Genomic DNA, 54,930 nt, shown 5'->3' with positions numbered 1-54,930 from the left:
CGGCGTCCTGCTGTCGCCCGGTCCGGGCCGCCCGGACCGCGCCGGCATCTGCCTGGACGTGATCCGCGAGTACGCCGACCGGCTTCCCATCCTCGGCGTCTGCCTCGGCCACCAGGCCATCGGCGCGGCGTTCGGCGCGACCGTGACCCGCGCGCCGGAGCTGCTGCACGGCAAGACCTCCGAGGTGCGCCACCGCGGCGACGGCGTGCTCGCCGGCCTGCCCGACCCGTTCACCGCCACCCGCTACCACTCGCTCGCCGTGCTGCCCGAGACGCTCCCCGACGAGCTGGAGGTCACCGGCTGGACCGCCTCCGGCGTGGTGATGGCGATGCGGCACCGCACGCTCCCGGTCGAGGGCGTCCAGTTCCACCCCGAGTCGGTGCTGACCGAGGGCGGTCACCTCATGCTGGCGAACTGGCTGGCCGCCTGCGGCCATCCGGAGGCGCGGGAGCGGGCCCCGGAGCTGGCCGCCGAGGTCGACGCACGACGCCGGGCCGCGTTCGCCACCGCCTGACCCTCCGGACACGTCACGTGGCGGCGCCCCCGTGGGGCACCGCCACGTCCGTGGTCTCCGCCGCCGGGGCCGCGCCCCGGAGCACAGGTCAGCGTTCGCGCGTCGGTGGGATCGACGGGATCGGGAAGCCGCCACCGCCACCGGCACCCGGGGTGCTCGGCGACGCGGTCGGTGTCGGGCTCGGCGACGGGCTCTCGCTCTGCTCCTCGATCGGCACGTCGACCGCGATGGTCACGGTCTCGCCCTTGGCCAGCTTCTTGCCGGGGGACGGGGACTGGCTGCTCACCTTGCCCGCCTGGGCCGGATCGACCTCTTTGCCGTCCCGGACCTCGACGTCGTAGCCGGCGTCCTCCAACCGCTTCTTCGCCTGGTCCTCGGTGTAGCCACGAACGTCCGGCACCTCGTTGAGGTTGCCCTTGGACACTTCGAGCGTCACCTTGGTGTTCGGGGGCACGGTGCTGCCCTCCTTGGGCGTCACCTTGGTGACCTGGTCCTGCGGGGCACCGCTGGTGACTTCCTTGCGTTCGACGGTCAGCCCCAGGCCCTCCAGTTGGCCCTTCACGCTGGTGTAGGTGCCACCCACCAGGCTCTGCGGGATGGTGACGTCGTCCGGGCCGGCGCAGACCTGCACCGTGACCGGGGTGTTCTTGTCCACCCGGAGGCCCGGCCCGGGGTTCTGCCCCACCACAGTGCCCTTCTTGCAATCGGCGTTCTTCACCGGCGTGCCGGGGACGAACCGCAACCCGGCCTGGGTGAGCGCGGCCTGCGCGTCGGCCTGGGTCCGATCACCCAACTGCGGGACGGAGACCTTCTCGTTGCCGGCCTGGTTGAGCCAGAGCGCGGTGCCCAGCGCGATCACCGCGAGCACGCCGAGCGCGGCGAACGTGGCGATGACCCAGGAGGAACTCCGGCGCTTGCGCGGATCCCCGACCCGGGCCGGCGGCTGCTGGCGGGTCTGCGGGCCCATCATCTGGGTCTGCTGCGCCGCCTGGTAGCCGCCCGCGGCGGCCGCCATCGGCATGGTCTCCTCGGCCGGCATCACCGGGGTGGCCAGCACCGGCCGGCCGGCCGCGGCGCGGAGCAGGTCCGCCCGCATCTCACCGGCGCTCTGGTAGCGGTTGAGCGGGTTCTTGGAGAGCGCCTTGAGCACGATGGCGTCGACCGCGGGATTGACGTCCGGGTTGATCGTGCTCGGCGTCGGCGGCTGCTCGCGTACGTGCTGGTAGGCGACGCTGACCGGGCTGTCCCCGACGAACGGCGGATGCCCGCAGAGCAGCTCGAACAGCACGCAGCCGGCCGCGTAGACGTCGGAGCGGGCGTCGACCGCCTCGCCGCGCGCCTGCTCCGGGGAGAGATATTGCGCGGTGCCGATGACCGCGCTGGTCTGCGTCATCGTGGTGGCGCCGCTGGCCAGCGCGCGGGCGATGCCGAAGTCCATCACCTTGACCTGGCCGGTCTGGGTGAGCATCACGTTGCCGGGCTTGATGTCCCGGTGGATGATGCCGTGCCGGTGGCTGAACTCCAACGCCGCACACATGTCGGCGCAGATCTCCAGCGCCCGGCGCGGCTGGAGCCGCCCCTCGACGCCGAGGACCTCCTTCAGGGTCCGCCCGTTGACGAACTCCATCACGATGAACGGCAGCGTCTCGCCGGTCGGGGCGGTCTCCTCGCCGGTGTCGTAGACGGCGACGATGGCCGGGTGGTTGAGCGAGGCGGCGTTCTGGGCCTCCCGGCGGAACCGCATCTGGAACGTCGCGTCGCGGGCCAGGTCGGCACGAAGCATCTTGATCGCGACGTCCCGCCCGAGCCGGAGATCGCGACCGCGGTGCACCTCCGCCATGCCGCCGTAGCCCAGCAGCTCGCCGACCTGGTACCTGCCACCGAGCAGGCGGGCCTGCGCTGTCATCGCGTCTCTCGTCCTTCGCTCGTCGTCGTACCGCCGCCGGCCGGCTGGAGGCGTACCTCACGACGGTACGACGTGCGGACCGGATAGTCGCCCCCGTACGCGCGCACCGCGCCGGAGGTCACGCTCACACTCGCCGGACCGGGGGCGGCCGAACCGTACTTCCGGTACCAGAACGAGATCACGCCCGAGCAGAGGATGACCAGCACCGCCACCAGAATCGCGGTCGTCCAGAGCCCGGACCGGGAGCGGCGGGGCGCCGGCCGGGGCGCGACGGGCGGACGAGCGTACCCCAGCGGGTTGTGCGGGGGTCGTGGGTGCGGGACGGGTGCCGCGCCGCGCGGACCCACCGGCGGGCGGGCCTGCGGAGCCGGGTGCGCGACGATGGTCGGGCGCGGCGCCGCCGGTGGGCGGGCCGGCGTCACCGGGGGGCGGGGCGGCGTCACCGGGGGGCGGGGCTGCGGGCGGGGCGCGGCGTTCGGCACCTGCGCCCGCGCGACCGGTGCGGCCGGCGAGGCCGGTACGCCGGAGATCGGCCGCCCGCCGCGCGCCTGCTGGGAGAGTGTCTGCTTGGCCTGCCGGGCGACCCCGGCCAACGCGGCGGCACTCGACCAGCGGGCCGTCGGGTCCTTCGCCATGGCCCGCTCGACGATCGCCCGCACCTGCGGCGGGATGTCGGCGGGGAGCGCGCGGGGCGTGTCCCGCACGTGCTTCATGGCGATCTCGAGCGGGTTGTCGCCCTCGAACGGCCGCCGGCCGGCCAGGCACTGGTACGCGACCACGCCGAGCGCGTACACGTCGGAGGCAGGGGTGGCGACCGCGCCGGTGGCCTGCTCGGGCGAGATGTAGGAGGCGGTGCCGAGCACCGAGCCGGCGGCGGTGAGCTGGCCGACCAGCTCCGACCGGGCGATGCCGAAGTCGGTGAGCACCAGCGTGCCGTTCGGCCGGACCAGCAGGTTGCCCGGCTTCACGTCGCGGTGCACGATGCCCTTCTCGTGTGCGGCATGCAACGCGTCGGCGGCCTGGGCCAGCAACGCCATGGTGCGGGCCGGGGTGAGCCGGCCGACCCGGCCGAGCGTGGCGGAGAGCGCGTCGCCCTCCACGTATTCCATGACCAGGAACGCGATGTGCTGGTCGCTGCCGAAGTCGTAGACGTCGACCACGCCGGGGTGGTTGATGGTGGCCATGGTCCGCGCCTCGCCCCGGAACCGCTCGGCGAAGCCCGGCTCGTCGAGCAACGCGGGCAGCAGGCTCTTGACCGCGACCGTCCGGCCCAGCACCTGGTCGGTGCCGCGCCAGACGTCACCCATGCCACCGCTGGCGATCCGCTCGTCGAGACGGTAGCGGTTGCCGAGCTGCACCCCCGGGCTCAGCACGTCAGCGCCTCCCGGAGTCCGCGATGGCCGCCGCCATGATGCGGCCGGCGATCCGGGCCGCCTCCGCGCTGCCGCCGCTGCCGGCCTGCTCCAGCTCGACGCAGACCGCGGAGAGCGGCGTGCCGTCCTTGTCCATCGCGAAGCCGATGAACCAGCCGTGGTCCGGCGTGTTCGGGCCGGACTGCGCGGTGCCGGTCTTGCCGCCGACCACGTACCCGTCGATGGCGGCCCGGCGGCCGGTGCCCTCCTTCACCACGTTCTGCATCATCGAACGCAGGTCGGCGGAGACCTGACTGCTGACCGGGCGGCGCAGCTCACGCGGCTTGGCCGCGTCGTAGACCGTGGTGCGGTCCGGCCCGAGCAGCTGCTTGACCAGGTACGGGCGCATCTGGCTGCCGTTGTTGGCCACCGCGGCGGCGATCAGCGCGCCCTGCAACGGCGTCATCCGCACGTTGTTCTGGCCGATCGACGACTGGGCCAGCGCGGCCTGGTCGGTGCTGCCGTCCGGGTTCTGCATGTCACCGGTGCGGCTGGCCGCGACCGGCAGGCCGCCGTCACCGTTCTGGCCGACCGTGAGGTCCTCCTGCTCGAAGCCGAACTGCTTCGCCTTCTCCTTGACCTTCTCCGCGCCGAGCCGCACGCCGAGCTGGGCGAAGCCGGTGTTGCAGGACTCGGTCACCGCGTCCCGCAGCGTCACCTCGGACTCGGGGCAGATCGACGGCGCCGCGTTCTTGATCGGTACGCCGGCGCCCGGTGCGGTGTAGCTCGGTCCGGCCGGGATCTGCGTCTGCTGGCCGACGCCGTTCTCCAGCGCTGCGGCGGCCATGACGACCTTGAAGGTGGAGCCCGGGGGCAGCACCTCGGCGAGCGCACGGTTGGCCAGCGGCCGGTCCTTGTCCTTCTCCAACGCGTTGTAGGCCCGGTCGGCCTCCGTGCTGGAGTGGCTGGCCAGCGGATTCGGGTCGAAGCTCGGCATGGAGACCAGCGCCTGCACCGCGCCGGTACGCGGGTCGATCGCGACGGCCGCGCCCTTCTTCGCCCCGACCTCGTTGTCGTTGAGCTGCTTGAACGCCGTCTCCTGGGCCCGCTTGGAGAGGGTCAGCAACACGTTGCCGCCACCGGTCTCGTCCCCGGTGAACATGTCCTTGATCCGGCTGGCGATGAGCGCGTCGCTGGTGCCGGCGAGGAAGTCGTTCTCCACCCGCTCGATGCCGCTCGCGCTGCCGTTCACCGGCTTCCAGCCGAGCACGTGCGCGTACATCTCCCCCTGGGGGTAGGTGCGCAGGTACTTCAGCTCCCCGCCGGTCTCCTTGCTGAGCGCGTACGCGGTGCCGCCGACCTCGATGTTGCCGCGCTTGCGGTCGTACTCGGCGACCTGGACCCGGCCGTTGTAGTCGCTGGTGCGGTACTCGTCGGCCTTGTAGGCCTGGATCCAGTTCAGGTTCGCGAAGAGCAGGCCGAACAGGATCATGACGACCACACCGACGCGGCGCAGGGGTGCGTTCACGGCCGGATCACCTCCGTGGGAGCACCGTGCAGCTGGTCGGGCGCGCCCCCGCCGGGCCGGGCCGCCGGGCCGCGACCGCCGGTGACCGGCCGGCGGGCACCGTCGGAGACCCGCAGCAGCACGGCGATCAGCAGCCAGTTCGCCATCAGCGAGGAACCACCGGCGGACAGGAACGGCGTGGTCTGGCCGGTCAGCGGGATGAGCTTGCTGATCCCGCCGACGATGACGAAGACCTGGAGGCCCAGCGTGAACGCCAGGCCGCCGGCGAGCAGCTTGCCGAACGAGTCGCGCACCGCCAGCGCGGCCCGCAGGCCCCGCTCGACGATCAGCAGGTAGACCACGAGCAGCGCGGAGAGACCGAACAGGCCGATCTCCTCACCGATACCGGCGAAGATGAAGTCGGTCTGCACCTCGGGCAGCAGCGTCGGCTGGCCGCCGCCCGGCCCGGCCCCGAACAGACCGCCGGTGCCGAGCGTGAGCAGGCCCTGGACGAGCTGGTAGCCGCGGTCGTACGGCTCGGCGAACGGGTCGAGCCAGATCTGCGCCCGGTCGTAGAAGTTGGCGAACGGGCCACCCACGGTGCTGCCCAGCAGGTAGGCCAGGTAGGCGCCGCCGAAGAACAGGATCAGACCGATGAGCAGCCAGCTCACCCGCTCGGTGGCGACGTAGAGCGTCACCACGAACATGCCGAAGTAGAGCAGCGAGGTGCCCAGGTCCTTCTCGAAGACCAGGACCAGGATGCTGACCAGCCAGACCACGAGCACCGGGCCGAGGTCCCGGCCGCGCGGGAAGTCGATGCCGAGCACCCGCCGGCTGGCCAGCGACAGCACCTCCCGCTTGCGCACCAGGTAGTACGCGAAGAACGTGAGCAGCGCGAGCTTGGCGAACTCACCCGGCTGGATCTGGAACCCGCCGACCCGGATCCACAGCTTGGCGCCGTTGATCTCGGAGAACCGGCCGGGCAGCACCGCCGGGATCATCACCAGCACGATGCCGGCCAGCCCCAGTGTGTACGCGTACCGGGAGAGCGTGCGGTGGTCGCGCAGGATCGCCAGCAGCCCGGCCGCGAGCGCCACCGCGGCCAGCGTCCACGCCAGTTGCCGGCCCCCGGTGCCGGCGAAGATGGCCAGGTCGGCCCGCTCCGCCGGCGCGGCCTGGGCCAGGTCGTAGCGACGCAGGAAGCCGACCCCGATGCCGTTGAGCAGCGCCACCGCCGGCAGCAGCGCCGGATCGGCGTATGGCGCCAGCCACCGGATCACCAGGTGCAGACCCAGGAAGACCAGCCCCAGCGCGGCGGCCGGAACCCAGAAATCCGAGGTGATGGTGTCCAGCGCCTTGGCCTCGATCATCGCCGCGTACGCCGCCACCAGCACCATGGCGAGCAGGAGCAGGGACAGCTCGGCGTTACGCCGGGACCGGGCCAGGCGTACGCCGGACTGCTCGCCCGTCGAAGCGGGCGAGGCGGCCGGTGCGGCGGCTGCGGTCACGGATGCGTCCTCGGGATCGAGCCGGCGCTCACTCCGGCGACCGGCAACCGGCGGGATCGGCCGGCGGAACGGTGTCGGAGACTACGGCGTCGGGCGTGATGGTCAACGTCGGTGTGGGCGTCGGCGGGCCGGGCGACGGGGTCGGCGGAACGGCGCTGCCGGTGGCCGCCGGGGACAGCGCACCGGCCGTCGCCACCGGCGTCGGGCTGGGCGTGGCCGGTGCCGTGCCGGGCGCCGGACTCGGCGGGCAGAGCGGCTTGAGGTTCGGGTTGGCCGGGTCGTCGCTGGTCAGTTCCGCCAGTCGACGCTCGGCGTCCGGCTCGCTCTTGGCCTGGATGCCCTGCTTCACCCGCTCCTGGGCGGCCAGGGTCAGGTCGTCGAGCCGGGACTCGCTGCGGGCGTGCACGTCCGACAGGTCGAGGCCGGCGACCTGGCCGGGCACCCCACGGAACACCGCGAGCTGACCGTCGTCGGTGGCCCCGACGTAGTACTGCCGCTGGGTGTACGTCCAGCCGCCGAAGACGGCGCCGCCGACGATGACCGCCAGCGCGAGCGCCATGGCCACGGTCCGCAGTGGCCGTCGCCGACGCGGCTCGGGCTCGTCGTCGCGGTTGTCGGCCGGCTCCTCGGGCACGGGCGCCCGGGGCGCGGACAGCGCCGAGGCGCGGGCCGCCGGGGTGGAGTCGTCGGCCGATGTCGCCATGCCCCGGTCCCGGGCGGCGGCGCCGCCGACGATCGGGGACGCCTCGACGATGTCCTGGTCGGTCGCGTCGGCGATGATCACCGTGATGTTGTCCGGACCGCCGCCGCGCAGCGCGAGCTGCACCAGCCGTTCCACGCACTGCTGCGGGTCGGGGTACTCGCGCAGGGTGTCGCCGATGGTGTCCGCGCTGACCACGCCGGAGAGGCCGTCGGAGCAGATCAGGTACCGGTCGCCGGGCAGCACCTGGCGGACGCTGTACTCCGGGTCGATGTCCCGGCCGTCGAGCGCGCGGGTGAGCAGCGAGCGCTGGGGGTGGCTGCTCGCCTCCTCGGCGCTGATCCGGCCCTCGTCGACGAGCATCTGGACGTAGGTGTCGTCCTTGGTGATCTGCGCGAACTCGCCGTTGCGCAGGAGGTAGGCCCGCGAGTCACCGATGTGGACCATGCCGAGCTTGCTGCCGGAGAAGAGGGTCGCGGTGAGCGTCGTGCCCATCCCCTCCAGCTGCGGGTTGGCGTCCACGGTGTCGCGGAGTTGCTGGTTGGCGGTGCCCACGGCGGATCGGAGCGCGTCGACCAGGGCGTCACCGGGGACGTCCTCGTCGAGCGGCGCCATGGCACCGATGACGATGTTGCTGGCGACGTCACCGGCGGCCATGCCGCCCATGCCGTCGGCAACGGCGAGCAGCCGCGGTCCGGCGTAGACGGAATCCTGATTACCGTCTCGGATCAGACCGCGGTCACTGTGGGCCGCGTAGCGCAGGGTCAGAGTCATGGCCGTAATTCGAGGGAAGTGCGGCCGATCCGGATCGGCACGCCGAGGGGGACGGGGGTTGGTCCGGTGACCTTAGCGCGATCCAGGTAGGTGCCGTTAGTTGATCCGAGGTCCTCGACGTACCACTGCCCGTCACGCGGCACGAGCCGGGCGTGTCGCGCCGAGGCGTAGTCGTCGGTGATCACCAGCGTCGAGTCCTCCGCCCGACCGATGGTGATCTGCGCTTCCCCCAGCGTGATCCGGGTGCCGGCGAGTTGACCGGCGGTGACCACCATCTGGTGGGCGGCGCGGCCCCGCTTGGCCTTCGCCGGCTTGCCGGGCGGGGCGGGCTGGTTGGTCGACGCGCCGACCCCGCGTGGCGCGGCCACCAGGCGACTCGACCGGGCCCCGGCGAAGAGGTCCCGGCGGATCACACCGACCACCGTGAAGACGAAGATCCACAGCAGGATGAGGAACCCGAACCGGGCGACGGTGATGACGAGCTCCGGCAACGGGGATCAGCCGTCCACGCGGAAGGTCAGCGTCGTGGTGCCGAGCTGGATCATGTCGCCCGGGTTGAGGGCGACCGCCGAGACCCGCTGGCCGTTGACCATCGTGCCGTTCGTGGAGCCGAGGTCGGTCAGCACGACCTGGCCGCCGTCGAAGTCCAGCCGGGCGTGGCGCCGGGAGATGCCGACGTCGGGCAGACGTAGGTTGGCCTGGTCACCGCGACCGATCACGGTCGAGCCCATCTGGAGCGGGTAGGTGCGCCCGTCGCCGGAGACCAGGCGGACGTTGCGACCGCCGCCGTGGCCGGGCGGCGGACCGTAGCCGCCACCCTGGTCGTAGGCCGGGTACGCCGGGCCGGCGTCGTAGCCACCCTGGTCGTAGCCACCCGGCGCGGAGACCGGCGCGACGTCGCCACCGGTGTAGACCTCGGCGGTGACCCGGAACATGCCGGTGTCCAGCCCCTCACCGCGTTCGACCTCGACGATCACGTCGCCGTAGACCGTCCAGGCCTGCTCGCCGATGAACTCCGCCTGCGACTGGGCCAGCTCCTGGGCCAGCGCGGCGGCGTACGGCGCCAACCGACTGTGGTCGTACGGCGAGAGATCGATCACGTAGCGGTTGGGCACCAACGTGCGCCCACCGGCCAGGATCGCCTTGTGCGCCTCGGCCTCCCGCTGCATGGCGTTGAGGATCTCCACGGGGTGGACCACCCCTTTGAAGACCTTGGCGAAGGCCCCCTCGACCAGGCCTTCCAGACGCTTCTCGAAGCGTTGCAGCACGCTCACCGGCTCCTCCTCGGGTCCCGAGGCAATGATGGTATCCGGACACCGCCTCCGCAGCTCACACGCCGCTCGGCCGGCTACCGTCGACCCGTTCGTGACCAGGCCCGCGGACGTGCTAAAGTTTCGCCCGCCACGGGCGGTGATCGCTCGTGGCGTGACCAGTGGACAGCGTAATAGGTCCCGACACCCGCCGCAGATGACGGGCGAGGGATGCGATATGGTGTTCCGGGTCGTGCCACGGGGATGTGGCGGAATGGCAGACGCGCACGGTTCAGGTCCGTGTGTCCGAAAGGACGTGGGGGTTCAACTCCCCCCATCCCCACCAGAACGAGGGCTCCGCAGGCTGCGGGGCCCTCGCGCCGTATCGGGGCGTACCGGACGTCACGCTATGCTCCGATGGTTTCCCTGCCTCCCATGGACCAGGAGTGGCGTGTGAGTGTCGCGTTGGTGACCGGTTCCGGCGGTCTGATCGGCTCCGAGGCGGCCCGGCACTTCGCCGGCCTCGGTCTCGACGTGGTCGGCATCGACAACGACATGCGGCGGTACTTCTTCGGCGAGGACGGCTCGACCGCGTGGAGCCTCGACCGGCTCGCCGCCGACCTCGGCTCCGCGTACACCCACCACGCCGTGGACATCCGGGACCGGGACGGCCTGGAGCGGGTCTTCACCCGCTACGGCCGGGACATCGCCGTGGTGATCCACAGCGCCGCCCAGCCGAGCCACGACTGGGCCGCCAAGGAGCCGTTCACCGACTTCGACGTGAACGCCGGCGGCACGCTCAACGTGCTGGAGAACACCCGGCGGCACGCGATCGACGCGCCGTTCATCCACTGTTCCACAAACAAGGTCTACGGCGACCGGCCGAACTCGCTCCCGCTGATCGAGCTGGAGACGCGCTACGAGCTGCCCGAGGACCACCACTGGTACGGCGGCATCACCGAGGACATGTCGATCGACGAGTCGCTGCACTCGATCTTCGGCGCCTCGAAGGTGGCCTCGGACGTGATGGTCCAGGAGTACGGCCGGTACTTCGACATGAAGACCGCCTGTTTCCGGGGCGGCACGCTGACCGGCCCGGCGCACTCCGCGGCCGAGCTGCACGGCTTCCTCGCCTACCTGATGCGGTGCGTGATGGAGGGCCGGACGTACAACCTCTTCGGCTACAAGGGGAAGATGGTCCGGGACGCGATCCACTCCCACGACGTGCTCACCGCGTTCGAGGCGTTCTTCCGGGAGCCCCGTTCCGCCCAGGTCTACAACCTCGGCGGTGGCCGGCACTCGAACACCTCGCACATCGAGGCGTTCCGGATCGCCCAGGAGATCACCGGCCGCGAGGCGCGGATCAACTACGTCGAGCAGGCCCGCACCGGCGACCACCAGTGGTACGTCAGCAGCATGGCCCGGTTCGAGGAGCACTACCCGGCCTGGAAGATCACCTACGACGTGCCGATGATCCTCCGCGAGATCCACGAGGCGAACGTCGACAAGTGGGTGCCGCAGGCATGAGCGGCGGCACGAAGCGCAACGTGCTCGGCGTCGGCGTCGACGCGACCGACTACGCCCGGGCCACCGAGGCGGTGGTCGACGCCGCCCGGGAACGCCGCCCCCTGGCGCTGACCGCGTTGGCCGTGCACGGCGTGATGACCGGGGTGCTCGATCCGGCGCACAACGCCCGGCTCAACGCGTTCGACGTGGTCACCCCGGACGGCCAGCCGGTGCGCTGGGCGCTCAACCTGCTGCACGGCGCCGGCCTCACCGACCGCGTCTACGGGCCGGAGCTGACCCTGCGGGTGCTCGCCCGGTTCGCCGACGAAGGGCTGCCGGTCTACCTCTACGGCTCCACCGAGGAGACGCTGTCCCGGCTGATCCCGGCGCTGGAGCGCAAGTTCCCGGCGCTGAAGATCGCCGGCGTCGAGGCGTCCAAGTTCCGGGCCGTCCAGCCGGGCGAGGACGCCGAGATCGCCGACCGGATCCGGAGCAGTGGCGCGCGCCTCGTCCTGGTCGGGCTGGGCTGCCCCCGCCAGGAGGTCTTCGCGTACGCCATGCGACCGCTGCTGGACATGCCGCTGATGGCGGTCGGCGCGGCGTTCGACTACCACGCCGGCCTGCTGCGCAACCCGCCGCCGTGGATGCAGCGCGCCGGGCTGGAGTGGTTCTGGCGGCTCGGCCTGGAGCCGAAGCGGCTGTGGCGCCGGTACGTCATCCTCAACCCGGCCTACCTGGCCCGGCTCGCGGCGCAGAAGACCGGCCTGTGGAAGGCCACCCCGCCGGCACCGGCCACCGGGCGTCCGTCCACCTTCGACGTCTGATCCGGCCCGCCCCCTACGGGACGACGTTCCGGGTCGACCGGGGTGCGGTCCCGGATTCGGTGGACGTCGAACTGGGCAAGGCTGGGGCCATGGATGACCGTCTCGCCCTGCTGCTCCCCGTCGCCGCCGTCTGGCTGGCCGCCGGCCTGGTCGCGGAGGGCCTGCCCGGGCTGCGCCGCGCCCGCGCGCTGCGCCGGCGTACCGGATGGTTGTCCGCGCTGGTGCTGACCGGCCTCACGCTCACCGCGGCGGTCCTCGTCGCGGGCCTGCAGAGTGGCGGCGACACGGCGCTCGACCGGGCCGCCGCCGGGCTCGCGGTCGCGGCGGCACCGGCGGCTCTCGTCGCGGTCTGCACGGTACGCCGGCTCCGGCGGCTGCGGGCCGGCGCGAGCGCCTTCACGGCGGCGCCGGGCACCCCGGCGCCGCACGGGCTGCGGGCCGCCGCCGCGCACCCGCTGATCGTGCTCCCGATCCAGGCGACCGCGCTCGCGGCGCTGGTGGCCATGCTGCCGGCCGCCGGGGTCGACCTGTTCGCCGCGCCGGGGGTGGCCGGCCCGGCGATCACCGTCGCGGTGCTCGGCGTGGCCGCGATCGGGGTACGCCACGCGCTGCGGCACAACCGGCTCGTCGAGCGGGCTATGCCCCGGGCGACCGCGGTGTCAACGCGTCCGGCCGGTGCCCTGCACGTATAGCAGTTCGAGGATCGCCCGGGTCGCTTCGAACCAGCGGTCCAGCCAGCCGGGCGGGGGCACGCTCCCCTTGGGCGGCAGTTCCAGCAGCAGCCCGCGCAGCAGCGGGTGGTCCACCAGGGACTCCTGCTGCTCCATCGGCCACCCGCTGGGCGGGAACGACGGCTCGGTCAGCGGGTTCGGGTCCAGCGACGGCAGGGAGAGCGTCGACGCGGACGGCTCCGGCACGCCCGCGTCCCGGGCGGCGAGGTCCTCGCCGTCGGTGGAGACCACCTCGGTCAGGACGGTGTCCCGGCGGGCCCCACGGTACTTGCCACCGAACCGCTCGGGCTTGCCCGGGCCGTTGGTGAGATTCTCTGAACCGATCGTCGTCATCAGTCTCGCCTGCCTCGTTCGGTTGCCGATCCGTGCGGTTCAACGAGGCGGAACGGAACAGGCGACGGGTGCCCGGCGTCGGCGGCCGGTGGACGTGGAACGGTCCCGCCCGACGACGCTGGCGGGCGGGACCGTTTCTCGGGGTACTGATCAGCTTTGGCCGAAGGCTCCGCCCCGGGCCCGGGCGACGAATGCGTGCCAGTCACCGGGGGCGAAGACCAGGGCGGGACCCGCCTTGTCCTTCGAGTCCCGGACGCCGACCGCCCCGGTCACGTACGCGACCTCCACGCAGTTGTCGCAGTTCGGCCCGCTCTTCGAGCTTTTGAACCACGTCGCCTGCGTCAGGTCCACGGGGAACTCCTTGGTCGCCATTTCCACAGCGGCTCCTCTGCCAGTCTCGCGATGTGTGCGACGGACTCCTCCGGTCGAATGGCCGCTGCTCGAATGTGATCGAAGATGAAGCTGTACTTCTGAAGCTCGTCGCTCTTCTCCAGGAAGAGCCCACCCGTGGCGTTCTCCGCGTACACGACATCGGGATCACTCGGTTCGGGGAAGCTGAGGATCGTGAAGGTGCCGTCCATACCGGCGTGTGCCCCCACCTCGAAAGGGAGGACCTGCACCGTCACGTTCGGCAGTTGGGCCACCTCCACCAGCCGCTTGAGCTGACTACGCATCACCGCGTCGCCGCCAACCGGCCGGCTCAGCACCGCTTCATCGAGCACCACCCACAGATCGACCGGATCGTCCTGGGTCAACAACGACTGCCGGCCCAATCGGACACGCACCCGTTGGTCGATCTGATCGGCGGTGAAGTCCGGGCGGGCGGCGCGGATCATCGCGCCGGCGTACTCCTCGGTCTCCAGCAGGCCGGGCACGACCTGCTGCTCGTACGCCCGGATCTGGCTGGCCGCGGCCTCCAGGCCGACGTACGCGCCCACCAGCACCGTGCTGTACGGATGCCACCACCCCTTCTGCCGGGCCTCGCGGGCGATCTGCACCAGCTCGTCGCTCTCCGCGCCGACCACCCCGTAGATGCGGAGCATGTCCCGCACGTCGCGGGGTGTCGCGGTGGTGTGGCCGGTCTCGATCCGGGAGACCTTGGACGCCGAGCACTCCAGCTGCTCGGCGACCACCTCGATGGTGATGCCGGCGGCTTCCCGTTGCCGGCGGAGTTCGGCGCCGAGTCGGCGCCGACGGATGGTCGGGCTGCGCCGTTCGCTCACGACGCGGCTCCAGGACTCGCAGTCACCCGGCTACCTCCGGTCGGTCGCGCCCGGTTCCACACCCGCCGTGGGCGCGACCGGCGGGCGGCGGGCAAGCGTTCGCGGCGGGGGTGGTGCCGGTCGTCGACCGGCCGCGACGGGCGAAACCGGCGTCCAGTGTGCAGGCCCGGCACCTGAGGCTTCAAGCGTCCGGTTCACGTGTCCCGCTCACCTATCGGCAAAAGTCGACGTGCAACTTGCATGTCGCACCTCGCTGATGCACTCTGTCCGTATGGCACGGGTTACTCACCGTCTTCGCTTGATCTCCGCGCGTGGTGACACCACGGTCCGCGGGACGGCCGGAGGGGAGCCGTCCCGCGCCGTGCGACCTGCCCCGGAGTAGAAGACCCCGTCGCTGCACGCCGGCTCGGCTGCGGCGGCGGGAGCGGTAACCGGGAGCAGCCGGGTAATGGTCGGGTGTCGGCTCGCCACCGCGGGTACGGCCCGACCAGCACCCACCGACCGCCGGTCCACGAGGTAGACCCCCCGTCGCCGGACCGCACCGACCCGTTCAGCTCGCCGGCCCCGTGCCGGCCGAACCCTCCCAGGAGCCCATGTGCTTCCCCGCTCCGGTGACGTACTGCACGTGACGCGCGCGGCGAGTGTCCAGTTCTTCCGACCGATCATGTTCCGGATGATCCGGGTGCTCGACTGGCCGGCCTACGACGGCTGGCTCTGGCTCGACGGCTACGAGTTGAACGCGGCGGGGGACGCGGTCAACCGACGGTCGATCTTCGTACAGCAGGAGGGGCTGCGGCAGATCCAGGCCGCGCCGGTCCCCCGGCAGCACACCGTCCGGACGGCCCGCCGTCCGGTCACCCGGACCCCGGTCCGGGTGGGCTGACCTACCGATTCCCGGCCCGGTGGGCGTGCCGCCGCCATAGAATCGGTACGCCCACCCCGGCACGTTCCACCCCGCGCGCCACGGACCCTGAACCAGGGATGGTCATGGTCAATCTGCCCACCGCGCGGCGGCACCACAGGTCCCGCACCGGCTACGCCCTCGGACTCTTCGTCTTCCTCGGGGTCGCGACTGCGCTCGCGCTCGTGGTCCGCCATCCGGCCTTCTCCACCACCCAGCAACTGGCCGAACCGGTGCCGGCCCCGGAGATCACCGTGGCCGGCGCGGACGCCCGCCCGACCGTCGAACCGGACGACGACGAGCCGGACGAGATCGAGCAGCCGTCGGCGGCGGACGGGGCCGACGTTTCACCCCCGTCCGGTGCGGCGGGCAGCGGGGCCGGCGGCGGCATGCTCGCCGACCGCCCCACCGAGCCGACGGACCTCAGCCGGCCACTGTTCTACTCCGGTCTGCTCGGTCTCGCGATCTCGCTGGCCGGGCTCGGCCTGGTCGGCGCCCGCCGCCGACAGTGGTGAGCGCCCGTCAGGGCGTGGCGGAGGTGGCCGGCGCGGAGCCCGGGGTGGTAGTCCCGGTCGTCGGTGCGCCGGTGGTGGGCGCGGCGGACGCGGCCACCACCAGGGTGACCCGCTCGCCCTCGCCCACGGCGTAACCGGCCTCCGGATCCGTGGCGATCACCGTCCCGGCCGGCCGGTCCGACGGTCGGCGCTGAATGCGGTAGTCGATGTCGAGCCGGTCCAGCACCGTCCGGGCGGCCGACTCCGGCAGCCCCACCAGCGGCGGCATCGGCACCTCCACCGCCGTGGTCGGCGGCGTATCGGACGGGGAGGCCGACGGTGACGCGCTGCTCGGGGTGGCGCTGGCCGAGGTGGCACTGGCCGGCGCGGACGCACTGGGCGTCGCCGACGGTGTGCCCGGACCGGAGTCGCGGTCGGCGGCCCGCAACGCCAGCCACACCCCGGCCGCGATCAGCCCGATCAGGATCAGGGCCAGGACGCCCAGCAGGATGGGCATCCACCAGCGACGCCCGGCCTGCTCGTCGGCGTACCACTCGGCGCCCGGCTCCGGATAGGCCGCCGACCGTGGCGGCGGCACGCCGGCCCGGCCGGACCAGGGCGCGCCACCGACCGGCTCCTGCCGGCTGGTGGCGTCGAGGGGCCGAGGTGCCCCGCCGGGCAACGGCCGGGTCGCGTCCGCACCGGCACCGTACGCGTCGCGCGGTACCGCCCGGGTCGCGTCCACATCCTTGCCCGCGCCGGCCGCGTCACGTGGCAGGGCCCGGGTGGCGTCGACGTCCTCGCCCGCCCCGGCCGCGTTCCGGGGCAGGGCCCGGGTGGCGTCCGCGTCGTCGGCGGGTGGTTCCTGACGGTCATCGCTCATGACACTCGTCCTTCCCGCACCGGGACGGGGCTCGCGGCCCTCGGACGTCCACGGTAGCGGGCCACGGCCGGGCCGGCCGGGATCAGCGCGCCGGACGGCGTCAGGGCGTCGGCGGCGGGCCGTCGCTCGGCGTGCTCGACGGCTCGTTCCCGCAGGTCAAAGACACCTGATCATTCCAGTGGGCGGTGCCCCCGGCGACCGGGTCCTGCCCGCTGACCGGCCCCTGCCGACCGGCCGGGTAACGGGGATAGAGCCCCGCCTCCACCAGGTCGTCGGCGGCGTCGGAGCAGGACTTGCCGCCCACGTCGGGCACGGTGACCTCGGGCGCCGGCCCGGTGACCCAGACGGTGACGGTGACCCCGCGCTTCACCGGCGCCCCCGGCCGGGGCGAGGTGCGCTCCACGGCGCGCCCCGAGCCGCTGCCGAACACCAGCCGCCAACCGAGTCGTCGGTCGCGCAACTGCTGCCGGGCCCGCTCGAAGTCGGTACCCACCAGCTCCGGCACGGTGAGGCCGACCGGGGTGCGCGAACGCGTACCGGTGGGGCGATCCTCGCCCGGGCGGTCCGTCGTGGGAGCCGCCCCGGTCGGGCCGGACGGAACGGGCGGCGGGGCGGCCGGCGGCGAGACGGCCTCGGACGAGGCGGTGGGCCGGTCCGGGCCACCGGCCAGGATCCAGCCACCGCTGGCTCCGATCACGGCCAGCAGGACCGCCGCCAGTCCGCCTCCGACGAGCAGCCGGGTCCGGTCCGGACCGGTCTCGTCGCGTACCGGCTGCTGCTCGTCCGTCATCGCGTCTCCCGCCTCAGTCATCGGCGACCGTAGCCGGTGCCGCCAAGCCGTCCGGGCCCGGCCGGCCGCTCCCACGACTCGCCGGGCCGACCTCGGGACGCTACGCTGCCCGGCATGGCCAGACGGGGCTGGGGAGGATCGACCGCTGCGGCGCTCGGCGTCGCTGCCGGCGCGGGCGCCGCTCAGCTCGGCTTCGGCTACGGGCTGGGCATCATCAACTGGGCGCCCACCGGCACCGTACGCGTCGAGTCGGCGTGGGTGGCGAGCCTCGCCTGGGCCACCTGGATCGCCGCGACCTCGGTCATCGCCGGTGCGGTCTGCGCCCAGCGCCTGCGCGGTGGCGGGGACGAGCCGATGGGTGTGCTGCCCCGGCTCGGGCTCGCCCTGGCCGCCGGGGTCGGCGCGCTGGTCACCGTGCTGCTGGTGGCGGTGCCGGCCCGGGCCGCGCGGGTGCCGGACACCACCGCGCCGCAAACCGTCGCCGCCGCGTACGCGGCGGCGGGGCTGGTGCTCGGCGTGCTGCTGGCGACCTGGGCGTTGCACACCCGCGCCGCCGCCACCAACCTGATCGCCACCACCGGCTGGCTCTGGCTGCTCGCCGTGGTGTCGGTGGTGGACGGGGTGCTCTCCGGCCGGGGCCTGACCACCGCTCAACTCGGCATCTGGCAGATCAGCGCGGACAGCGCCCGCTTCTGGATCCGTGACTACTTCTACTGGCCGGGGGCGCTGCTCTCGCTGGGCTCCGCGCTGGTGATCGGGGTGCTGGCCGCCCGACGCGCGACCCGGTCGCCGCGGGTGCGGGTGGGTGCGGCCGCCTCCGGCGCGGCCGGGCCGCTGCTGGTGGCGTTGGCCTACCTGCTGGCCGTGCCGCGACTGGCCGGGATCGCCGCCGAGCAGTTGTCGGCCCACCTGATCGCCCCGTACGCGGTGATCGCCGGGGTGGGCGGCTCGATACTGATGGCCGCGCTGGCCCAGCGGGCCGACCGTCGGGGCGACACGGAGGCGGAACTGTCGATCGACGCAACCGCGACGCCGAACGACCCCGACCCGGCGGCGCCGGCCGGGCCTGCCTCGCAGACGTCCGTCGAGCCGGAGCCGGCCGGGTCCACGCCACAGAGGTCCGTCGATCGGGAGCCGGAGAGCACGCCGGGCGCCGAGTCGGCCGGGGAGGCCGGCCCAGGTTCGTCGCCGACGACCGCGGAGCAGCCGGACGGGTCGCCCGACCGCACCGGCGAGCGGCCCCGGCCGCCGAGCCGCGCCGCCCGGACCGGTGCGGATCGTCGGGGCCGGACCGTGCCGCAGCAGCGGCAGCCCGAGGTGGCGCCGGACGACCCGGCGAGCAGCCGCGACGAGGAGCCGGGCCCGGGCGAGTCGGGCCCGGGCGAGTCGGGCACCGGGAACACGCCGGCCGGGCCACAGCCCGAGTCGGCGTCCCCGACCGTCGAACCGAGGACGCGCCGCCGCGCCCGCTGATCCCGCCCGCCCCGATGCCCGGGCCGCTCCGGCTGACGGCGACACGCTCAGTGATGTCGGTGCGGAAGACCACCGCCCAGGAGCGATATACCTACAGGGCATATTTATGCCGCTGTGTCATACCGCTCCGGACCGACTTCCTTCCCGACGGCGACACGCCCGGGCGGTCAGCGGACAGCCGGGCGTGTCACCGACGATCAGTCGACGGGCCAGGTGTGGACGGGCTCGTTGGTGCGCTGCAACTCGGCGTAGCGCTGGACCATGTGGTGCAGCGCGGCCTCCCGGTCCATGCCCCGGTGCCGCTCGGCCGCCCACACCACCTCGGTCTGCCAGACCGCCCCGTTACGGCCGGTACGGCAGCGCCCCTCGATCACGCCGAGGAGGCGGTCCCGCTCGGCCGGGGCGACGCCGAACCGGTCCAGCCCCTGCGCGGCCACCGGCAGCAGCGTGTCGAGGACGAGCCTGGTGACCGGCACGTCGCCGAGCTTGGGCCAGTGCAGCACCGCGTCGATGCCGCGCCGGGCGGCGGCGTGGAAGTTCTCCTCCGCCGAGCTGAACGTGAGCTGGCTCCAGATGGGACGGTCCGACTCGGCAAGGCCACGGGCGAGGCCGAAGTAGAGCGCCGCGTTGGCGAGCATGTCCACCACGGTCGGGCCGGCGGGCAGCACCCGGTTCTCCACCCGCAGGTGCGGGCGGCCGTTCATGATGTCGTAGACCGGTCGGTTCCAGCGGTAGACGGTGCCGTTGTGCAACCGCAGCTCGCCGAGCTGGGGCACGCCGCCGGCGTGCAGCACCTCGACCGGGTCCTCCTCCTCGCAGATCGGCAGCAGCGGCGGGAAGTAGCGGACGTTCTCCTCGAACAGGTCGAAGATCGAGGTGATCCAGCGTTCGCCGAACCAGACCCGCGGGCGTACGCCCTGGGCCTTCAGCTCGTCGGGCCGGGTGTCGGTGGCCTGCTCGAAGAGCGCGATGCGGGTCTCCGCCCAGAGCTGCCGGCCGTAGAGGAACGGCGAGTTGGCCCCGACCGCCACCTGCACGCCGGCGATCGCCTGGGAGGCGTTCCAGTGGTCGGCGAAGCTGTCCGGGGCGACCTGGAGGTGGAACTGGAGGCTGGTGCAGGCGGCCTCCGGTGCGATCGAGTCGGTGTGCGTCCGCAGCCGCTCGATGCCGTTGATGTCCAGCTCGATGTCCTCGCCGCGGGCGCCGACGATCTGGTCGTTGAGCACCCGGTAGCGCTCGTCGGTGGAGAGGTTGTCGGCGACCAGGTGCCCCTCGGTGAGGGTGGGCAGGATGCCGACCATCACGATGGTGGCGTCGGACTTGGCGGCCCGCTCGTCGGCGCGGCTGAGACTGCCGCGCAGATCCTGCTCGTAGTCGCTGAACCCGGTGCCCTCGATCAACCGCGGCGAGGCGTTCAGTTCGAGGTTGAACTGCCCCAGCTCGGTCTGGAAGAGCGGGTCGGCGATGTCGGCCAGGATCTGGTCGTTGCGCATGGCCGGCTCGGCGGCGGCGTCGACCAGGTTCAGCTCGATCTCCAGCCCGGTCATCGGCCGGTCGGCGTCGAAGCCGAAGTCGTCGAGCATCAGCGCGAAGACGTCCAGGCATCGCCGGACCTTCTGCCGGTAGCGGACCCGATCCTCCCGGGAGAAGGCGCCCTGCTCGACGTCCCTGCCCATGTGTCCTCCCGGCGCCGGTGCCACGGAACCGTTGGCGTTCCGCAACGCATTGTGAACCATTCACGTGGTGTGCGTAAGAGCGCCCGGCTCGTGAACCGCCGACCGGGCGCAGGTCTGCACCTGTACCCCGCGACCGCCCCGCCCAGCGCCGTTAACCAGCGAACAACGCGTGACAATCCGCACCCGGCGGGACGGGAAACGGGACGGGCCCGCACCGTCGGTGGGACGGTGCGGGCCCGTGGTCCGGCGAGGGGCTCAGCCCTGGCGGATGGCTTCGCCCTCGATCTCGATCTTGACCTTACGGCCGACCAGGACGCCACCGGTCTCCAGCGCCACGTTCCAGGTGAGACCGAAGTCCTCCCGGTCGATCTCGGTGTGCGCGGAGAAGCCGAAGATGTCCTGCCCGAAGGGGCTGCGGCCGACACCCTCGAACTCGACCTGGAGGTCCACCGGACGGGTCACGCCCTTCACGGTCAGCTCACCGGCGAGCACGAACTCGTTGCCCTCGCGGGACTTCACGCCGGTGCTGCGGAACTCCAGCGTCGGGAACTGCTCGGCGTCGAGGAACTCCGGGCTGCGCAGGTGCCCGTCCCGGTCCGCCTGCGCGGTGTTGATGCTGGCCGCCTGGATGCTGGCGGTGACCGAGGACTGCAGCGGGTCGTCGGTGACGGTGATGGTGGCGGTGGCGTCGGCGAACTCGCCGCGTACCTTGCTGACCATCATGTGCCGGGCGACGAAGCCGACGCGCTTGTGCGCGGCGTCCAGGAGGTACGTGCCGGGGGCGGGGATGGTGAGACCCTCCCAGTCGCGGGTAGTCGCCTCGGTGCTGCTGGTCATGATGCGCTCCTCCGGAGAAGATTGTTTAGTAGCCCAACGACTGACTGAGCAACTATAGCCACAGCAATATTCCCTGTGTCAAGTGTTGCTAGGATGGTGACGTGGATCAGAACGTGTTCGACGACCCCCGGATCACCGCCGTCGGCCTGCTCGTCGAGGCGCACGCCGGGCTCTCCGCCCGGTTCGCGGCCCAGTTCGAGGAGCACGGACTCTCCCCGGTCGAGTTCGAGGTGCTCACCCGACTGGCCCGCTCCCCCAACAACCAGCTCCGGATGACCGACCTGGCGGCCCAGACCTCGCTCTCCACCAGCGGGGTGACCCGGGTGGTGGACCGGATGGAGCGTGACGGCCTGATCCGCCGTCGGGCCTGCCCCTCCGACCGGCGCAGCTCGTTCGCGGTGGTGACCGCCGCGGGCCTGGGCCGGCTGGACGAGATCCTGCCCGGCCACCTGAAGATCATCGAGCAGTGGTTCACCGGCCAGCTCGAACCGGCCCAGCTCGACGGGCTTCTGGACGGGTTGCGCCGGGTCCGGGACGCGGTCCACCCGGGCGCCACTGCCGGCAGCACCGAACCGGCCGGGAACGCGGCCTGCTGAGCCGACCACTACCCGCCGGTCACCGGCAGAATGACCGGCAGAACCGCCGGTGCACCAGGGCAAAAGGCATCAATAACGCCCGAAATCGTCGGGGTGGCTGGATAAGCTTTCGACGCGGGGGAGCACCGGGGGGTGCCGGCGCGAGCGTGGAGCGAGGGGCAGCACCAGGGGGCTACTTCGCTCGCGCCACCCCCGCGCCCTCAGCCACTGCGGCCCGGCATCAGGTCCGGCCCGGGCGTCCCCGCTGCGCAGCCAGCGCGTAGAGCAACTCCTCCTCACGGGGCAGCAGGTTGACCCCGGTGATCTGCCGCGCCCGGTCCAGTCGGTCCAGCACGGCCGGGTCGCCGGTGCTGGCCGCCAACCCCACCAGCGCCTCGACCAGATCCCGCCGGTCCGCGCCCTCGGCCGCCGCTTCCGCCGCCGTGGCGAACCACTCCGCCGCCAGCTCGCGGTCGCCCCGGTGCAGCGCCACCTGACCCTCGATCAACGCGCGGAGCGCGTCCTCGGTGTGGGCGTCCCGGCCCGTACCGGCCGGTTCCCACCGCTCGACTGCTGGTGCGCGACGCGGGGCCGGCACCGGGCCGGACGGCCACAGCTCGGTCACCACCGCGAGCGCCTCGTCGTCGCGCCCCTGGAGTGCGAGCGCCAACCCGACCGTACCGATGGTCCGGCGACGCCGCCCCGGATCACCCAGCTCCACGAGCGCGGACGCCGCCCGCCGGCCCTGCTCGACCGCCTCGGCGTAGCGACCCTCCAACCGGGTCAGCTCGGCCAGATCGGCCCGCGCCAGCAGGCGGAGCCGCTGGTCGCCGCACTGCGCCGCCAACCGGTCCACCGTGGCCAGCCGCCGCCGGGCGTCGGCCAGCTCCCCCACGCGTACGTCGTGCCAGGTCAGGTGGTGCTGCGCCACCGCCATCTCGCGTACCCGGCCGTGCCGGGTGGCCAGCGTCAGCGCCGCCTCGGCCTGCGCACGGGCCTCGTCATGGGCCCCGAGGCCGCGCAGTACCGCGCAGAGCACCGACCGGGCGGACAGCTCCCCGGTCACGTCGCCGACCTCGACGAAGACGGCAAGCGCCGCCCGGGCCGCCGGCAGCTCCTCCGACCCCGCACCGTGCTCCGCGGCCAGCCGCGCCGACCCGAGCAGCGCCCAGGCCCGCAGCACCGGGCGGGCATCGGCGGTACGCGGATCGGCCAGCAACCGCCGCAGCCACCGACGGCCGGAGACGTCCCGTCCGCGCAACCGCCACCACCGGGGCAACGCGGCGGCCAGCAGCAGCGCGGTGACCGGCGCCTCCTCGGCGGCGTACGCCAACGCGGCGATGATGTCACCGGTCGCCTCGTCGAGCAGGTGCACGGTGCCGGGCAGATCCGCGCCGACCAGGCCGGGCGCGGTACGCCGGACGAGCGCGGCGATCACCGTCGCGTGCCGGAGCCGGATCGCCGCCGTCTCGCCCGCCAGGTCGGCCTGCTCGGCGGCGAAGTCGCGGACCGCGTCGAGCAGCCGGAACCGGAACGGGCCGGCGCCCCGGACGCTCAGCAGGCCCAGCTCACTGAGCCGGTCCAGCAGCGGCACCGCGTCCCACCGGTCGTCGCCGTCGACGAGCAGTTCCTCGGCCAGCGCGACCGACCAGCGGTTACGGAAGGCGGAGAGCCGGCGCAGCGCGGCGCGTTCGGCCGGGGCGAGCAGGTGGTAGCTGGTCGCGACCGCCTCCCGCAGCGTCACCGGGCCGGCGACGGGGTCGGCGGGCGCCCAGCCGGGACGCCCGCCGGCCAGGTCGAGGACCCGGTCGCCGTACCGGTCCAGCAGTTCGGGGACGTCGAGGATGCGGCCCCGCGCCGCCATCAGCTCGATCGCCAGCGGCAGGCCGCCGAGGCGGCGGACCAGCGCCGCGAGCGCCGGCAGCTCGGCCGGCGCCGGCGGCGCGTGCCGGGCCTGGGTGAACCGGGCGGCGAAGAGCGCCGCTGCGGGCCAGCGGTCCAGGTCGGCCCGGTCCGCCGGCTCGGCGCCGGCGGGTGGCACGTCGAGCGGGGCCACCGGCCGGACCAGTTCGCCGGGCAGCCCGACCGGACGACGGCCGGTCGCCAGGATCCGTACGGTCGGCGCGGCGGCGGTCAGCGTCCGCACCGCCTCGGCCACCGGCCCGGGCGCCCGCTCGACGGCGTCGACGAGCAGCAGCGCCGGTCGGCCGGCGAGCCGGCAGGGCAGGTCGCCGAGGCGGCTCACGCCGAACACCGTCACCGAGGCGGCGAGCACGTCGGCGGCCTCCGAGCCGTCGCCGACCAGCACGCCGACCACACCGCCGGGGTGCCGGGCCGCGACGGCGTGGGCGACGGTGAGCGCGAGCGCGGTCTTGCCGACGCCGGCGAGCCCGACCAGGCTCACCACCGGGTGCGCGTCGAGCAGGGCGGTCACCTCGGCCACGTCGCGGTCCCGGCCGAGCAGCGGTACGGGCTGGGGCAGCGCCACCGGCGTACCCGGATCGTCCTCGACCGGCGCGGCGGGCGGCGCGGCGGCCGGCGCGGGCCGGGCGGTGGCGACGAACTCCCGGCGGGCCGGGCCGGTCAGGCCGAGCGCGTCGGCGAGCAGGTCGACGGTGGTGCGTTGGGGTCGGGTCGCGTGCCCTCGCTCCAGATCGCGAACGGTCCGCACGCCCACGCCGGCCCGGCCCGCCAGTTCGGCCTGGGTCAGGCCGACGGCGAGCCGGTGCCCGCGCAACAGATCGGACAGCGCCGCCCGACCCCCCGGGCTCCGCGAACGATCATGTTCGGGAGTCATGGGCAGGAAGAGTACGGAGGGGATCCGACGCTCCACAGTCCACCGTCAACCACCCGACCGTCCGACGCCGATATCCGACAGACGGCCGAGTCGGGCCTCGGTCACATGCCGAGGTCGCGCGCGATGATCATGCGCTGCACCTCGCTGGTGCCCTCGCCGATCTCCAGGATCTTGGAGTCGCGCCAGAAGCGGGCCACCGGGTACTCGTTCATGAAGCCGTAGCCGCCGTGGATCTGGGTCGCCTCCCGCGCGTTGTCCACCGCGACGGTGCTGGCGTGCAACTTCGCGATCGCCGCCTGCCGCTTGAACGGCTCACCGGCGAGCATCCGAGCGGCGGCGTCGTAGTAGGCCAGTCGGGCGGTGTGCGCCTTCAGCTCCATGTCGGCGATCTTGAACTGGATCGCCTGGTAGTTGCCGATCGGCTGACCGAACGCCTGACGCTCCTTGGCGTACTTGATCGACTCGTCCACGCAGCCCTGGGCCAGCCCGACCGCCAGCGCGGCGATGGCGATCCGGCCCTCGTCGAGGATGCGCAGGAACTGGGCGAAGCCCCGGCCACGCTCACCGAGCAGGTTGGCCGCCGGCACCCGGCAGTCGTCGAACGTCAGCTCGTGGGTGTCCGAGGCGTTCCAGCCGACCTTGGAGTAGCCGGGCGCGACCGTGAAGCCGGGCGTGCCCGACGGCACGATGATGGTGGACAGCTCCTTGCTGCCGTCCGGCTTGGTGCCGGTGACCGCGGTGACCGTGACCAGCGCGGTGATGTCGGTGCCGGAGTTGGTGATGAACGCCTTCGAGCCGTTGATCACCCACTCGTCGCCGTCCAGCACCGCCCGGGTCTGGGTGCCGCCCGCGTCCGAGCCGGTGCCCGGCTCGGTGAGCCCGAAGCCGGCCAGCGCCTCGCCGCTGAGCAGCTTCGGCAGCCACCGCTCCTTCTGCTCCGCGGTGCCGAACCGGTGGATCGGCATCGCGCCGAGCGACACCGCCGCCTCCAGCGTGATGGCCACGCTGGAGTCGACCCGGGCCAGCTCCTCCAACGCGAGGCAGAGCGCGAAGTAGTCGCCTCCCATGCCGCCGTGCTCCTCCGGGAACGGAAGCCCGAACAGCCCCATCTTGCCCATCTGGCGGACGACCTCGTACGGGAAGGTGTGGTTCTCGTAGTGCTCGCCGATCACCGGGGCGACCACCTCGCGCGCGAAGTCCCGCACGCTCTCCCGCAGCGCCTGCTGCTCCTCGTCGAGCCGGAAGTCCATGTCGATCCTCCTGGGAAGGGCGGGCCACCGGTCGCTCGTGACGCCGGGGGCGGGCTGAGGCGTTAGGAGGGGGCCCTTCTTATGCACCAGGCGTTAAGCGGGGGCCCCTCCTTACCGGTCAGACGGGGGTGACGCCGTGGCGGCGGGTGGAGAAGTGGCGGGACCTGGTACGGGCGGCGGCGTACCGGCGGACCAGCTCGGCGCGCAGGTCGTGCGGCTCGACGATCGCGTCCACCACCAGCTCGCTGGCGAGCCGGACGACATCGATGTCGCGCTCGTACTCCTCGCGCTTGGCGGCGACGAACGCGGCCCGCTCGTCGGCGTCGGCGATGGCAGCGATCTTGTTGGCATAGACCGCGTTGACCGCGGCCTCCGCGCCCATCACCGCGATCTTCGCGGTGGGCAGCGCGATCGTGGCGTCGGGCTCGAAGCCGGGGCCGGCCATCGCGTAGAGACCCGCGCCGTACGCCTTGCGGACCACCACGCAGATCTTGGGTACGGTCGCCTCGGAGATCGCCGTGATCATCTTCGCGCCGTGCCGGATGATGCCCTGCTTCTCCACCGCGCTGCCGACCATGAAGCCGGGCACGTCGCTCAGGAACAGCAGCGGCACGTTGAACGCGTCGCAGAGCTGCACGAACCGGGTCGCCTTGTCGGCCGAGTCGACGAAGAGCACGCCGCCCTTGAACATCGAGTTGTTGCCGACCACGCCGACGACCTGGCCGTTCAGCCGGCCGAAGCCGATGGTCAGCTCCTTGGCCCAGAGCGCCTGGATCTCGAAGAAGCTGCCCTCGTCGAGCAGACCCTTGACGTACCGGCGCATGTCGAACGCCTGCCGCTCGCTGGCCGGGACCAGCGCGGCCAGGTCGGCCTTCTCCGACGCCGGCTTCGCCTCGACGGCCGGCGGGTCCTGCTGCCAGTTCGACGGCAGGTAGGACAGGTAGGTCCGTACCACGTCGAGCGCGTCGTTCTCGGTCTTGCAGAGGAAGTGCCCCACGCCGGACTCGGCGCAGTGCACCTTGGCGCCGCCCATCGCTTCGAGGGTGGTCTTCTCGCCGGTGACCATCTCGACCATGCGGTCGGAGCCGAGATACATGCTGGCGTTGCCCTCGACCATGGCGACCACGTCGCAGAACGCCGGGATGTAGGCCCCGCCCGCCGCGCTCGGCCCGAACAGCGCGCAGACCTGCGGGATCGAACCCGAGGCGCGGACCTGGTTCCAGAAGATCTTCCCGGCGCCGCGTCGGCCCGGGAAGAGGTCGACCTGGTCGGTGATCCGGGCGCCGGCGGAGTCGACCAGGTAGACCATCGGGACGCTTGTCGAGTAGGCCCGCTCGATGATCCGGATGATCTTCTCGACGGTACGCGCGCCCCAACTGCCGGCCTTGACCGTGGAGTCGTTCGCCATCAGGCAGACCGGCCGCCCGTCGATGGTCGCGGTGCCGGTCACCACGCCGTCGGCGGGCAGGCCGTCGGCCATCGCGTTGGCGTAGAGCCCGTCCTCGACGAAGGAGCCCTCGTCGACCAGGTAGGCCACCCGCTCGCGGGCGAAGAGCTTGCCCTTGGCGGCGTTGGCCGCGTGGTATTTGTCCGCACCGCCGGCGCGGGCGCGCTTGCGCAGCTGCTCCAGTGCCTCACCGTCGAGCGTCACGCCGACTCCCTCTGCCGCCCACCGACCTGAACGATCGTTAGGCTACCCCACCCCCACCCCCTCCGGCGACCCACCGCCCCGACCCCGCACCCACCCGCGCGATCTTGCACTTCCGGCCCCGACATGCGGCACAAAAGACGCACGACAAGGGCCGGAAGTGCAAGATCAACGGGGAGAGGGGAGAGAGGGACGGGCGGGGTCAGGACGGGCGGGGCGTGAGGCGGGTTCGGGGGCCGGCTCGGAGGACGCCGGAGGGGAGCTTCTTGTCGAGCAGGTACTCGGCCAGCTCGGCCGCCTCGATCAGCGCGTCCAGGTCGATGCCGGTCTCGATGCCCATGTCGTGCAGCATGTGCACCGCCTCCTCGGTGGCCAGGTTGCCGCTCGCCCCCGGCGCGTACGGGCAGCCGCCGAGACCACCGACGCTGGCGTCGAACTCGGTGACCCCCAGCTCCATGGCGGTCAGCATGTTCGCCAGCGCGGTGCCCCGGGTGTTGTGGAAGTGCAGCAGCACCGGCACCTGAGCGTTGCGGTCGCGTACGGCGGTGACCAGCTCGCGGACCCGCCGGGGCGTACCCATGCCGGTGGTGTCGCCGAAGGCGACGCGGTCCGCGCCGTCCCGGACCACCCGGTCCACGATGGCGGCCACCCGCGTCGGGTCGACGTCACCCTCATAGGGGCAGCCGAAGCTGGTCGCCACGATCACCTCGGCGGTCGCGCCCGCGTCGTGCAGCAGCGCGATCAGCTCGGCGATGTCGTCGAGCGACTCCTCGGTCGAACGGTTCACGTTGCGCCGGTTGTGCGTGTCGCTGGCCGACACCACCACCTCGATCTCGGTGAAGCCGGCGGCCAGGGCCCGCTGCGCGCCCCGGGTGTTCGGCACCAGCGCCGAGTAGCGCACGCCGTCGACCTTCCCGGCCCGCTGCCACACCTCGTCGGCGTCGGCCATCTGCGGGATGGCCTTCGGGTGCACGAAGGAGACGGCCTCGATGCGGCGTACCCCGGTCCGGGACAACGCGTCGAGCAGCTTCACCTTCGCGTCGGTGGGGATCGGTTCCTCGTTCTGGAGCCCGTCCCGGGGTCCGACCTCGCGGATGCTCACCGACGTGGGCAGTTCCGTCATCAGGTTCACCTCACTCGTGTCGAAGGTCAGCGCATTCGGGAGACGATGCCGGTGTCGTAGTCGCCGGAGCGGAACTCCGGGTTCTCCAGCAGCTCGGCGAAGAACGGCAGGTTGCACTTCGGGCCGGCGACCTCGAACTGCGCGACCGCTGCCCGCGCCCGCTCGACGGCCTCCTCCCGGGTGTCACCGCTGACGATCAGCTTGGCCAGCAGGCTGTCGTAGAACGGGGTGACCGTGTTGCCGGCGACGTAACCGGAGTCGACCCGCACGCCGGTGCCGGACGGCTCGTTCCAGGTGGTGATCACGCCCGGTCCGGGCAGGAAGCGCTTCGGGTCCTCCGCGTTGATCCGCAGCTCGATGGCGTGCCCACGCGGGGTGAGCGCGTCCGGGTCGAACGTCGGCGGCAGGCCGGCGGCCACCCGCAACTGCTCCTCGACCAGGTCGACGCCGTAGACGTACTCGGTGACCGGGTGCTCGACCTGGAGCCGCGTGTTCATCTCCAGGAAGAAGAACTCCTGCGTGGTGGGGTCGAGCAGGCATTCGACGGTGCCCGCGTTGCGGTAGTTCACCGCCTCGCCGGCGCGGACCGCCGCCGCCAGGAACCGTGCCCGCAGCTCCGCCGAGACCGCCGGGGAGGGGGACTCCTCGACCAGCTTCTGGTTGCGCCGCTGCACCGAGCACTCGCGCTCGCCGAGCGCCACCACCCGGCCGTCGGCCAGGCCGAGGATCTGCACCTCGACGTGGCGCACCCGGGGGAAGTACCGCTCGATCAGCACCGAGCCGTCGCCGAACATGCGCTCGGCGAACGCGCGGACCTTGTCGTACTCGGTGCGCAGCGCGGCCTCGTCGGCGGCCACGCCCATGCCCATGCCGCCGCCACCGGCCGCGGCCTTGACCATCACCGGGTAGCCGATCTCGGTGGCGGCGGTGACCGCGGCGTCCAGGTCGGCCGCCGGCTCGGTGGTGCCGGGCGCGACCGGGACACCGGCCGCCGCCATCAGGTTCCGAGCGTTGATCTTGTCGCCCATCGCGGTGATCGCGTCCGCGCCGGGCCCGACCCAGATCAGGCCGGCCCTCTCGACGGTACGGGCGAAGTCGGCGTTCTCCGACAGGAAGCCGTAGCCGGGGTGGATCGCCTGCGCGCCGGTGTTCCGGGCCGCGTCGAGGATCGCCTCCACGTTGCGGTAGCTCAGCGCCGGGTTGGCCGGGCCCACGCAGACCGCCTCGTCGGCCTCGGTCACGAACGGCAGGTCGGCGTCCGCCTCCGAGTGCACCGCGATCGCCCGCACCCCGAGCCGTCGGGCCGTGCGGATGACCCGGCGCGCGATCTCCCCACGGTTGGCCACCAGCAGCGAATCAAACATGTTCGGCAAGGAAGGGCCCCTTCTCGACGCCTGAGGTGTAGGCCCCTTCTTAACATGCGTTAAGGCGCGTGCGGCGTGTCAGGTGGGGTCGGTGGAGTCGGTGGGCGCCGACAGGGCCGCCAGGGTGGCGCCGCGCAGCAGCTCGGCCCGGCGCCGGCGATCCACCTCGCCACCGAGGAACGGGGTGGAGTTCATCAGGCCGAACGCGGCGTGCGCGAGCACCCGGGCGGCACCGTCCGGCAGGCCCGGGTGCAGCGCGGTCAGCACCGTGACCCACTCCTCGACGTACATCCGCTGGAGCCGGCGGATCCGGCGGCGCGGCTCGTCCGGGAGGCGGTCCAGCTCGTGCAGGTGCAGCGCGATCACCGCGGGGTTCGCCAGCGCGAACTCGACGTGGAAGTCGATCAGCGACTCCAGCGCGGCGCGTGGGTCGTCCGGACGGCCGGCGGCCCGCTCCCGGCCACCGGCGAGCAGCCCTTCGCTGACCGGCACCAGCGCCGCGACCAGCATCGCCTCCTTGCCGGCGAAGTGATGGTAGAGCGCCGGACCGGTGACGCCCGCCGCCGCACCGATGTCGTCCATCGACACGCCGTGATAGCCCCGCTGGGCGAAGAGGCCGACCGCGATCTCCAGGATCTCGTCCCGCCGGGACCGGCGCCGGGCCCCGCCCGTCGCCCCCCGCGCCTGCTGTTCCACCGCCACCGGGCCAGCCTAGACCTCGTCTTCGAGGCGGGGGACCCGTGGTTACCCGCCGGTCGGTTCTGGTCACCGCCGCCGTCCACCCGCCCCGGTGGCGAGGCGGGTGAACGGGACGCTCAACGGGTCAGGCCGCCGGGCTGGTCGCCCTTGACGACGGGCGCCCGGACCAGGTTGCCCCACTCGGTCCACGAGCCGTCGTAGTTGCGCACCTGCGGGAACCCGAGCAGGTGGTGCAACACGAACCAGGTGTGGCTGGACCGCTCGCCGATCCGGCAGTACGCCACCACGTCGTCGGCCGGGCTCAGCCCGAGCTGGTCGGCGTAGATGGCGCGCAGCTCGTCGGCCGACTTGAACGTGCCGTCGTCGTTCGCGGCGGACTTCCACGGCTTGCTCACCGCGCCCGGGATGTGCCCGCCACGCAGCGCGCCCTCCTGCGGATAGTCCGGCATGTGCAGCATCTCGCCGGTGTACTCGCCCGGCGACCGCACGTCGACGAGCGGCCGGCCGGCCGCCACGTGCGCCATGACCTGCTCCCGGTAAGCCCGGATCGGCGCGTCGTCGCGCTCCGGCACCGGGTAGGAGGCGCGGGGCCGGCTGACCTTGTCCCGGGTCAGTTCCCGTCCCTCGGCGATCCACTTCTGCCGGCCGCCGTCGAGCAGCCGCACGTCGGCGTGGCCGAACAGGGAGAAGACCCAGAGGGCGTACGCGGCCCACCAGTTGAAGTTGTCGCCGTAGAAGACGACCGTGTCGTCGCGGCCGATGCCCTTGGCCGCGCACAGCTCGGCGAAGCTGGCGGCGTCCAGGTAGTCGCGGGTGACCTGGTCGTTCAGCTCGGTGTGCCAGTCGACCTTGACGGCGCCGGGAAGGTGGCCGGTGTCGTAGAGGAGCACGTCCTCGTCCGACTCGACCACCACGAGGCCCTCGTCGCCCAGGTGCTCGGCCAACCACTCCGTGGTGACCAGGCGCTGCGGGTCGGCGTACGACTGGAGGCGGGGATGCGGATCACTCGGCACAGGCATGAGCCCCAAGGTACGCCGGATCGGGCGCGCCGGATGTGACACCGGCCGCTATCCGGCGGGTGGACATCGGGCGATCGGGATGCAGCGGATCCGGCGGGTCGTACGTGACAGTTGCGAACGCCCCCGACCGCGGAGGGACCGCGATGACCCCACGGCAACAGACCGGGCCGCCCCGGGCCGGGACCGCGCCGGCGGACTTCACCGAGTTCTACCGCGCCCACTTCCACCGCATCGCGGTGCAGCTCTACGCGTACCTGGGTGACCACGGCGAGGCGCAGGACCTGACCCAGGAGGCGTTCTGCCGGGCGCTGGAACGCTGGCCCCGCATCGCCGGGTACGACGATCCGTCCGCGTTCGTCCGTCGGGTGGCCTGGAACCTGGCCACCAGTCGGCTGCGCCGGATGCGTACCGCCGTGCGGCACCTGGCCCGGCAGCGGGAGGAGCACGTGCCCGGCCCGGAGCCGGATCGGGTGGCGTTGCTCGACGCGCTGGCCGTCCTGCCCGCCGACCAGCGCCGCGCGATCGTGCTGCACCACCTGGCGCACCTGAGCGTCGCCGAGATCGCCCAGCAGGTCGGTGCGCCGGAAGGCACCGTCCGGTCCCGGCTGTCCCGGGGCCGGGCCGCGCTCGCCCGTCACCTCACCGAGACCGGATCGGAGTTGCGCCGTGCCTGACCTGGAGGAGCTGTTCGTCGAGTTCGAGACCGCGGCGGCACCGACCTTCCGGCCGCCCGGCGTGGCCGACGCGCAACGTCGCATCCGGGAGCGCCGGCGGCGGCGCGGCCTGATGGCCGGCCTGCTCGCCGTGGCGCTGGCCGGGCCGGCCTCGGCGCTCGCGGTCGCCCATCGCGGCGACCGGCCGGGACCGCTGCCGGCGCCGTCGGTCTCGCCGAGCGAGGCGACCGGCCGGCTCACCGTCCGCACGGTCGCCCTTCCCGGGGTACGCGGTGAGCTGGCCGACCTGCGCTTCGTCTCTTCCCGGGCCGGTTGGGCGCTCTTCGACACCTGTCCGGCCGAGGAGTCGGTGAGTGGTTGCCGGCGTACCGTCGCGCGGACCACCGACGGCGGCGTGACCTGGCGGCCCACCGACCTGCCGGCGGTGCCCGATGGCCTGGTGCAGATCCTGCCCGTGGACGCGGACACGCTGGCCGTGACGACGCGCGGCGGCTACCTCGTCACGACCGACGGCGGGCGCACGTTCACCAGCCACCCGTACGACGCGCCGCCAACGGCCGTCCGGCGCGTCTTCGCCACCCCGAGCGGGCTCTACCTCGGCTGTCCCCCGGACGGCGTCCGACTGGACTGCGAGCGACGACGCGTGCTCCGGGTGAGCGGTGGCCAGCACTTCCGGCAGCCGCCGGTCACGATGCGGTCGGACACGGAGGACACTCTGGTCGAGGGCGCGGACGGCCGGCTCTGGCTGGCCGTCTGGTCCGCCGGAAGACTGACCGTGGTCACCAGCTCCGACCAGGGTTCCACCTGGCGGAAGCTGCCGACGGTCGCGGGCGCCCGGCAGCTCGCGCTCGCCCCGGACGGCCGGGACGTCTGGCTGATCCGGACCGACCGGCCGAACGGCACGTGGCGACCGGCCGGTGACGGTTGGCAGCCCGGGGCGGACCTGCCGGACGGCACCGCGACGGTGGCCGCCCCCGGCGACGGTCTCCTGGTGGTCGCCGACGCGTACGGCGGGTTGGGGTTCGTGGCCGGCGGTCGCTACGCCGAGGTGCCCGAGTTGCGCGAGGCGTTGCGGACGCCGGCACCGGACACCGCGCTGGGCGTTCTGCCGGACGGCACGATCACGGTCCGGCACGGGCCGTCGTGGTTCCTCGGCGTCGGTCGGGGGACGGACCGGACGTGGGTGCGGTTCTCCTGACCCGCCTGGCTGGCCGATGGTGGTCAGGCGCGGCGGTGCACCAGCCGCCCGGCGACCACGGTGGCCCGGCAGGAGCCGTCCGCGTCGAACACGGCGAGGTCGGCCCGGCCTCCGGCCACCAGCGTCGGGGGCCGGGCGGCGGGCAGCACCGCCACCCCGTTGCGGGTCGCGGCGGCGCGTAGCGCCGGATCGGTGACGTGCGCGTCGAGCACCTCGGCGACGCCGAGCCGGAACAGCACGTGCACCCGTTCACGCGGCGTCGGCGCGGGCGGCAGCGGGCCGTCGTGCACCAGCGCCGGCCCGAGCGTGCCGGCCCACCGCCGCATCCGCACCTCGGGGTACGCGCCGGTCAGCTCGCCCAGCGGCGCGACCGCCTCGACGCGGTCACCGCCCACCAGGACCGCCAGCCCGGCGCGGGGCTCGTCGTCGAGGGTGAGCCGCAGCAGGTCGGCGACGTGGACGGTGCGCACCGCTCAGCCGGCGTCGACCGGGCCGAGCACGGGTCGCTTGGCGGTGACGAAGTCGCCCGAGGAGCGGCCGGTCAGCCGACGCTTGATCCACGGCGCCAGGTGCCGGCCGGCCCAACGCAGGTCGGCGCGGCGGGCGGCGAGCCACGGGGTCGGCGCCGGGTGCGGCGGCACCATCAGCCACTCCTCCTCGCAGCCCACGCCGAGCGCGCTGAGCACCTGCGCGGCGACCCGCCGGTGCCCGGCCGCCGACAGGTGCAGCCGGTCGGTGCTCCAGAGCATCGGGTTGAGGTACGCCTCGTCGGCGTAGAGGTCGACCAGGATCGCGCCGTGCCGCTCGGCGACCTCACCGACGGCCCGGTTGAGCAGCGTCACCCGGGGGGCCACCAGCCGCTGACCGGGCAGCCGGGCCATCACGTCGGCGAACCGGAACAGCACCACGTCGCTGCCGCCGGACCGCAGCCGACCGACCACCGCGTCGAAGCGCGGGACGAAGACGTCCGGGTCGAAGCTGCGGCGCAGCACGTCGTTGCCGCCGGCCGCGAAGCTGATCAGGTCGGGCCTCATGGCCAGCGCGGCCGGCACCTGCTCGGCCACGACGTTCGGGAACAGCCGGCCCCGGATGGCCAGGTTGGCATAGCGGAAGTCGGGGCCGGCCTCGGCGGCGAGCCGGGTCGCGACCAGGTCGGCCCACCCCCGGTAGCTGCCGTCCGGATATGCGTCGTCCATGCCCTCGGTGAAGCTGTCGCCCACCGCCACGAAGCTGCGCCAGCGCACGGCGCCTCCCTCCGACGTCCCCCGCAGAAGCGTCGTCCAGTCTGTCACCGCCCGGTGCGCTCCCGCTCACCCCCCGGGCCCGGACGTGGTGGACGTCTCGGCGTTCGGTTCCGGCCTGCCGCCGCGATCACCCGCCCGTGGTGTACGCCTGCGGGGACGGGCCGCCTTCCGCTGCCCGCCCCCGCAGCCGACTGTCAGTCGACGACCTGAAGGATCTGCTTGTCCTTCAAAGCCGACGGTTCCCGGCTCTCGACGATCTTCCGGCCGTCCGCGCCGACCAGCACGAGCACGTTGTGGTCACCGTCGCTCACCCGGGCCACCAGCTTGCCGTCGGCCCGGAACCAGGCCTGGAGCAGCGGCCGGCCGCCGAGCGGCAGGTCGACCTGCCGGCCGGTGCGGGTGTCGATCACGGCGTTCGCGTCGAGTTCCCGCGCCACGTCACCGGCCGGCTCGTCCGGCTTGCGCAGCAGGAGCGCCAGCCGGGACCCGTCCGGGGAGATGCTCGCGACGTCGAAGGACGAACGGGCGCCCGGCGCACTGATGCCGGGGATCACCTTCTCCGCCGAGCCGTCGGGTCGGTTCACCGCCACCCGGCCCTCCCCGTCCGCATAGGCGAGGACCTTGCCGTCGGCCGACCACAGCGGGTGGCAGCCCTGGACTCCGACGATCCTGGTGTACGCGCCCGTGTCGAGATCGAGAATGCCCCTCTCCGATACCGGGGACGGCTCGGTCCGCAGGATCACCGAGAGCAGGAGCCGGCGGGAGTCAGGGGACCACACCGGCGTCCAGCAGTCCGGTTCCACCTGACGGTGCCCGCCCGGCGTGAGTTTCCGGGAGTTGCCGCCGTCGACGTCGGCCACCCGCAGGTTGTCGTCCGGGTCGACCCAGGCGACGCGCCTGCCGTCCGGCGAGACGGCCGCGTTCAGGATCGCGGGGAGGCTGGGGAGCTTCGCCAGCCGGGTCGGCTGTGAGCCGGGCTTGAAGGACCAGAGATACCCGACGGCCGAGGCGCCCTCGCCGGTGGTCGTCGGACCGTAGAAGAGCCGCCCGATCGCAGCCCCGGCCGGACTCCCGCCGGTGGTGGTGCTCGGACCGGCGTTCGGCGAGCGGGACGGCTCGACGGACGGCGTCGGGGTGGGCTCCACCGGCGGCGGGGTGCTGGTCACCGACGGGTCGGCCGGCGCGGGCGCCGAACCGTCCGGCCGGATCGCGAGCGCGGTCCCGGTCGCGGCGGCCAGCACCAGCAGTACGGCGGCGGAGGTGGCGACGGCCCGCCGGACGCCGAGCCGACGGGAGGTACGCAGGGCCCGGTCCCGCAGGTCGACCGGGGTGACCTCGTCGGCCAGGTCGGCCAGGTCGAAGCGCAGGCGATCCTGGTTCATCGGACGGTTCCTTCCGTGGCGTACAGGTCGGCGAGTTCCGGGGCGACGGTGCGCAGCTTGGCGAGCGCCTTCGAGGTCTGGCTCTTGACCGTGCCGACGGTGACGCCGAGCAGGTCGGCGGCCTCGGTCTCGGTGCGGTCCTCGAAGAACCGCAGCACCAGCACGGCCCGCTGTTTCGCGGACAGCCGGGCCAGCGCGGCCCGGAGCGTGAGCCGGAGCGTGGTCTGCTGGGCGTGGTCGGGGGCCGAGTCGCCTCCGCGTGGCTCGGGCAGGTCGCCCGTCATCGACTCGGCCACCCGGCGGCGTCGCCACCAGGAGACCTGGAGGTGGTACATGATCTTCCTGGTGTACGCCTCCGCGTTGCCGCTGTCGTGCAGCCGGCTCCAGGAGCGGTGGGTACGGGCGAGGGCGGACTGGACGAGATCCTCGGCCAGGTGCTGGTCACCGGTGAGCAGGTACGCCGAGCGCAGGAGCGCCGGCGTGCGGGTGCGCACGAACGAGTCGAACTCACTCAGGAGAGGGTCCACACGAGCCGGTCCTTCGGGTCAGTGGTGCGTCGGTCTGATGCCTCTCCAGACGTCGCCCCGCCGCTCGATGGTTGCCGCCGTCGGATGGTCGGTCCCGGCGGGCTCAGTCCTCGAACACCGACCAGCAGATGTCGTTGCGTAGCCGTTGGTCGTCGAGGACCAGCTCACGGATCGCCGGGGGAAGCTGGTCGCGCTGCCAACGGCACTCGCGCCGGCCCGCCGCGTCGGCCTCCCCCGGTGACGCGGCGGCCCGTACCGCCTTGATGGCGTACGCGGCGGCGCCCAGTTCGTGCGCGGCGACGTGGGCGACGGCCCCGGCCTGGCCGGCCGCGTACGCCGCGTGTCGGGCGGCTCCCCGCAGGTCCCGGGCCGCCCCCATGGCGTGACCGCCGGCCGCGCGGGACACCATCATCGTGACCTCGCCGCGCACCCAGGCCCGGATGTGTTCGATCGCCTGGCGCGGTCGCGGATCGTCGGGGCGGACCGTCTCGAAGAGACCGAGGACGTGTTCGGCGCACGAGGCGGCCCAGAGCGCGAGCAGCCGGTGATCGTCGTCGGTGAGCGTCCCGCCCCGGCGAATGGTCACGAAGCGGGGGTCCCGGACCTTCGGCAGGATCACGACCGGTGCTCCGTTCCGCCCGCGCGCAGGGCATCGTCCAGTTTGCTCATCAGCCGGGCGGCCCGACTGCTGCCGCCGGTCACCGGCGGGTAGCGGCGGAGCACGTCGACGAGCACCGGGGTGGCCCACTGCCGCGACCGCTCCAGCAGCGCGTCGCCGGCCGCCGGGTCACCGCCGGCCGTCAGCTCTCCGATGTACGCCGCGCTCGCCGCGGCCCGCAGGATGTGGCCGACCTGGCTGGCCTGCGCGAGCGGATGCAGATACGCGGCGGCGGCGGCATCACCGGCGGACCGCGCGGCCAGGCGCGCGGTCTCGGTGGGCGCGGACCGGGCGGCCCGGTGGGCGTCCACGGCCGTCACGCGTTGCCGGCGCGTCCGGTCGGCGCCGTCGACGAACGCGCGGGCCGCGTCGATCGCCGCCCGGGGCCGGGGATCATCGGGTACGGCGTGCTCGAAGACCGGCAGGACGTCCTCGGCGTGCCGGACCACGTAGTGCGCCACGGCACGCAACTCGTCCATGGTCAGGTCGAAGTCTCCGGACACGACATTCCTGCGGGCGGTCACGTCGGTGGATCGTATCCCTCGACGGCGCGCCCGGCAGCGCCTCGACGGTAGGGCCCCCAGCCGACGAACCTGTCGAACAGTTCGCGTGGGGTCGGGCCGTCGTGCGGGGCGAGCCGGAACAGGTCGTGGGTGGCCTCGTGGTAGAGCCCGGACAGGTAGACGGCCAAGTCGACCGGGTGGTCGGCGTACTCGGCGGTGAGCAGCAGCCGGGCCGGGGCACAGGGCCACGGGCCGCCGCAGGCGCGGCAGAGCCACAGCGGCCGGATCGGCAGGTGCGCCGGGTGGCCCGGCGGGCAGGGACGCGGTCGGTCCGGGTGCGGCCCGAGCCGGGGTACGGGCAGGTTCATGCGTGACAGTGTGCTGATCCGAGCACTACGCTCGGAAGTCGCCACGGCCGGGGCGGGGCGGATCCGGGAACCGCACGACCGATCGAGGAGGACGGGTGGAGAACGAGCCGACCGCCGAACTGATCCGCGCCCAACTCCGCCGGCTGCGGCTGAAGGCCGAGCTGAGTCAGGAGGAGTTCGGGAAACTCGTGCACTTCTCCAACTCGCAGGTGTCGGCAGTGGAGCTGGGCCAGCGTCCGCTGGACCGGTTCTTCCTGAGCCGGGCCGACGAGGTGCTGGGCACCGGTGGGCTGTTGACGTCGCTGCTGAAGCTCGCCGAACGGGACGGCCAGCCGAGCTGGTTCCGCCCCTGGCTGGACGCCGAACGCCATGCCCAACAACTGCGCTGCTACCAACCGAGCCTGATTCCGGGCCTGTTGCAGACCGAGAACTACGCCCGCGCCATGATCGGTACGGACGACATGCTCGGCACCGAGGACGCCGATCGCCGGCTGGCGGTCCGGCTCGACCGGCAATCCGTGCTCACCCGGGCCGACCCACCCAAGTTCGTGGCGGTGATCGAGGAAGCCGTGCTGCGGCGCGCGGACGAGTCCTTTCGTGCGGTGATGAGCCAGCAGCTCACGCATCTGATAGAGGCGAGCGAGCTGCGTCATGTCGCTGTCCATGTCGTTCCGACTGACGTCAGCCTGCACATCGGACTGACCGGCCCGTTCACGCTCGCCCGGGGCGGCGACGGTGGGTGGATCGGCTACCTGGAGAACCAGCTCGGCGGAACGGTGATCGACCGCGATGAGGACGTGGCTATCCTGCTGTCCAGATGGGAGAGCGTCCGGAGCGACGCGCTGTCCCGCCGCCAGTCGATCGAGCTGATGAAGGAAGTGGTCGAGTCATGGAGCTGACCGGCGCGATCTGGCGGAAGTCGAGCCGTAGTGGTCAGAGTGAGTGCGTCGAGGTGGCGGGCAACCTGGCCGGGGTGGTCGGGGTGCGGGACAGCAAGGACCCGACCGGTCCCGTGCTCACCTTCACCGCCGACGCCTGGCGTGCGTTCGTCCGGGTCAGCGGGGGCCGCGGGTCGCGCTGATCAGCACCGAGTGCTTGCGTACCCGGAAGGCGCCTTCCGCCTCGATGCGGGCCCGGACCAGGTCGTCGGCGGCCGACTCCTGCGCGGCGGTGAGCGGCCCGACCATGCTGGCGAGGTACGCCAGCACGGGCGCCACGGCGGGCACGGCCAGCTCGTCCGGATAGCGCTCCACCGTCACGTCGGTGAAGTGGGCGGCGATCCGGGCCGGCGTCGTCTCCGCCGTGACGTCGTTCCGGTGGCGGCCGACGGACAGGTCGGGGTGGCCGATGGCCGGGCCCAACGCGTCCAGTTCGGCGAGGTGGTCGCGGCCGTTCAGCGCGACGGCCAGCCGCCCGCCGGGGCGCAGCACCCGGGCGAACTCGTGCAACGCCGCGTCCGGGTCGTCGACGTGGTAGAGCATGTGGTTGGCGATCACCACGTCGAAGGCGGCGTCCGCGTAGGGCAGGTGCGTGGCGTCGCACTGCTGCACGCGGGCCGCCGGCAGCTCGCGCAGCCGGGGCGAACCAGTCCTGCGGGTTGGTGCCGTAGGCGTGCAGCGCCATCCGGGCGGTGAGATTGCCGGTCGTCGTCGCGTACTGGCTCAGCGCGCGAGCCGACGGAGTGACGGTCACCCGGGCAGACTAACCCGCCGGCAGCGCCTCACAGGTAGAGGCAGAACGGATGACCGGCCGGGTCGAGGTGCACCCGTACGTCGTCCTGCGGCTGGTGGTCGGCCAGCGTGGCCCCGAGCGACACCGCGTACGCCGAGGCGGCCGCCAGGTCGTCGACCTTGATGTCGAGGTGGAGCATCATCGGCGGGTCCCCCGGGCCGGCCGGCCACACCGGACGCACGTACGCCGGCTCGTCCTGGAACGCCAGCGTGGCCCCGCCGCCCGGCGCGGCCAGCACCACCCACTCCGGCTCGTCCTCGCTTCGCGGCCAGTCGAGCAGCCGCTCGTAGAAGCCGGCGAGTTCCTGCGCGGAGGGCGCGTCGAGCACGGTGGACGTCAACGAGAAACGCGGTCGCTCACTCATGGCGGTCTTCCTACCCGACACCGACGTCGGTCACGCGATTTCGCGTTGAGCGTGACGCGACGCGCCGCAACCGGGTGTAGCGATCGTGCCACCGGGTACCGCAATCGGATCGACCGAGGCGTTTCGGAGGCTCTCATGTACCGCGTCAGTGACGTGATGACCAAGCAGGTCGTCTACCTTCCCGCAGAGACCCCGTTGGACGAGGCGGCCCGGGTGATGAAGGAGTCGGACATCGGCGACGTGGTGGTGACCGACGGCGCCACGCTCGCCGGCATGCTGACCGACCGCGACATCGTGGTACGCGCCGTGGCCGAGCGCGCCGACCCGGGCACCACCACGATCGGGTCGATCATCACCCGCGAGGTGGTCATGATCGAGCAGCACTGCACCGCGAACGAGGCGGCCGCGCTGATGCGCGAGCGCAACATCCGGCGCGTACTGGTGTGTGACAGCGACCGGAAGCTGGTCGGCATCGTCTCCCTGGGCGACCTGGCCATGCAGCTGGACCCCCAGTCCGCCCTCAGCGACATCAGCGAGGCCGCCCCGAACTCGTGAAAGGCGGGGCCCCTTCTTAACGCCTCTGGTAGAGAAGGGGCCCCTTCTCACCACCAGAGGGGCGGATAGCCTCGACCCATGCCCGAGATGCCGACCAAGCTTGCCGAGATCGTCGACGAGTTCGCCGCCGCCCCGCGCGACGTCGTTCTGGAGATGCTGCTGGAGTTCGCCGACGTGATCCCGCCCCTGCCGGAGGGAGTTGACAGGGAGGAGTTGGAGCAGGTCCCGGAGTGCCAGACCGCGTTCTTCCTGCGCGCCGAAGTGACAGCGGACCGCACGGTGAACACAATCTTCGACTGCCCGCCGGAGGCGCCGACCACCCGGGCGTTCGCCGGCATCCTCGCCGACGGGCTGGCCGGGGCGAGCGCCGAGCAGGTGCTGGCCGTACCGGACGACCTCTACCAACGGATGGGCCTGGCCCAGGCGATCAGCCCGCTCCGGGTACGCGGCGGCACGGCCATCCTGGCCCGACTGAAGCGGCAGGTCCGGGAACAGATCGCCTGACCGGCGGGTTGTCGCTGGTCATGGAGATCGAGATCTACGCCGACGTCGTCTGCCCCTGGTGCTGGATCGGCAAGCGCCGGCTCGAACAGGCACTCGACTCGTACGACGGCGAGGTGACCGTCCGATTCCGGCCGTTCCAGCTCGACCCGACGCCGGTCGCCGAGCCGAGGCCGCTGCTGGACGCGCTGGGCGACAAGTTCGGCGGCCGGGACAAGGCCGAGGGCATGGCCGCCCACGTCTCCGGCGTCGCCGCTGGTGCAGGGCTCGATCTGCGGTTCGACCGCGCGGTGGCGGCGAACACGTTCGACGCGCACCGGTTGGTGCGGTTCGCCACCGAGCACGGTCGGGCCGCCGAGACGGTCGAGCGGCTCTACCGGGCGCACTTCCACGACGGCCTGGACGTCGGCTCGATCGACGTGCTCGTCACGCTCGCCGGTGAGGTCGGGCTGGACGAGACCGAGGCGCGCCGCTACCTGACGTCGAACCTCGGTCGCCGCGAGGTGGCCGCCGACCTGAGCGCCGCGCACCAGCTCGGCGTCTCCAGCGTGCCGACGTTCGTGCTGGCCGGGAAGTACGCGGTCACCGGCGCCCAGGAGCCGGAGACGCTGCTCGCCGCATTGCGCGAGGTCGAGCAGCGCGAGGCGGCCGGGTGATGTTTCACGTGGAACAAGATCGATGCCGATGAGCGGTTAGGCTGGTCGGGCCAGCCCGTCCACCACCTGCGCACCGGGCAGCGCGCCGAGCGCCGGCCCGGGCAGGGCGATCTTGCTGTGGCGTACGCCCGATCCGATGATCACGTGGGGCGTGGCGATCACCCGCGCGTCGACCAGGATCGGCCACTCCTCGGGCAGCCCGATCGGGGTGATCCCGCCGTACTCCATCCCGGTCAGCTCCACCGCCTCGGCCATCGGCGCGAAGCTCGCCTTGCGGACGTCGAGCAGCTTGCGGACCACGCCGTTCACGTCGGCGCGGGTGGTGGCGAGCACGATGCAGGCGGCGTACCGGGTCTCGCCGCCACGCTTGCCGGCGACCACCACGCAGTTGGCCGACTCCGCCAGCTCCACCTCGTACGCCGCGCAGAAGGCCGCGGTGTCGGCCAACTCGGCGTCGATCGGGGCGACGAGCACCTCGTCCACGTCGACCGGTGCCTCGTCCGGCCACCGCTCCACCGCTGCGGCGACCGGCGGCGCCAGCAGGTCCAGCCGGAGGCGGGCCGACTCGGTCTTCAGCGTCCCCATCACGGGTGCGATCCTCGCACCTGTGCGGAGAATCCGCTCGCCAGCGCGTTAAGCGGGGCCCCCTGCTATGCAGAATCCGTTAACCGGGGCCCCCTCCTTACACCTCGGTGAGCTGGCGGCGCTGCAGCGGCTCGGGGCGGTTCGCCTCGGCGTCCTGGATGCCGTGCCGGACCCCGACCCGGATCACGCCGTAGAGGAAGACGAAGCCGAAGACGTAGAGCACCACGGTGGCGACGAAGACCAGCATGAGGTAAACGGTAGGTCGGCGACGGACGCGACCGGCTCTCGTCTTCGCCCCGTTCCCCCGAACGTGTCGAACCGGTCAGCCCGCTGCCGACGGGGCCACCCGGCCGGCGAGCAGCAGGCCGAGCAGGCCGCAGCCGGCCGCGACGGCGAGCGTGGCCGCGTAGCTGGCCGGGCCGGGCGACGAACCGGCGGCCAGCACCGCCCCGGTCAGCGCCAGCACGGTGGCCGCCGCCAGCGAGTCGCCCAGTTGCAGCGCCGAGGAGTTCCGGCCCTGTTCGGCCGGGGCGGACAGCTCCAGCGTGAGCACCGACAACGACGGGTAGAGCAGCCCCATGCCGAGGCCGGCGACCGCCCAGGCGAACACCGCGAGCGCGACCGGCATGCCCGGCAGCAGCGCCGAGGCGACACCCGCCGTGCCGACCGCGATGCAGGCCAGCCCGGCCCGGGGCAGGCTGGCGGCGGACCGGGGCGCGGCGATCCGCCCCTGGAACCAGGAGCCCACCGACCAGGAGAGCGCCCCGACGGTGAGCACCAACCCGGCGCCGGTGGGCGTGAACCCGCGTTCCCGGGAGAGCATCAGCGGGATCACCACCTCCGCGCCGACGAACGCCGCCGACGCCAGCCCGCGCAGGCCGATCACCGTCGGCAGCCCGCGCGCCGCCCGCAGGAACCCGGGCGGCAGCAACCGGGGTACGCAGGCGAGCATCCCGGCCAGCGCCACGCCGATCAGGCCGACGGCGTACGCGCCGCGCTGCTGCCCCCCGTAGTGCAGCAGCGCGGCGCTCGCCCCGGCGCCGCAGGCCCAACCCACCCGGGCCAGCGCGCCGACCGGCGGCCGGGTCGGCACGACGCCGACCAGCGTCCGCAGGCCCGGCTGGATCAGCAGCACCGCCGGCACCGCGACCGCCGGCACCGCGAGGAACACCCAACGCCAGCCCAGGTGCTCGACGATCAGGCCGGCCAGCGCCGGACCGACGAGCGACGGCACCACCCAGGCCGCCGCGAAGGCGGCGAACATCCGCCGCCGCAACCGCTCCGGGTACGCGTGCCCGACGATCACGTAGAGCGCCACGGAGAGCAGACCGGAGCCGAAGCCCTGCACCACCCGTCCGACGACGAGCGTCCCCATGTTGGTGGCGGCGCCGGCCACGGCCAGCCCGGTGACGAACCAGGCGACCCCGTGCCACATCGCCGGCCGGGGTCCGCGCGCGTCGCACCAGATGCCGGACGCCACCATCGCCACCACGCCCGAGGCGAACGGGCCGCCGAAGGCCAGCGCGTACAGGCCGAGCCCGTTCAGGCTGCGCGCGACCGTCGGCATGGCGGTGCCCACCGCGAGCGCCTCGAAGGCGAGCAGCGACACCAGGGCGACGCTGCCCACGGTCATCGCCCGCAGGCGTGGTGACCAGAGGTCCCGGTCCTCCGCTGCGGCGGTGGCGGCGATCGTCATGCGCCCAGCCTGCGACCTCAACCGCGGTTGAGGTCAACTGTGGGCCCGGTCTCGTCAGGCGGTCTCCAGCGCCTCGCCCACGCCCTTCACCAGGCCGGAGAAGTGCTGGTCGGCCAGGACGTGGCCGGCGGTGATGACCAGGGCCAGCGGCCACTCGATGACCTGCAACGCGGTGAGCACCCCGATGCCGGCGTAGTAGGCGAGCTTGTCGGGCGGGGGCACCGCCACCTGACCCAGGAACGGCACGTCCACCCGCCGGCTGTACGCCCGGACCATCTCCCGCGATCCGCTCAGATGTCGTGTCAGCGTGCTCATCCCAGCCTCCCCGGTTACGACGACGGCATCGACCCGACCGGCATTCCACCGCCCCGGGCATCCATGCCCCGGCAGTCGGGAAACTTCCCCCTCCTGAAGGGCATAACGGATGCCTCGCCGGGAAGTCGGGCCGCCGGGACGAGTCCGGGAGGCGAGATGGCGTACGGCTTCGCCGGTCTCCTGCTGTCGCCGGCCGCCGTACCGGACGCGGTCGCGCGGGTCGCCCGTACCGTCGGTTCGGTCCTGCCCGGCGCCGCCGTGCCGACCGGGGTGACCGGGGCGGCGGGCGCGGTCGGCACGGCCGCCACCCGGCTGGCCCGGGTGGCCGGGCTGACCCGCCGTCGGGTGTGGTCCGCCGACGGCCGGCACCACATCGAGGTGCACGGTGTCTGTCAGGACGGCGGGGACCGGCTGGCCCGGCAGGTCGAGGCGGCGCTGGCGGCGGTGCCCGGCGTGGCCTGGGCGCGGGTGAACGCGCCGTCCGGCCGGGTGGTGGTGGCGACCCGGGAGCCGGCGCCGAAGCTGCGGGACCTGATCGACACGGTGGCGCGCGCCGAGCACACCTGCCCGTACGAGCCGGACCCGGAGATCCCGCCGCCGCATCCGCCCGAGGAAGGGCCGCGCACCCCTCGTACGCTCGGCGCGTTGGCCTCCGACGCGCTCGGCCTGACCATCTCGGCGGCCACCCGGATCCTGCCGTTCACCCCGGTCCCCGGGGAGGTCGCGGGCCTGCTGAACGCGGTCGACCTGCACCCGAAGCTGCACGCGCTGGCCGACCGGGGTCTCCGCGCCGACCCCCGCGCCGAGGTGTTCTTCCCGCTGGCCGAGGCGGTGGTGCAGGGCCTCACCGGAGGGTGGGCCGGCATCGTGCTCGACGGCGCGCAGCGGGTGGTGCAGTGGGGTGAGGCGCGCGCCCAGCTCGCCGCCTGGAGCCGGGCCGAACCGCGGCTGACCGGCGACCCGGACCGGGCGGTCGCCCGGGTGCCGGACGGTGAACGTCCCTGCCCGGTCCCGGACGGCCAGGCCGAGCGTTACGTCCAGCGGATGCTCGCGGCGGGCGCGGCGGCCGGCGCGGCGGCGGTGCCGTTCGCCGGCGGCAAGCGGGCCGCCGCGCTGGCGCTCTCCGCGCTGTCCAAGGCGCCCGGCAGCGGTCGCGAGGGGTACGCGGCGCAGCTCGGCCGGATGCTGGCCCGGCGCGGCGTGATCGCGATGGACCGCAGCGTGCTGCGCGAGCTGGACCGGATCGACACGGTGCTGCTGGACGCGGCGGTGCTCGGCTCGGACCGGGGCGTGCTGGCCGACCTGGCGCCGCTGCCCGGCGCCGACACCGGTCAGGTGGCCGCCCGGGCGTTCACCCTCTTCGACCCGGCGGACCCGGACGCGGTACGCGCCGACGACGGCTGGCAGATCGGGCCCCTGGACCGGCTCGCGGCTGAGGACCCCGGGGACACCCCGGACAGCGAACGGTTGCGCGCCGACGGCGGACGGCTGCTCGGGCTGGCCCGGGACGGCCGGCTCGCCGCCGTGCTGCGGGTCGAGCCGGAACCCGCCCCCGGGGTGGACGCGCTGGTGTCCGCCACCCGTCAGGCCGGGTTCCGGCTCGTGATCGGTGGCGCCGAGGACGGCCGGTACGACGTGGGCGACCGTCGCGTACCGGGTGGCACCCGGCTCGCCGACGCGGTACGCGACCTGCAACGCGAGGGCGCGGTGGTGCTGGTGGTCTCCGGCGAGCGGTCGGCGCTCGCGGCTGCCGACTGCGGTCTCGGCGTGGCCGCGCCCGACGACCTGCCCCCGTGGGGCGCGCACCTGCTGGTCGGCGACGACCTGCGCGTCCCGGCCCTGCTCATCGACGCCGCCGGGGTGGCGCGCCGGATGACCCGGCAGAACATCCGGATCGCCATGGCCGGCAGCGGGCTCGGCGCGCTCGGCGCGTTCACCGCCGACCGGCGGCAACTGCCCGGCCGGACCATGGCAGCGGTGAACGGCGCCGCCGCGGTCGCGTTCGCGCACGGCGTGTTCCGGGCGCACCGGCTGCCGGACCGCACCGGCACGCCGGTGCCCGCGCTCACCGCCTGGCATCTCATGCCGGTGGAGACCGTCCTCGACCAGCTCGGCACGCACTCCGGCGGACTGACCGACGAGGAGGCGGAGCGTCGGCGGGGTGCCGGTCCCGGCGACGGACACGGGCCGGCCGGGCTGCTCCGCGCCTTCGTCGACGAACTGTCCAACCCGCTCACCCCGGTGCTGGCCGCCGGCGCGGTGCTCTCCGCCGCGTTCGGCTCCCTCGTCGACGCGGCGCTGGTCGGCGGACTGGTCGGCGGTTCCGCGCTGATCGGCGCCGTGCACCAGCGCAACACCGAACGGTCGCTGGCCGAGCTGCTGTCCCGCTCGGCGGTCACCGCCCGGGTACGACGGGACGGCGCGGAACGGGTGGTGCCCGCCGAGGACCTGGTGCCGGGCGACGTGGTGAGCATCTCCTCCGGGGACGCCGTACCGGCCGACTGCCGGGTGCTGACGAGTGACGGCCTGGAGGCCGACGAGTCGTCGCTGACCGGCGAGTCGCTGCCGGTGGCGAAGAGCCCCGACCCGGTGGTCGCGGCGGCGATCGCCGAGCGGCACTCGATGCTGTTCGAGGGCACCACGGTGGCCGCCGGGCACGGCACCGCCGTGGTGGTGGCCACCGGCGCGGAGACCGAGTCGGGGCGGAGCCTGGCGCTGGCCCGGCAGGCCCCGCCGGTCAGCGGCGTGGAGGCGCGACTGGGAAAGCTGACGAACAGCGCCGTACCGCTGGCGGCCGGCTCGGCGATCGCGGTGGCGGGGGCGGGGCTGCTCCGGGGCGTACCCCTGGCCGAGACGGCGGCGACCGCCGCGAACCTGGCCGTGGCGTCGGTGCCGGAGGGGCTGCCGTTCCTGGTCAGCGCCGCGCAGTTGGCGGCGGCGCGGCGGCTGGCCGCGCACGGCGCGCTGGTCCGTAACCCGCGCACGATCGAGGCGCTGGGCCGCGTCGACGTGCTCTGCTTCGACAAGACCGGCACGCTGACCGAGGGGAAGCTGCTGCTGGCCGGCGTGGGCACCGGCGACGACAGGTACGCCCCGGCGGACCGCGTCGACGACGAGCCGCTCCGGTCGACGCTGGCCGCGGCGCTGCGGGCCACTCCGGCCGCGGCCGACCCGGACGAGTTGCCGCAGCAGACCGACCGCGCGGTACGCCGGGGCGCGAACAAGGCCGGGGTGACCGAGCGCACCGGCGCGGCGGAGTGGACCGCGACCGGTGGGCTGCCGTTCGAGCCGTCCCGGGGCTACAGCGCCACTGTCGGTCGCACCGCCGACGGTTCGCTGCTCAGCGTGAAGGGCGCGCCGGAGTCGGTGCTGCCGCGCTGCGCGTCCCGGCGGACCGCCACCGGTGACCGGCCGTTGGACCCGGCCGGCCGGGACGAGGTGCAGGCCATGCTGGCCGACCGGGCCGGCGCCGGGCACCGGATCCTCGCCGTGGCCGAGTGCCGGGTGTCCACCGACGCGGTCACCGACGAGCAGGTCGACGGTCTGGTCTTCGTGGGTTTCCTGACGCTGGCGGACGGGGTGCGGGAGAGCGCCCGGCCGGCGGTGGAGCGGATCCGGGCGGCCGGCGTGCACACCGTCATGATCACCGGCGACCATCCGGCCACCGCCGAGGCGATCGCGGCCACCATCAGTCCCGACCACGGCCAGCAGCGGGTGGTGACCGCGACCGACCTGGACCGGCTCGACGACGGCGCGCTCGCCGAGCGGCTGATGGCCACCGACGTGGTGGCCCGCTGCACACCCGCGCACAAGGTCCGGATCATCCAGGCGTTGCAGCAGCGGGGCCGGACCGTGGCGATGACCGGCGACGGTGCCAACGACGCCCCGGCGATCCGGCTGGCCGACGTGGGTATCGCGCTCGGCCAGCGGGGCACACCGGCCGCCCGCGCCGCCGCCGACCTGGTGGTCACCGACGACCGGCTGGAGACGATCATCGCCACGCTGGTCGAGGGACGGGCCATGTGGTCGTCGGTCCGGCACGCGTTGAGCATCCTGGTCGGCGGCAACCTCGGCGAGATCGCGTTCAGTGTGCTGACCGCCGCCTCGACCGGCCGGTCCGCGCTGACCGGGCGGCAACTACTGCTGGTCAACCTGCTCACCGACCTCGCGCCGGCGCTCGCCATCGCGGTCCGGCCACCGGCCGACGACCGCACCGACCATTTGCTGCGGGAGGGCCCCGACTCGTCGCTCGGCGCCACCATGACCCGGGAGATCGGGCTGCGCGCGGCGGCGACCACGCTGGGCGCGACCGCCGGCTGGACGCTGGCCCGGTGGACCGGCACGCAACGCCGGGCCGGTACGGTCGCGCTCGCCTCGCTGATCGGCACCCAGCTCGGCCAGACCGTGCTGGCCGGCGGCACCAGCCCGACCGTGCTGGCCGCCACCGCCGCGTCCGTCGGCGTACTGGTCCTGGTGGTGCAGACGCCCGGGGTCAGCCAGTTCTTCGGCTGTACCCCGCTGGGCCCGGTGGGCTGGACCATCGCCACCGGTTCGGCGCTCGGCGCGACGTTCGCCAACGGCGCGCTGACCCGGCTGGTGGACCGCCTGCCGCAGCCCGGCTCGTCCTGACGGGGCCCTATTGCCAGGTGGCGGCTGCCCGGCGCAGCCGGTCGTTGATCGCCCGCCCGACCCCTTCGTCGGGCACCGGCTCGGCGACGATCTCGGTCACCCCGGCCGCGTCGAGCCGGTGCAACGCGTCGAAGAGCCGCGCGGCGGCCGCCGTCAGGTCACCCGCCGGCGACAGCACCTCCACCGCCGTCCAGTCGCCGTCCGCCGGTGGCTCCCGGAAGGCCAGGAATCCCCGCCGGCCGCCGTCGCGCGCGTCCGCCGCACCCAACCGCAACGGGGTACGCGGGGCGTAGTGCGCGGCCAGCGTCCCGGGCGCGACCGGCTGACCGGAGCTGCCCTGGCGGACCTCGACCGGTCCGATCGCCTCGACCAGCGCCTCGACCGGCAGCGCGCCCAACCGCAGCACCACCGGCCGCTCGCCCCGGGCGTCCACGATCGTCGACTCGATGCCGCAGCGGGTGGGCCCGCCGTCGAGCACCACGTCCACCGCGCCGCCCAGCCCGGCCACCACGTGCTCGGCCCGGGTGGGGCTGAGCTGGCCGAACCGGTTGGCGCTCGGCGCGGCCACCGGCACGCCGGCGGCGGCGATCAACGCCCGGGCGGCCGGCTCGTCGGGCACCCGGACGGCCATCGTGTCCAGGCCGGACGTGACGATCGGCGGAATCGCCGCCGGCCGGTCCACGATCAGCGTGAGCGGACCCGGCCAGAACCGCCGCACCAGCGCGGCCACGGCCGGCGGCACGGCGCCGACCAGCGCGGGCAGGTCGGCGGCGTCGGCCAGGTGGCTGATCAGCGGGTCGAAGCTGGGCCGCGCCTTCGCCTCGAAGATCCGCGCCGCGGCCCGGGCGTCGAGTGCGTTCGCACCCAGCCCGTAGACCGTCTCGGTGGGGAACGCGACCAGCCCGCCGGCGCGCAGGACGGCGGCGGCCTCGTCGATGCCGCTGCCGGCCGGCAGGACACGCGGGGATCCGTTGCTCACGCTGCGACGCTAGCCTGCCCCGCTCCCCGTTCCGTGCCGGCCCCCGCCACACCGCGGCTCGGCGCGGGCGGGGTCAGTCGGCGGGGTGGTCCGGGTCGGGGAGGGTGGGTGCGTCGGTGGGGTAGACGCCGGCGGCGAAGCCGAAGACCTGGTCACCGGCGCGGGGGATCTGGGCGAACCGCCGGGCCAACGCCTGCACCTCCGTCCAGAACTCCCGCACGTCCTCGATCGGGATGCGCGCGTGCACCAGCGTGCACCGCAGCTCGTCGGCGGCGTGCGCGGCGGCGGCCTCCGCCGCGGCCTCGGCCAGCCCGTTGATCCGGGCGACGACCTGCTTGTCCTCGGGCCGGTTGAGCACGCCGACGTAGAACGTGCGCGCGACCCGGCCGTAGAAGCGTTCCTCGATGGCCCGGACCCGGCGGGTACGCACCACCCGCAGCAGCCCGGCGTCGACGAGCTGGTTCACGTGGTAGGCCACGCTGCTCTTCGGCCGGTCCACGGCGCGGGCCAGTTCGTTGACCGTGGCCGCGCGCTCCAGCAGCAGCTCCAGCAGGGTGCCGCGCAGGGGGTCGGCGAGCGCACGCAACTGCTCGGGCGCGGTGACCACGAGCAGGTCGTCGAGGTCGTAGTCCGGGACCCGTTTATTGACCGACATTTCTCGACCGTTCTAATATTCTGGTTCGTTCGATGATTCTGGTCCGACAGTCGGGAGTCTAGAGATGGCCGAGATCCTCCTTTTCCACCACCTGCAAGGGCTCACCGACGGCGTACGCGCCCTCGCCGGCGCCCTCGGGGCGGGCGGGCACACCGTGCACCTCCCCGACCTCTTCGACGGCGAGCAGCCGGCCAGCGTCGAAGAGGGCTCCGCGCTGGTCAAGCGCATTGGCGCCGACGTCCTCGACCGGCGAGCCGACCGGATCGCCGCGGACCTGCGCCCCGACCTGGTCCACGTCGGCGTCTCCTGGGGCGCCGCCATCGCCCAACGGCTCGCCCAGACCCGGGCCGGCGCGCGGGCCGCCCTGCTCTACGAAGCCTGCCTGCCGGTCACCGGCGAATGGGCGATCGGCCCCTGGCCCGACGGCGTGGCGGTGCAGGTGCACGGCATGGAGCGGGACCCGTTCTTCGGTCTGGAGGGTGACGTCGACGCCGCCCGCGAACTGGTCTCGATCGTCGGCCCGGACCGGGGAGAGCTGTTCGTCTACCCCGGTGACCGGCACCTGTTCACCGACAGCTCGCTCCCGTCGTACGACGCGGAGGCGACCACGCTGGTGGTGACCCGCAGCCGCGACCTCCTCGCCCGGCTGGGCTGACCGATCGCCCGCGCTACCGGTACTCGGCGATCTGGATCAGGTTGCCGCACGTGTCGTCGAAGACGGCGGTCACCACCGGCCCCATGTCCACCGGCTCCTGCGTGAACAACACGCCGAGCTGCCGCAGCCGCTCGTGCTCGGCCGCCGCGTCGTCGACCGCGAACTGGGTGAACGGGATGCCGTCGGCCGCCAAGGCCTCCTTGAACGCCTTGGCGGCCGGGTGGGCCTCCGGTTCCAGCAGCAGTTCGACCCCGTCGGGAGCGTCCGGCGAGACGACGGTCAGCCAGCGGTGCTCGCCGGTCGGCACGTCCGTCTTCTTCACGAAGCCCAGCACGTCGGTGTAGAAGCGCAGAGCCTTCTCCTGGTCGTCGACGTACACGCTGGTCAGGTTGATTCTCATGGGGCCTCCCGGGTGGGTTCGGGCCTGAGCCACCGCTCGGTGATGGCACGCAGCGGCCGGGTGTCGAGGTGGTGGAACTTGTACCGGCCCTGCCGGCGCGTGACGATCAGGCCGGCGGCCTCCAACACATCGAGATGCTGGGAGATCGCCTGCCGGGACGAGCCGACCTGGTGCCGGGTGGCCAACCGACCGCAGATCTCGAACAGCGTCTGACCGTCGCGCTCGGTCAGCTCGTCGAGGATCAGGCGGCGGGTGGGATCGGCCAGCGCCTGGTACAGGTCGCCCACGCCGCTCATCATAGGCAAGTGCTGACTTGCCTATCAAGCACCGGAACGGGCGCGTCCCGGCCGACTTCGGGCACCCGGGGCGCATTCGTCGCCGGTAATATCCCCTGTTTGATCTACAACGGGGAGAACACATGCGAGGGAAGTTCCCGGCCGGCGTCCTCATGGCGCTGGCCCTGCTGATTCCGGCGGCACCGGCCATGGCACGAACGCCGTCACCCGGGCCGAACGAGGCCTGCCAGACGGTCGACCGCAAGGTCTACCAGGACGTCCGCACGATGGTCGCCATCGACCTGGACACCGCCACCACCACCCAGGTACGGCTGCTGGCCAACCAGATCCTGGCCGAGGCGAACCGCGAGTCGCTGCCCGTGCTGCCCGGCGCCCTCCAGGAACGACTGAACGGCACCGCCGACGATCTCCGCGCATTCCTCCGGACAGACCTGGAGAACGCCTGGTCGACGGCGCTGCGGGTGTCGGTGGCCCAGACGCTGACGAACGCCGGCCCCAATGTGCGGGCGGCCGCGAAGAAGGTGCTCGACGCCCCGTCCGTCGACGCCTACCTGGCCTACCTGAACGACGGCCGGTACGCCGCGCGGGCACTCGACTGCGCGTCCCAGTCCTCGCCGACGCCGACGTCGACACCGCGGCCCACGCCCACGCCCACGCCCACGCCCACGGCGCAGCCCACACCGAGCGCCACGTCCAGCGCCACCACGACCGGGGCCCCGACCGCTGCGCCCTCCGCCAGCGCTGACGCCCCCGGCGGCTCGGGCGGCGGGCTGCCCCTGACCGGTGCCGACACCGCGACCGTGGTCACCATCGGCGCGGTGCTTCTGCTGCTCGGCGGCGCGGGCTACCTGATCGGACGCCGACGCCGCTCCCGCTTCGTGGCGTAGCTGACGCCGACGCGCCCGGCTCGACATCTCGTCGGGCCGGGCGCATCACCTGAGGAGGAAGAAACCCCACCACCCTTTGTCAGGTCAGGTCCTGGAACTAGCGGGGAACGGCGCAGTACGTGAGCGTGCAGTAGAGCTGGACGCTGTTGCCGCCGACCTGGCCTTCGGCGTAGAAGTCGTTGTTCGGGTACTGGTTCGCGAGGTAGATCGGCCCGGCGTACTGGGTGTACTGGCCGGCATCCTCCTTCGATCCGTACGTCACCCCGCCGCCTGCGGGCACCCTGACGAGCGTTGCTCGGGTGTATCGCGTCGAGCCGGAGGTGTTGAACGTCACCGCACACATGGTGTTGCTGTTCCGGTGCTTCGAAACCACAAGACGGCCGTTGGGAAGTTCGTGCGCCGCAATGCGAACGTACTCCGAGCCGCCACAGATTTCCGGGCCGGTCGCCGCCTGCGCCGGGGTCGCGATCCCTCCGACGAGGAGAGCCGTGGCAAGGGCAGTGGCGGCCCCACCGGCAATTTTCAAATTTTTCATGGCGAGGATTATAGACATAACCCCTGTCGATCTCAGTGACGTCGACATGCTCGGCTTCCGGGCCCTTTCTCACAATGTCGTCCATCTACTGAACCCGGCCGACGGCCCCAACGCCGACACGATCAACGGGTTCACCACCCTCGGCCACTACGCGAAGCCAGCCGACGTAGCCGCTGCGGTGGCGTTCCTCGCCAGCCCGGATGGGCATTACCTCAACGGGGCAACAGTCAGCGTCGACGGAGGCTTCACCATCTGATTCATCGGCTCACCGCCGGGCTGGCCACCCTTGCGCACGGCTACGGCCGTACGGGTGGCTGTACAACTACCGCCCGGTGTCCTCATCTCGTAGCACTTGAACAGCGGCCACCACGTCCGTAACGGTGCGATCAGGCGGGGCGAGTTCCGAAGGCCAGCCCTTCCCGCGGCTGACCCATAGGGTGGCAAGCCCCGCCGCGCGGCCACCCTCGACATCAAGGACCGGGCTGTCACCGATCACCCAGCCCCCGCCTTCCAGATCGAGACCGCACCCACGGGCTGCCGCCTCGAAGATCTCGCGTGCTGGCTTCCGGATGCCCACCTCTCCGGAAACTGCCCAGGCATCGACGCGTCGGTCCAGCCCCGTACGCCTGATCTTGCCCAACTGGTTGTCTGCCTGACCGTTGGTCACGATCGCGACGGTCCAGCCGTCGTCGCGTAGTAGCGTCAGCGACGCCAGCACTTCTTCGGGGCAACTCACCAGTTCCGGCATCCGGCGTCGGTACTGCCCCCACATGGTGTCCCTTGATGCCAGGCCGAACCGGTCCGCCACCTCGCCAAAGAACCAGTCGCGGGGCACGGAACCGTCCTGATCCGTAGCGATCAGCCAGGCCAACGCGTCGTCGGACAGCCCGTGATCGGCACAGAACTCCACCGCCCAGCGCCGGAACGCTTCCGAACGGTCCACGAGCGTGTTGTCGAGATCGAAGAGCGCCAACCGCTGCATAGTCAGCAACGTACCCGGGGGTGCAGCCAAGCACCCTTCGTCCCGAACGCCGGTAGGACGCATCGTCCTCTGTCGCCACTGAACCGACGAGCCGCTCGGCTGTACGGCGGCTGTACTCGGGGTCGAGATCAACCAGTGAAAGTGCTGGTGGTGCCCAGGGGACTCGAACCCCTAACTCGAAAATCGACCGTGACTTGACGTGCGGCAGCATCCCGCGTCGCGAAGCGGCGCGGGATGGGTCTTGTGGGGTGGTGCGTTAGGCGGCGAGGTCGAGGGTGACGCGGTAGCCGAGGGCTTC

At 73.1% G+C, this 54,930-nt stretch carries 59 protein-coding genes and 1 tRNA gene (1 of these 60 only partly in view); 20 read left to right on the top strand and 40 right to left on the bottom strand.

Going from position 1 to position 54,930, the window contains the following annotated elements; genetic code table 11:
- On the top strand, window positions 1-514 hold the 3' portion of the coding sequence (locus C8054_RS19205) for an aminodeoxychorismate/anthranilate synthase component II (RefSeq protein WP_107158241.1). It extends 137 nt beyond the left edge of the window; only the last 514 of its 651 coding nucleotides appear in the window; the start codon falls outside the window, past its left edge; it ends in the stop codon at window positions 512-514.
- 88 nt (window positions 515-602) lie between these two features.
- Here the strand turns inward: C8054_RS19205 and pknB are convergent, their stop codons facing one another.
- The 7 genes from pknB to C8054_RS19170 are packed head-to-tail and all read right to left on the bottom strand — an operon-like array spanning window position 603 to window position 9,562.
- On the bottom strand, window positions 603-2,420 hold the full coding sequence (pknB, locus tag C8054_RS19200) for a Stk1 family PASTA domain-containing Ser/Thr kinase (protein WP_107158187.1): 1,818 nt from the start codon (window positions 2,418-2,420) through the stop codon (window positions 603-605).
- Window positions 2,417-3,793, bottom strand: coding sequence for a serine/threonine-protein kinase (locus C8054_RS19195; protein WP_107158186.1), 1,377 nt, complete (start codon window positions 3,791-3,793; stop codon window positions 2,417-2,419). Before C8054_RS19195 ends, pknB begins: the two co-directional genes overlap by 4 nt.
- A 1-nt stretch (window position 3,794) precedes the next feature.
- The gene (locus C8054_RS19190; protein ID WP_107158185.1) at window positions 3,795-5,300 is read right to left on the bottom strand and encodes a penicillin-binding protein 2; all 1,506 of its coding nucleotides are present in this window, start codon (window positions 5,298-5,300) and stop codon (window positions 3,795-3,797) included.
- Complete coding sequence (locus C8054_RS19185; RefSeq protein WP_107158184.1) at window positions 5,297-6,787, bottom strand: FtsW/RodA/SpoVE family cell cycle protein; 1,491 nt, start codon at window positions 6,785-6,787, stop codon at window positions 5,297-5,299. The genes C8054_RS19190 and C8054_RS19185 overlap by 4 nt, the downstream gene beginning before the upstream one ends.
- A gap of 28 nt (window positions 6,788-6,815) precedes the next feature.
- Window positions 6,816-8,261, bottom strand: coding sequence for a PP2C family serine/threonine-protein phosphatase (locus C8054_RS19180; protein WP_107158183.1), 1,446 nt, complete (start codon window positions 8,259-8,261; stop codon window positions 6,816-6,818).
- Window positions 8,258-8,752: an FHA domain-containing protein gene (locus C8054_RS19175; RefSeq protein ID WP_107158182.1), complete on the bottom strand. Its 495-nt coding sequence runs from the start codon at window positions 8,750-8,752 to the stop codon at window positions 8,258-8,260. The genes C8054_RS19180 and C8054_RS19175 overlap by 4 nt, the downstream gene beginning before the upstream one ends.
- A 6-nt stretch (window positions 8,753-8,758) precedes the next feature.
- Window positions 8,759-9,562, bottom strand: a complete 804-nt coding sequence (locus C8054_RS19170) for a DUF3662 and FHA domain-containing protein (protein WP_107158181.1) — start codon at window positions 9,560-9,562, stop codon at window positions 8,759-8,761.
- A gap of 209 nt (window positions 9,563-9,771) precedes the next feature.
- Between C8054_RS19170 and C8054_RS19165 the strand changes: the two genes are divergently transcribed.
- From C8054_RS19165 to C8054_RS19150, 4 genes are all read left to right on the top strand, one after another.
- A tRNA-Leu gene (locus C8054_RS19165) sits at window positions 9,772-9,857 on the top strand.
- A 71-nt stretch (window positions 9,858-9,928) separates the two neighbouring features.
- Window positions 9,929-11,038, top strand: a complete 1,110-nt coding sequence (locus C8054_RS19160) for an NAD-dependent epimerase/dehydratase family protein (protein WP_199199842.1) — start codon at window positions 9,929-9,931, stop codon at window positions 11,036-11,038.
- Entirely contained in the window at window positions 11,035-11,841 is an 807-nt protein-coding gene (locus C8054_RS19155; RefSeq protein WP_107158180.1) for a WecB/TagA/CpsF family glycosyltransferase, read from the top strand. Before C8054_RS19160 ends, C8054_RS19155 begins: the two co-directional genes overlap by 4 nt.
- 89 nt (window positions 11,842-11,930) lie before the next feature.
- Complete coding sequence (locus tag C8054_RS19150) at window positions 11,931-12,533, top strand: hypothetical protein (protein ID WP_107158239.1); 603 nt, start codon at window positions 11,931-11,933, stop codon at window positions 12,531-12,533.
- Here the strand turns inward: C8054_RS19150 and C8054_RS19145 are convergent.
- The 3 genes from C8054_RS19145 to C8054_RS19135 all read right to left on the bottom strand — a co-directional run bounded on the left by C8054_RS19145 (window position 12,501) and on the right by C8054_RS19135 (window position 14,128).
- Window positions 12,501-12,905: a hypothetical protein gene (locus C8054_RS19145; RefSeq protein ID WP_107158179.1), complete on the bottom strand. Its 405-nt coding sequence runs from the start codon at window positions 12,903-12,905 to the stop codon at window positions 12,501-12,503. The two genes, C8054_RS19150 and C8054_RS19145, sit on opposite strands and share 33 nt — an antisense overlap.
- 150 nt (window positions 12,906-13,055) lie before the next feature.
- Window positions 13,056-13,277 (bottom strand): DUF397 domain-containing protein, encoded by a 222-nt coding sequence (locus C8054_RS19140; RefSeq protein ID WP_107158178.1) that lies wholly within the window; start codon window positions 13,275-13,277, stop codon window positions 13,056-13,058.
- Window positions 13,247-14,128, bottom strand: coding sequence for a helix-turn-helix transcriptional regulator (locus C8054_RS19135; protein ID WP_107158177.1), 882 nt, complete (start codon window positions 14,126-14,128; stop codon window positions 13,247-13,249). The genes C8054_RS19140 and C8054_RS19135 overlap by 31 nt, the downstream gene beginning before the upstream one ends.
- 595 nt (window positions 14,129-14,723) lie before the next feature.
- Between C8054_RS19135 and C8054_RS19130 the strand changes: the two genes are divergently transcribed.
- On the top strand, window positions 14,724-15,011 hold the full coding sequence (locus C8054_RS19130) for a hypothetical protein (RefSeq protein WP_107158176.1): 288 nt from the start codon (window positions 14,724-14,726) through the stop codon (window positions 15,009-15,011).
- A gap of 104 nt (window positions 15,012-15,115) precedes the next feature.
- Window positions 15,116-15,544 (top strand): hypothetical protein, encoded by a 429-nt coding sequence (locus C8054_RS19125; protein WP_107158238.1) that lies wholly within the window; start codon window positions 15,116-15,118, stop codon window positions 15,542-15,544.
- 7 nt (window positions 15,545-15,551) lie between these two features.
- On the opposite strand, the gene C8054_RS19120 is transcribed toward C8054_RS19125, so the two are convergent.
- Together C8054_RS19120 and C8054_RS19115 are read right to left on the bottom strand one after the other, a co-directional pair.
- A complete protein-coding gene (locus C8054_RS19120) occupies window positions 15,552-16,406 on the bottom strand; it encodes a PASTA domain-containing protein (RefSeq protein WP_107158175.1) in 855 nt (284 codons plus the stop codon).
- A 100-nt stretch (window positions 16,407-16,506) separates the two neighbouring features.
- Window positions 16,507-17,217, bottom strand: coding sequence for a PASTA domain-containing protein (locus C8054_RS19115; protein ID WP_107158174.1), 711 nt, complete (start codon window positions 17,215-17,217; stop codon window positions 16,507-16,509).
- 93 nt (window positions 17,218-17,310) lie between these two features.
- On the opposite strand from C8054_RS19115, the gene C8054_RS19110 reads away from it, so the two are divergent.
- Window positions 17,311-18,669, top strand: coding sequence for a hypothetical protein (locus C8054_RS19110; RefSeq protein WP_107158173.1), 1,359 nt, complete (start codon window positions 17,311-17,313; stop codon window positions 18,667-18,669).
- Between the two features lie 197 nt (window positions 18,670-18,866).
- Here the strand turns inward: C8054_RS19110 and C8054_RS19105 are convergent, their stop codons facing one another.
- On the bottom strand, window positions 18,867-20,345 hold the full coding sequence (locus C8054_RS19105; RefSeq protein ID WP_107158172.1) for a glutamate--cysteine ligase: 1,479 nt from the start codon (window positions 20,343-20,345) through the stop codon (window positions 18,867-18,869).
- Between the two features lie 255 nt (window positions 20,346-20,600).
- Complete coding sequence (locus tag C8054_RS19100; protein WP_107158171.1) at window positions 20,601-21,182, bottom strand: YceI family protein; 582 nt, start codon at window positions 21,180-21,182, stop codon at window positions 20,601-20,603.
- 101 nt (window positions 21,183-21,283) lie between these two features.
- Here C8054_RS19100 and C8054_RS19095 point away from each other — a divergent pair, with 101 nt between their 5' ends.
- Window positions 21,284-21,778: a MarR family winged helix-turn-helix transcriptional regulator gene (locus C8054_RS19095; RefSeq protein WP_107158170.1), complete on the top strand. Its 495-nt coding sequence runs from the start codon at window positions 21,284-21,286 to the stop codon at window positions 21,776-21,778.
- 220 nt (window positions 21,779-21,998) lie between these two features.
- Here C8054_RS19095 and C8054_RS19090 read toward each other — a convergent pair whose 3' ends face one another.
- The 7 genes from C8054_RS19090 to C8054_RS19060 all read right to left on the bottom strand — a co-directional run bounded on the left by C8054_RS19090 (window position 21,999) and on the right by C8054_RS19060 (window position 31,657).
- Entirely contained in the window at window positions 21,999-24,554 is a 2,556-nt protein-coding gene (locus C8054_RS19090) for a helix-turn-helix domain-containing protein (RefSeq protein WP_107158169.1), read from the bottom strand.
- Between the two features lie 101 nt (window positions 24,555-24,655).
- A complete protein-coding gene (locus tag C8054_RS19085; RefSeq protein ID WP_107158168.1) occupies window positions 24,656-25,804 on the bottom strand; it encodes an acyl-CoA dehydrogenase family protein in 1,149 nt (382 codons plus the stop codon).
- A gap of 118 nt (window positions 25,805-25,922) precedes the next feature.
- The gene (locus C8054_RS19080) at window positions 25,923-27,455 is read right to left on the bottom strand and encodes an acyl-CoA carboxylase subunit beta (protein WP_107158167.1); all 1,533 of its coding nucleotides are present in this window, start codon (window positions 27,453-27,455) and stop codon (window positions 25,923-25,925) included.
- A gap of 199 nt (window positions 27,456-27,654) precedes the next feature.
- Window positions 27,655-28,575: a hydroxymethylglutaryl-CoA lyase gene (locus C8054_RS19075; RefSeq protein WP_107158237.1), complete on the bottom strand. Its 921-nt coding sequence runs from the start codon at window positions 28,573-28,575 to the stop codon at window positions 27,655-27,657.
- A gap of 26 nt (window positions 28,576-28,601) precedes the next feature.
- Window positions 28,602-29,939, bottom strand: a complete 1,338-nt coding sequence (locus C8054_RS19070; RefSeq protein ID WP_107158166.1) for an acetyl/propionyl/methylcrotonyl-CoA carboxylase subunit alpha — start codon at window positions 29,937-29,939, stop codon at window positions 28,602-28,604.
- Between the two features lie 78 nt (window positions 29,940-30,017).
- Window positions 30,018-30,641: a TetR/AcrR family transcriptional regulator gene (locus C8054_RS19065; RefSeq protein WP_107158165.1), complete on the bottom strand. Its 624-nt coding sequence runs from the start codon at window positions 30,639-30,641 to the stop codon at window positions 30,018-30,020.
- Window positions 30,642-30,754: 113 nt separating this feature from the next.
- The gene (locus C8054_RS19060; RefSeq protein ID WP_107158164.1) at window positions 30,755-31,657 is read right to left on the bottom strand and encodes a sulfurtransferase; all 903 of its coding nucleotides are present in this window, start codon (window positions 31,655-31,657) and stop codon (window positions 30,755-30,757) included.
- Window positions 31,658-31,800: 143 nt separating this feature from the next.
- On the opposite strand from C8054_RS19060, the gene C8054_RS19055 reads away from it, so the two are divergent.
- Together C8054_RS19055 and C8054_RS19050 are read left to right on the top strand one after the other, a co-directional pair.
- On the top strand, window positions 31,801-32,331 hold the full coding sequence (locus C8054_RS19055; RefSeq protein ID WP_107158163.1) for an RNA polymerase sigma factor: 531 nt from the start codon (window positions 31,801-31,803) through the stop codon (window positions 32,329-32,331).
- On the top strand, window positions 32,324-33,529 hold the full coding sequence (locus C8054_RS19050) for a hypothetical protein (protein WP_107158162.1): 1,206 nt from the start codon (window positions 32,324-32,326) through the stop codon (window positions 33,527-33,529). Before C8054_RS19055 ends, C8054_RS19050 begins: the two co-directional genes overlap by 8 nt.
- 23 nt (window positions 33,530-33,552) lie before the next feature.
- Here C8054_RS19050 and C8054_RS19045 read toward each other — a convergent pair whose 3' ends face one another.
- From C8054_RS19045 to C8054_RS19015, 7 genes are all read right to left on the bottom strand, one after another.
- Window positions 33,553-33,999, bottom strand: a complete 447-nt coding sequence (locus tag C8054_RS19045) for a hypothetical protein (RefSeq protein ID WP_107158161.1) — start codon at window positions 33,997-33,999, stop codon at window positions 33,553-33,555.
- 3 nt (window positions 34,000-34,002) lie between these two features.
- Entirely contained in the window at window positions 34,003-34,773 is a 771-nt protein-coding gene (locus C8054_RS19040; protein WP_107158160.1) for an SGNH/GDSL hydrolase family protein, read from the bottom strand.
- Between the two features lie 194 nt (window positions 34,774-34,967).
- Window positions 34,968-36,155, bottom strand: coding sequence for a hypothetical protein (locus C8054_RS19035; RefSeq protein ID WP_107158159.1), 1,188 nt, complete (start codon window positions 36,153-36,155; stop codon window positions 34,968-34,970).
- Entirely contained in the window at window positions 36,152-36,682 is a 531-nt protein-coding gene (locus C8054_RS19030; protein ID WP_107158158.1) for a SigE family RNA polymerase sigma factor, read from the bottom strand. Before C8054_RS19030 ends, C8054_RS19035 begins: the two co-directional genes overlap by 4 nt.
- A 103-nt stretch (window positions 36,683-36,785) precedes the next feature.
- Entirely contained in the window at window positions 36,786-37,301 is a 516-nt protein-coding gene (locus C8054_RS19025) for a putative immunity protein (protein ID WP_107158157.1), read from the bottom strand.
- Window positions 37,298-37,864 (bottom strand): putative immunity protein, encoded by a 567-nt coding sequence (locus C8054_RS19020; RefSeq protein WP_233219721.1) that lies wholly within the window; start codon window positions 37,862-37,864, stop codon window positions 37,298-37,300. Before C8054_RS19020 ends, C8054_RS19025 begins: the two co-directional genes overlap by 4 nt.
- The gene (locus tag C8054_RS19015; RefSeq protein WP_199199846.1) at window positions 37,861-38,220 is read right to left on the bottom strand and encodes a hypothetical protein; all 360 of its coding nucleotides are present in this window, start codon (window positions 38,218-38,220) and stop codon (window positions 37,861-37,863) included. Before C8054_RS19015 ends, C8054_RS19020 begins: the two co-directional genes overlap by 4 nt.
- Before the next feature lie 86 nt (window positions 38,221-38,306).
- Here C8054_RS19015 and C8054_RS19010 point away from each other — a divergent pair, with 86 nt between their 5' ends.
- Together C8054_RS19010 and C8054_RS19005 are read left to right on the top strand one after the other, a co-directional pair.
- Window positions 38,307-39,110, top strand: coding sequence for a helix-turn-helix transcriptional regulator (locus tag C8054_RS19010; RefSeq protein ID WP_107158155.1), 804 nt, complete (start codon window positions 38,307-38,309; stop codon window positions 39,108-39,110).
- Window positions 39,101-39,292 carry a DUF397 domain-containing protein gene (locus tag C8054_RS19005; RefSeq protein ID WP_107158154.1) on the top strand — a complete coding sequence of 64 codons (192 nt, stop codon included), beginning with the start codon at window positions 39,101-39,103 and terminating at the stop codon, window positions 39,290-39,292. The genes C8054_RS19010 and C8054_RS19005 overlap by 10 nt, the downstream gene beginning before the upstream one ends.
- Here the strand turns inward: C8054_RS19005 and C8054_RS19000 are convergent.
- Entirely contained in the window at window positions 39,267-39,761 is a 495-nt protein-coding gene (locus C8054_RS19000) for a class I SAM-dependent methyltransferase (protein WP_233219720.1), read from the bottom strand. The two genes, C8054_RS19005 and C8054_RS19000, sit on opposite strands and share 26 nt — an antisense overlap.
- Before the next feature lie 170 nt (window positions 39,762-39,931).
- Window positions 39,932-40,306 (bottom strand): VOC family protein, encoded by a 375-nt coding sequence (locus C8054_RS18995; protein WP_107158152.1) that lies wholly within the window; start codon window positions 40,304-40,306, stop codon window positions 39,932-39,934.
- Window positions 40,307-40,441: 135 nt separating this feature from the next.
- On the opposite strand from C8054_RS18995, the gene C8054_RS18990 reads away from it, so the two are divergent.
- The 3 genes from C8054_RS18990 (at window position 40,442) to C8054_RS18980 (ending at window position 42,018) form a co-directional block, all read left to right on the top strand.
- On the top strand, window positions 40,442-40,861 hold the full coding sequence (locus tag C8054_RS18990) for a CBS domain-containing protein (RefSeq protein ID WP_107158151.1): 420 nt from the start codon (window positions 40,442-40,444) through the stop codon (window positions 40,859-40,861).
- 78 nt (window positions 40,862-40,939) lie between these two features.
- Entirely contained in the window at window positions 40,940-41,365 is a 426-nt protein-coding gene (locus C8054_RS18985) for a SufE family protein (RefSeq protein WP_107158150.1), read from the top strand.
- A gap of 20 nt (window positions 41,366-41,385) precedes the next feature.
- The gene (locus C8054_RS18980) at window positions 41,386-42,018 is read left to right on the top strand and encodes a DsbA family protein (RefSeq protein WP_107158149.1); all 633 of its coding nucleotides are present in this window, start codon (window positions 41,386-41,388) and stop codon (window positions 42,016-42,018) included.
- Window positions 42,019-42,054: 36 nt separating this feature from the next.
- Here C8054_RS18980 and C8054_RS18975 read toward each other — a convergent pair whose 3' ends face one another.
- The 4 genes from C8054_RS18975 to C8054_RS18965 all read right to left on the bottom strand — a co-directional run bounded on the left by C8054_RS18975 (window position 42,055) and on the right by C8054_RS18965 (window position 44,614).
- Window positions 42,055-42,603, bottom strand: coding sequence for a YbaK/EbsC family protein (locus C8054_RS18975; RefSeq protein ID WP_107158148.1), 549 nt, complete (start codon window positions 42,601-42,603; stop codon window positions 42,055-42,057).
- Window positions 42,604-42,700: 97 nt separating this feature from the next.
- Complete coding sequence (locus C8054_RS32320; RefSeq protein WP_199199841.1) at window positions 42,701-42,850, bottom strand: hypothetical protein; 150 nt, start codon at window positions 42,848-42,850, stop codon at window positions 42,701-42,703.
- Between the two features lie 75 nt (window positions 42,851-42,925).
- Window positions 42,926-44,299: an MFS transporter gene (locus C8054_RS18970; protein WP_107158147.1), complete on the bottom strand. Its 1,374-nt coding sequence runs from the start codon at window positions 44,297-44,299 to the stop codon at window positions 42,926-42,928.
- A 54-nt stretch (window positions 44,300-44,353) separates the two neighbouring features.
- A complete protein-coding gene (locus tag C8054_RS18965) occupies window positions 44,354-44,614 on the bottom strand; it encodes a hypothetical protein (RefSeq protein WP_107158146.1) in 261 nt (86 codons plus the stop codon).
- Between the two features lie 156 nt (window positions 44,615-44,770).
- Between C8054_RS18965 and C8054_RS18960 the strand changes: the two genes are divergently transcribed.
- The gene (locus tag C8054_RS18960; protein WP_107158145.1) at window positions 44,771-49,243 is read left to right on the top strand and encodes a cation-translocating P-type ATPase; all 4,473 of its coding nucleotides are present in this window, start codon (window positions 44,771-44,773) and stop codon (window positions 49,241-49,243) included.
- A gap of 7 nt (window positions 49,244-49,250) precedes the next feature.
- Here the strand turns inward: C8054_RS18960 and C8054_RS18955 are convergent, their stop codons facing one another.
- Both C8054_RS18955 and C8054_RS18950 read right to left on the bottom strand, forming a co-directional pair.
- Entirely contained in the window at window positions 49,251-50,198 is a 948-nt protein-coding gene (locus C8054_RS18955) for an L-threonylcarbamoyladenylate synthase (protein WP_107158235.1), read from the bottom strand.
- A 97-nt stretch (window positions 50,199-50,295) separates the two neighbouring features.
- A complete protein-coding gene (locus C8054_RS18950; protein WP_107158144.1) occupies window positions 50,296-50,877 on the bottom strand; it encodes a helix-turn-helix domain-containing protein in 582 nt (193 codons plus the stop codon).
- Window positions 50,878-50,941: 64 nt separating this feature from the next.
- Between C8054_RS18950 and C8054_RS18945 the strand changes: the two genes are divergently transcribed.
- Window positions 50,942-51,532, top strand: a complete 591-nt coding sequence (locus C8054_RS18945) for a dienelactone hydrolase family protein (protein ID WP_107158143.1) — start codon at window positions 50,942-50,944, stop codon at window positions 51,530-51,532.
- A gap of 13 nt (window positions 51,533-51,545) precedes the next feature.
- On the opposite strand, the gene C8054_RS18940 is transcribed toward C8054_RS18945, so the two are convergent.
- Both C8054_RS18940 and C8054_RS18935 read right to left on the bottom strand, forming a co-directional pair.
- The gene (locus tag C8054_RS18940; RefSeq protein ID WP_107158142.1) at window positions 51,546-51,932 is read right to left on the bottom strand and encodes a VOC family protein; all 387 of its coding nucleotides are present in this window, start codon (window positions 51,930-51,932) and stop codon (window positions 51,546-51,548) included.
- Window positions 51,929-52,231 (bottom strand): helix-turn-helix transcriptional regulator, encoded by a 303-nt coding sequence (locus C8054_RS18935; RefSeq protein WP_107158141.1) that lies wholly within the window; start codon window positions 52,229-52,231, stop codon window positions 51,929-51,931. Before C8054_RS18935 ends, C8054_RS18940 begins: the two co-directional genes overlap by 4 nt.
- A 119-nt stretch (window positions 52,232-52,350) precedes the next feature.
- Here C8054_RS18935 and C8054_RS18930 point away from each other — a divergent pair, with 119 nt between their 5' ends.
- On the top strand, window positions 52,351-53,115 hold the full coding sequence (locus C8054_RS18930; protein WP_107158140.1) for an LPXTG cell wall anchor domain-containing protein: 765 nt from the start codon (window positions 52,351-52,353) through the stop codon (window positions 53,113-53,115).
- Window positions 53,116-53,212: 97 nt separating this feature from the next.
- Here the strand turns inward: C8054_RS18930 and C8054_RS31745 are convergent, their stop codons facing one another.
- Window positions 53,213-53,377, bottom strand: coding sequence for a hypothetical protein (locus tag C8054_RS31745; protein WP_158273871.1), 165 nt, complete (start codon window positions 53,375-53,377; stop codon window positions 53,213-53,215).
- Between the two features lie 37 nt (window positions 53,378-53,414).
- Here C8054_RS31745 and C8054_RS18925 point away from each other — a divergent pair, with 37 nt between their 5' ends.
- A complete protein-coding gene (locus tag C8054_RS18925; protein ID WP_233219719.1) occupies window positions 53,415-53,906 on the top strand; it encodes an SDR family oxidoreductase in 492 nt (163 codons plus the stop codon).
- A 66-nt stretch (window positions 53,907-53,972) separates the two neighbouring features.
- Here the strand turns inward: C8054_RS18925 and C8054_RS18920 are convergent, their stop codons facing one another.
- Entirely contained in the window at window positions 53,973-54,632 is a 660-nt protein-coding gene (locus C8054_RS18920; protein WP_107158139.1) for an HAD family hydrolase, read from the bottom strand.
- Between the last annotated feature and the right edge of the window lie 298 nt (window positions 54,633-54,930).

The sequence above is a fragment of the Micromonospora sp. RP3T genome (genome assembly GCF_003027925.1).
Lineage (GTDB): Bacteria > Actinomycetota > Actinomycetes > Mycobacteriales > Micromonosporaceae > Micromonospora.
Note: the sequence above shows the minus strand (reverse complement) of the source record. Positions and strands in the feature narration are given on the sequence as shown.

What these genes read in the sequence shown, in the direction of transcription:
- C8054_RS18920 (WP_107158139.1), bottom strand. Translation starts at nt 54,632, where the DNA reads ATGCAGCGGTTGGCGCTCTTCGATCTCGACAACACGCTCGTGGACCGT.
- C8054_RS19180 (WP_107158183.1), bottom strand. Translation starts at nt 8,261, where the DNA reads ATGACTCTGACCCTGCGCTACGCGGCCCACAGTGACCGCGGTCTGATC.
- C8054_RS19120 (WP_107158175.1), bottom strand. Translation starts at nt 16,406, where the DNA reads ATGAGCGATGACCGTCAGGAACCACCCGCCGACGACGCGGACGCCACC.
- C8054_RS18930 (WP_107158140.1), top strand. Translation starts at nt 52,351, where the DNA reads ATGCGAGGGAAGTTCCCGGCCGGCGTCCTCATGGCGCTGGCCCTGCTG.
- C8054_RS19150 (WP_107158239.1), top strand. Translation starts at nt 11,931, where the DNA reads ATGGATGACCGTCTCGCCCTGCTGCTCCCCGTCGCCGCCGTCTGGCTG.
- pknB (WP_107158187.1), bottom strand. Translation starts at nt 2,420, where the DNA reads ATGACAGCGCAGGCCCGCCTGCTCGGTGGCAGGTACCAGGTCGGCGAG.
- C8054_RS19100 (WP_107158171.1), bottom strand. Translation starts at nt 21,182, where the DNA reads ATGACCAGCAGCACCGAGGCGACTACCCGCGACTGGGAGGGTCTCACC.
- C8054_RS19155 (WP_107158180.1), top strand. Translation starts at nt 11,035, where the DNA reads ATGAGCGGCGGCACGAAGCGCAACGTGCTCGGCGTCGGCGTCGACGCG.
- C8054_RS19005 (WP_107158154.1), top strand. Translation starts at nt 39,101, where the DNA reads ATGGAGCTGACCGGCGCGATCTGGCGGAAGTCGAGCCGTAGTGGTCAG.
- C8054_RS19115 (WP_107158174.1), bottom strand. Translation starts at nt 17,217, where the DNA reads ATGACTGAGGCGGGAGACGCGATGACGGACGAGCAGCAGCCGGTACGC.
- C8054_RS18970 (WP_107158147.1), bottom strand. Translation starts at nt 44,299, where the DNA reads ATGACGATCGCCGCCACCGCCGCAGCGGAGGACCGGGACCTCTGGTCA.
- C8054_RS19085 (WP_107158168.1), bottom strand. Translation starts at nt 25,804, where the DNA reads ATGGACTTCCGGCTCGACGAGGAGCAGCAGGCGCTGCGGGAGAGCGTG.
- C8054_RS19090 (WP_107158169.1), bottom strand. Translation starts at nt 24,554, where the DNA reads ATGACTCCCGAACATGATCGTTCGCGGAGCCCGGGGGGTCGGGCGGCG.
- C8054_RS19035 (WP_107158159.1), bottom strand. Translation starts at nt 36,155, where the DNA reads ATGAACCAGGATCGCCTGCGCTTCGACCTGGCCGACCTGGCCGACGAG.
- C8054_RS18935 (WP_107158141.1), bottom strand. Translation starts at nt 52,231, where the DNA reads ATGATGAGCGGCGTGGGCGACCTGTACCAGGCGCTGGCCGATCCCACC.
- C8054_RS18950 (WP_107158144.1), bottom strand. Translation starts at nt 50,877, where the DNA reads ATGTCGGTCAATAAACGGGTCCCGGACTACGACCTCGACGACCTGCTC.
- C8054_RS18945 (WP_107158143.1), top strand. Translation starts at nt 50,942, where the DNA reads ATGGCCGAGATCCTCCTTTTCCACCACCTGCAAGGGCTCACCGACGGC.
- C8054_RS19070 (WP_107158166.1), bottom strand. Translation starts at nt 29,939, where the DNA reads ATGTTTGATTCGCTGCTGGTGGCCAACCGTGGGGAGATCGCGCGCCGG.
- C8054_RS19055 (WP_107158163.1), top strand. Translation starts at nt 31,801, where the DNA reads ATGACCCCACGGCAACAGACCGGGCCGCCCCGGGCCGGGACCGCGCCG.
- C8054_RS19160 (WP_199199842.1), top strand. Translation starts at nt 9,929, where the DNA reads ATGGTTTCCCTGCCTCCCATGGACCAGGAGTGGCGTGTGAGTGTCGCG.
- C8054_RS18965 (WP_107158146.1), bottom strand. Translation starts at nt 44,614, where the DNA reads ATGAGCACGCTGACACGACATCTGAGCGGATCGCGGGAGATGGTCCGG.
- C8054_RS19125 (WP_107158238.1), top strand. Translation starts at nt 15,116, where the DNA reads ATGGTCAATCTGCCCACCGCGCGGCGGCACCACAGGTCCCGCACCGGC.
- C8054_RS18940 (WP_107158142.1), bottom strand. Translation starts at nt 51,932, where the DNA reads ATGAGAATCAACCTGACCAGCGTGTACGTCGACGACCAGGAGAAGGCT.
- C8054_RS18960 (WP_107158145.1), top strand. Translation starts at nt 44,771, where the DNA reads ATGGCGTACGGCTTCGCCGGTCTCCTGCTGTCGCCGGCCGCCGTACCG.
- C8054_RS19110 (WP_107158173.1), top strand. Translation starts at nt 17,311, where the DNA reads ATGGCCAGACGGGGCTGGGGAGGATCGACCGCTGCGGCGCTCGGCGTC.
- C8054_RS18975 (WP_107158148.1), bottom strand. Translation starts at nt 42,603, where the DNA reads ATGGGGACGCTGAAGACCGAGTCGGCCCGCCTCCGGCTGGACCTGCTG.
- C8054_RS18990 (WP_107158151.1), top strand. Translation starts at nt 40,442, where the DNA reads ATGTACCGCGTCAGTGACGTGATGACCAAGCAGGTCGTCTACCTTCCC.
- C8054_RS18995 (WP_107158152.1), bottom strand. Translation starts at nt 40,306, where the DNA reads ATGAGTGAGCGACCGCGTTTCTCGTTGACGTCCACCGTGCTCGACGCG.
- C8054_RS18980 (WP_107158149.1), top strand. Translation starts at nt 41,386, where the DNA reads ATGGAGATCGAGATCTACGCCGACGTCGTCTGCCCCTGGTGCTGGATC.
- C8054_RS19075 (WP_107158237.1), bottom strand. Translation starts at nt 28,575, where the DNA reads ATGACGGAACTGCCCACGTCGGTGAGCATCCGCGAGGTCGGACCCCGG.
- C8054_RS19105 (WP_107158172.1), bottom strand. Translation starts at nt 20,345, where the DNA reads ATGGGCAGGGACGTCGAGCAGGGCGCCTTCTCCCGGGAGGATCGGGTC.
- C8054_RS32320 (WP_199199841.1), bottom strand. Translation starts at nt 42,850, where the DNA reads ATGCTGGTCTTCGTCGCCACCGTGGTGCTCTACGTCTTCGGCTTCGTC.
- C8054_RS18985 (WP_107158150.1), top strand. Translation starts at nt 40,940, where the DNA reads ATGCCCGAGATGCCGACCAAGCTTGCCGAGATCGTCGACGAGTTCGCC.
- C8054_RS19060 (WP_107158164.1), bottom strand. Translation starts at nt 31,657, where the DNA reads ATGCCTGTGCCGAGTGATCCGCATCCCCGCCTCCAGTCGTACGCCGAC.
- C8054_RS19145 (WP_107158179.1), bottom strand. Translation starts at nt 12,905, where the DNA reads ATGACGACGATCGGTTCAGAGAATCTCACCAACGGCCCGGGCAAGCCC.
- C8054_RS19140 (WP_107158178.1), bottom strand. Translation starts at nt 13,277, where the DNA reads ATGGCGACCAAGGAGTTCCCCGTGGACCTGACGCAGGCGACGTGGTTC.